We start from the raw sequence: 57,671 nt of genomic DNA on the forward strand, positions 1-57,671 counted from the left end.
ACGCGATCGTATTTTGCGTGTTGTTGATGCAGCCAACGAAGGACAAGAAACGGCTGGGTTCATTCATATTTTTGATGAACGTCGCGCGTTTGATTTTGAGTATGCCTTGGAATTGACTGAAGGCAATATCACACAAGAAGTTTTTGATGAAGAAGGCGAAGCGAATAATACGTTTAGTGTTAACTTTATGCCACTGACTCATAGTGATCAAGAAGAAGTGCCAGATGCGGTTTTTGAAGCGTGGTCAGCACTAATTGGCCGTGATTATGCTTTGATGCCTCATGTGCATATTAATATGTACCAACAATCTTTAAAACAAGAAATTGAGCAGATTGACAAGGACACTTTTGAAGAACGTTTACTAGAATTAGTCACACGTATTTTGGGTTCTTCAGTCGTTGGTTTTGAAGAAAAGGCTTTAACGTTATTTCCAAGTTATCTCGTTCAAGAACAACAGGAACTGCAAGCGCAACAAGGACCTTCAACGCAAATTATCTTACCAGACTGATAAAAGTCTAAAATAATTTGACAAAAACTAAGGTTTGTCTTAAAATCAAAGCATGTTAATAATCGATGAAGCGAAGAGTAGGGATTGCGTGTCAATTTAGCGAGTTGGGGTAGTGTAAGCCAACGTGACATAAAATGTTGAAGATGAACGTGGATTGAAATAAGTGGTTAACGCTATTTATTCGTTTGGTACCGTTATATACCAAGAGGATTGCTGCCTAATAATGTGTTTGGTGGCAATTGAATTTGGGTGGTACCACGTAATTTACGTCCCTGTTAGTCATAGTGATTAACAGGGACTTTTTATTCAGTTAATACACAAATATATAAGATATCATAAGGAGAAAATAATGAATTATAAAAAGAAAAATACTTTTTCAGTACGTTCAGTTGTGGCAACTGGTATTGGCGCTGCGGTTTTCTTTGTGCTAATGAAATTTATTGCCATTCCAACCGGTGTGCCAAATACGACGATTAATGTGGCAGAAGGTTGGCTGGCTTTAATTGCCGGTTTGTTTGGCCCAATTGTTGGTCTGTTAGTTGGTTTTATTGGTCATACATTAAATGATGCCGTGACTTATGGTTCACCGTGGTGGTCTTGGGTAATAGCTGATGGCATTTTTGGCTTTTTACTTGGCCTTGGACGAAAGTATCTAGCTTTGGAATATGGCGACTTATCAACTAAAAAACTAATACAATTTAACATTTGGCAAGCAATTTCGAATGTTTTTGTGTGGTTTATTATCGCGCCAATTGGTGATATTTTGATTTACAAAGAGGCAGCGCAAAAAGTCTTTCTACAAGGCGCGGTTACAGCAGTAGTTAATACGTTGTCAGTTGCAATTATAGGAACATTATTGCTGGTTGCTTACGTTAAGTCACGACCAAAGAAGAGTAGTTTACGACGTGAATAATGATCACTAAGCAAGCGCTTGCTTGCGTACATAAATAAGTACAAGGGAATATTATGACAGTACCGTTAATTGATTTTCAGCATGTCACATTTAAATATCATGCACAGGCTGAGCCCACGTTGCACGATGTGAGCTTTCAGATTTATCCCGGTGAAAAAGTGCTGATTGCTGGCGCATCTGGTTCTGGCAAAACAACACTTTTACGTTTGCTTAATGGTTTAATTCCACAAGCCTATGCTGGCGATATTACGGGAAGCCTAACGCTAAATGGCAAAAATATTCGTGATCAAACACTGTTTGATTTATCTTTGCAAGCTGGGACAGTATTGCAAGATTCTGATGCACAGTTTGTCGGGTTGACAGTGGCAGAAGATATTGCTTTTGCACTTGAAAATGATAATCAGTCAGTATCTCATATTAAGGCAGAAGTCAGTAAGTGGGCAACGCGCTTTGGTCTAGGAGAACGCTTAGGTTTAGCGCCACAAGCATTATCTGGTGGTCAAAAGCAACGCACGGCGATGGCTGGTGTTTTGGTTGATGATGGTAAATTGTTGTTATTTGATGAGCCATTGGCTAGTTTAGATCCAGCTGCTGGCGTGGTTGCAATGGAAATGATTGACAAATTGCAAACGGCACGTGATTTGACGGTAGTTATTATTGAACACCGTATTGAAGAAGTGCTGAGCGCCCATGTTGATCGTGTGATTATTATGGCAAATGGCCGAATTGTAGCTAATGGTACGCCAACAGAAATTATTCAAGCTGGTATTTTACCAGAAAATGGGTTAGATGAACCTTTATATATTAAATTATTACGTCGCGCACAGGTTGACATAGCGTCATTGGCAAATGTGGCAGATGTTAAGCAGGTGGCTGTAGCTAACGACAAATCAGCTATTGAACAACTTAAAATACCGGTTAGAAAAGGGTTACATCAAACACCAAAGTTGATCATTAAAGATATCGACTTTAGTTATGATAAAAAGCAACATCTATTCAAAGGGTTTAATACGGTCATTCATCAAGGCGAAATTTTGGGTATTGTGGGTAAAAATGGGTCAGGGAAAACAACATTATCACATTTGCTAACAGGATTTTTGATGCCCGATGCAGGGGATATTTTGCTAGATGGCAAATCAGTTTTGCAACAATCAATTAAAGAACGTGCAGATGATATTGGGTACGTCCTCCAAAATCCAAACCATATGATAACCAAAGCAACTGTTTTTGAGGAAGTAGCTAGCGGATTAATATTACGTCATGTACCAACCGATGATGTCGAAACACGTACACGTAACGTTTTAAAATTAATTGATCTTGATAGTATGCGACATTGGCCGATATCTGCGCTTAGTTTCGGTCAAAAAAAGCGGTTAACAATTGCTGCGGTGTTAGTATTATCGCCGCAAATTTTGATTTTAGATGAGCCAACTGCCGGGCAGGATGCGACGCATACGGGCGAATTATTAAATTTCTTAGCGGCCATTAATAAGCAAGAAAAAACAACAATTGTTATCATTACACATGACATGCATTTACTAGTCAATTTTGTAGAACGTGCATTGGTGGTTGTAGATGGGCAATTGTTGGCAGATACGACACCGGCTGAATTATTAGCAGATGAAAAACTAGTCACGCAAGCAAGTTTACGTACAACAAGTATTTATCAATTAGCTGCGCGTTTGGGTATTTCAAATCCTGAAGAGTTAAATGCAGCAATTGTCAATAAATCAGTGTAACTTGAATATTTTGGAAGGAAAAAGTGTTGGCTAGTGTGTAGGGACAGTTGAACTTACAACACAGTGATATATTTTGGCACAAAAACTATGAATAATCTATTTGGATACAAGCAACGAGATACTTGGCTTAATCGTACAACTGGCACAGCAAAATTAGTTGGTTTTTTGGCGTTAAGTACAATGGGTATGATTTCCTATGATACGCGTTTTTTGTTAGCATTAGGCGTTTTAGCGATAGCTTTAATGCGAATGGCGCAAATTAAGTATCATGAATACGCCTTAATGTTGAAATTGGTGTTTGTTTTTGCAGTGATTAACTTGGTGATGGTGGCCGTGCTTGCGCCGCAATATGGCACGCAATTGTATGGAACCCATCACGTATTGTTTGGCAGTGGCTACTGGACCATCACACAAGAACAGTTGTTTTATGAGTTTAATTTACTGTTAAAATATTTCTTTTCATTACCCTTGGCTATTATTTTATTGTTTACGACCAATCCAAGTGAATTTGCTGCTGGTTTGAATAAAATTGGTGTCCCCTATAAAATAGCTTATTCGTTTGCTATTACTTTGCGGTATATTCCTGATGTTCAAAGTGACTATCATACAATTAGCTTGGCGCAACAAGCACGCGGGTATGAAATATCCAAAAAAGCATCACTATTAGCACGATCAAAAGGCGCTGTACAAATTATTTTGCCCTTAGTATTTACAAGCCTGAATCGCATTGAAACAATTAGTCAAGCAATGGAACTACGTCGTTTCGGTCGAGAAAAAACACGTTCTTGGTATCAAGAACAAGCTTTTTCAAAACGTGACATGCTTGTTTTTGTTGGTTCAATTATAATCATTATGGCAGGTGTCACCCTTTTAATCATCAATGGTGGGCGCTTGTATAATCCCTTTCAGTAACAAAAGTATTGGTCGGTCATATGAAAAAAACAGTATATCAATGGCAAGAAGAAGCAAAAAAGTATCAACAAGTATTGCAACGGGATTTGTTGCAATTTTTGGCCATTCCATCGGTCTTAGATACAAAAACAGCGACGTTTCAACAACCATTTGGGGTTGGTATTGAAACAGCGTTGCAATTTTTGTTTGATTTAGCGACTCGTGATGGCTTTACAGTCACCCGTGTGGCTGATAATATGGTCGTCGTCGTAGATTATGGCCCTAAAGAGGCAGTCGAGACGGTTGGTGTTTTGTCACATGTGGACGTTGTACCAGGTAATGCATCTGCTTGGCGGGTGACGTTACCCTTTAGCCCTAAAATTGTTGGCAATCGTCTCTATGGGCGTGGCACACATGACATGAAAGCTGACTTAATTACCAGTTACTATGCTTTATTGCAATTAAAGGATAATGACTTTTTACCAAAACGTCGCATTCGTTTGATATTTGGTAGTGATGAGGAGTCTGATTGGCGCGATATGAAAACCTACTTGGCACAAGTTGGTGAACCAACGTTAGGCTTTTCACCAGACGGGGCGTTTCCAGTAGTGCCAGGTGAAAAAGGCGTGCAGACGATTACGATTAAATTCCAAGGGAATACACAAGTAGATTCTAGCTGGCAGTTGCTTAAATTTGACGCTGGCGAACGTGATAATGTTGTGCCTGGTGTTGCAAAAGCGATAGTTCGTTTGCCAGATAACTATGATATTAATCAATTTTTAGCCATATATGAACAGTATTTAACAAAAACACCTTTAATCACTGGTATTGGTCAGTATGATGATGGCCATATTTTGTTGACTTTGTATGGTAAAGCGACCCATGGCGCTTATCCAGAAGATGGGTTAAATGCAGGCACTTATTTAGCACACTTTTTGAATCAGTTTGCATTTGAAGGGCAAGCCCATGCCTTTTTAGAATTTCTAGGTGATGATAATCATCAAAATGTGTTTGGCGAAAAGTTGGGCCTCGTATTTCATGATGCTATTATGGGTGATCTCACTATGAACATCGGGAAAATGTCGTACCTAAACGCGTCAGCTGGGGAAATACGCATTCAATTTCGTTTTCCAATCGGCATAACAGAAACGGCGATTTTAACGCAGGTTCAGCGACATATTGGCGGTTTAAATGCTAAAATTTTCAAGGAAACCCAATTTGGCAATCAACCACACATGGTTAATCTTAATGACCCTATTGTACAAACGTTAGAATCAGTTTACGCGCAACATACGCAAACGGAAAAAAACTATAAAATATCAAATGGTGGGTCATATGCACGGTTGTTAAAACGTGGTGTTGCTTTTGGTGGTCAGTTTCCAAATGTTGAGGTGATGAGTCATCAACCAGATGAGTATGTTTTATTAGATAATATGCCCAAAGCTCAGGCAATATTTGCACAGGCATTGTATGAATTGGCCAAGTAAATGATAGTTGTCATACAAAAAATGATGTAACAATTAGGGAGAAAAATATGCAACTACCAGAATTTAGACGCGCACTTGAACAAGCTTTACCAACGCAAATTGTTGAAAGTGTCTTAATGAAAGCTTATGCTTTCCAAGAAGAAAAAAATAATGCCCGTAAAGAACGTGCGCAATATGGTACCGTGAGACTTGAACGTAACGCGGACACTATGTGGGAAAATATTGTCTCCAATCTGCTTGTTAGTTTACAAGGCAAGAAAGATGCTGACATTTTAAAACAACTAGAAGAACCAGATTTCATTGACACAATTACAGACATGTTAGAAGAAGTTGAATTTAATACGGAATCGTAAGCGTCGAAAAGTTTTTAACCGTATTATTTAAAGACCAGATGGAAAATTCTGCGAAACACTTGAAATGTTAGGTGGTTTTGTAGTATCATTAATAATTGTGAGTATACAAAAGTATATCCACTCCTTGCAGCCAAGGCTGCCGGAGACCAAAAGGAGGAAATAAAACATGGCTACATCATACGAAATGACTTATATCGTTCGTCCTGACTTAGAATCAGATGCAAAGAAAGTGCTCGTTGAGCGTTTTGACAGCATTTTGACTGATAATGGCGCAACGATTACAAAGTCAGCTGACTGGGCAACTCGTCGTTTTGCATATGAAATTGCTGGATACCGCGAAGGCGTGTACCATATCATCAATTTCACTGCAGAAGACGATGCTGCTATCAACGAATTTGATCGTTTGGCTAAGATTTCGCAAGATATCTTACGTCACATGATTATTAAGCGCGACGCAGAATAATTCTGAAATTCCACTGGTGAAGGAGCTTTTATTATGATTAATCGAGTAGTATTGATTGGGCGATTGACCCGTGATGTGGAATTACGCTATACCCAATCGGGTACAGCTGTCGGCACGTTTAGTATGGCGGTTAATCGTCAGTTTACTAATCAAGCTGGTGAACGTGAGGCTGATTTTATTAACGCCGTGATTTGGCGAAAAGCAGCCGAAAACTTTGCAAACTTTACTGGGAAAGGCGCTTTAGTTGCCGTTGAAGGTCGTTTGCAAACAAGAAATTATGAAAATAACCAAGGACAACGTGTCTACGTTACTGAAGTTGTTGTTGATAATTTTTCATTGCTTGAATCACGTGCTGAAAGTGATAAAAGACGTGCTCAAAATGGCACGTCCGAACCATCATCTAACAATGGTGGTGGCTTCAGTGCGAGTGCGCCAAGTGATAATTCGTTTGGTGGCGTTGATCCGTTTGCGAGTGCGAACCAAAATTCAAACACGCAAGCAACTTCAACTGCGACAAATGAAGCAGCTAACCCATTTGCGGCTAGTGGCAAAACAGAAATTGATATATCAGATGATGATTTACCATTTTAAAAATATAAATAAAACGATATGAAAGGAGCTTTTAATCATGCCAGAACAAAACTCTCGTCCACAAAACTCAGAACGTCCACAACGCTCGCGTCGCCCACAAGGCGGTCCACGTCGTCGTCGTAAGGTTGACTTCATTGCAGCTAACCATATTGAGCACATTGACTACAAGAACACAGAATTGTTGGAACGCTTTATCTCAGAACGCGGTAAAATTTTGCCACGTCGTGTAACAGGTACTTCAGCAAAGAATCAACGTAAAGTTACGATCGCTATTAAACGCGCACGTATTATGGCTTTGTTGCCATTCGTTACGGAAGAATAATATCAAGTCTTCAAAAACTCAGGTAAATACCTGGGTTTTTTGTTTATTTAGGAAAACTGCAAATGTGGTAAAATAGAACGTATAATACATTTTAATATATCAGTATTAGAATGTGAGCATGATATATGAAAACATTGAGGTTACTTGTGAAAAAGTTATTTAATTTTAAAACACTCCCTATTTTTTTTCAAAATTCAAAATTAGGCACAGTGACATTACTATTACTTTTAGTAAGTGTCGTAAGTGTCATTTTTGCATTGTTAAGTAGTTGGGTCTTTGGTTTAATCTGGGTTATTGTGGTCGTTGTCGGTTTAGTTTATTCAGCACAGGCATTAAAGGAAGTCAATGAGAATGCCCAAGAGTATCTCTCTGGTTTAGGTTATCGTATTTCTCGTAGTGAGCAAGAAGCGCTCATACGTATGCCTATAGGAATCATTTTATTGAATGAGGCTGAAAAAATTGATTGGATCAATCCGTATATGCAAGCTTATTTGGATAAACGTGATGTCTTAGGTATGACGCTTGCTGATTTAGATTCGACATTAGCAACCAATGTTAAAAATTATTCAGATGCTAAAGAAACGAACACGATTACTTGGCAAGATAAACAATTCTCGCTTTATGTTCAGCAAAATTTGCGTGTCATCTATATGATGGATATTAGCGAATATGCTGCCATTGCAACTGAATATGAAAATCACCAGTTGTTTAGCGGACTAATTTCAGTTGATAACTATGAAGAAGTCACTGAGGGCATGAGTGAATCGGAAACGTCAACATTACGCACCTATGTGACTGGGGCATTGGGCGAGTGGGCAGCGGCACATCACATTTATCTGCGCCGTTTAAACACAGTTCATTATGTGATGTTTGGTTACCAAACATCCTTGCAAGAAGCTGAAAAAGATAAGTTTTCAATTTTGAAAGCTATCCGTGAAGCGACAGCGCAGCAAAATTCCCCCGTGACATTGTCCATGGGAATTGCTTATGGGGAACAAGATATTATTAACTTAGCTAAAATGGCACAAACCAATTTGGATTTGGCTTTAGGACGTGGTGGCGATCAAGTTGTTGTTAATTCGAATCAATCGGCGGCACGTTTTTACGGTGGCGCAACAAATCCAATGGAAAAGCGGACACGTGTCAGAGCAAGAATGATTTCGCAAACTGTTGCTGAATTAATGGAACAATCTGACAATGTTATGATTGTAGGACATGCAACACCAGATTTGGATGCCATTGGTGCTGGTCTGGGTATCTGGCGAATGGCACAAACAAAAAACAAAGCGGCATTTTTAATTGTCGATGAGAAAACGGTTTATAGTGATATTACGTCACTTCTGGCAGAGATTCGTAAAAATCCGCCTGATATTGTGGCACCAGGATCAAATATTAATGATTCAATTGTTGATGAATCACGTGCCTTAAAGTTGGTAAGGGACAACACGTTACTCATTTTGGTGGATCATGCCAGTGCTGCTATTACCAGTGCGCCGCATTTGTTGGAAAGGTTGACAAATCGCGTTGTCGTGATTGATCATCATCGTCTAGCTGAAAAAGGGTTGACGGAAAAGCCATTGTTAAGTTATGTTGAACCATATGCTTCGTCTACATCTGAATTAGTTGTTGAAATGTTGCAATATCAGGACCAAAGTCATGCACCAATCACTAAATTGGAAGCAACTGCTATGCTTGGTGGCATTCAAATTGACACGAAAAACTTCACCTTGCGTACAGGAACAAGAACATTTGATGCTGCTAGCTATTTACGTGCGAACGGGGCGGATAGTAATTTGATTCAGTCGTTTATGAAAGAAAAGTTTATAGACTTTAAAGCAAGAACGCACTTGATTAATTTAGCCGTGGTTCATACAGGTAGTGCCATTGTGACGGGTGAAAATAATGTCACTTATTCTGGTTTGCTCACAGCACAAGCTGCTGATGAACTTTTGCAAATAAGTGGTGTGGAGGCGTCATATGTTATTACTAAGCGCGTAGATGGTCGTGTGGGTATTTCTGCACGTTCCACTGGTCAACAAAATGTGCAACGTGTCATGGAAGCGATGGGTGGCGGTGGACACTTATCTAATGCCGCAACACAAATTCTAGATACAACCACAGAAGCAGTAACGGCAGAATTACAACATGTTTTGACAGAAAATGTTGATGAACAATAACTTATTTTAATAAGCATAGTTTGCAAGTAAGTAAGCATAAAATTGTTTACTAAAATAAATTTGGAGGATAATTATTATGAAAGTTGTATTTTTAGAAGATGTTAAAGGCCGTGGAAAAAAGGGCGAGATTAAAGAAGTACCGGATGGTTATGCGAATAATTTTTTGATTAAAAATAAAAAAGCCGAGCCAGCCACAGGCAAAAATTTAGGCGCTGTTAAGGGCCGTCAAAAAGCTGAAGACAAAGCAGCAGCGGAATCACTAGCAGCAGCGCAAGCATTAAAATCAAAAATTGAAGATGAAAATTTTGTTGTTGAATTAACAGGTAATTCAGGTGCTGATGGTCGTTTGTTTGGTGCTGTATCAACAAAACAAATTGTTACGGCATTGGCAGCTCAAAAGCAGCTCAAAGTTGATAAGCGAAAATTAGTGCTAAATCAACCGATTCATTCGCTGGGTTATACGGATGTGCCATTAAAGTTGCATCGTGAAGTGATGGCAAACTTACGTGTTCACGTTAGCGAGGGTTAAATATGGACAATCCTGGTTCATACGAATATAGGCAAGTACCTCAGGATGTTGATGCAGAACGTGCGGTGCTCGGTGCCATTTTCTTCGATGTTAAGTCGGATAATGCCATGGTTGAAGCTAATGCGATTATAGAATCCGATGATTTTTATAGGCAAGCACACCAAACTATTTTTAAAGCGATGCAGCAATTGATTGATGAACAACGCCCAATTGATATGTTGACATTACAAGACAAGCTTAATAGCATGCAACAACTTGATAATGTCGGCGGAATGGCATATTTAGCGGAAATATCTGAATCATCGGCATCTGCTGCTAACCTCAAACATTATGCCAATATTGTGCGTGAAAAATCAATTTTACGTCGCATGATTGACACACTAACAAGAAGTATGTCGTTAGCGTATGATAGTGCCGAACCGAGCGAAGATATTTTGGATACACTTAACCGTAATTTAGATGGTTTGGCTGAAAATCGTGGGGATGAAGATTTTCAAAAAATCAAAGATGTCTTGCAGGAATTTCAGTCTAATTTAGATAGTGCTGTTGATAATGATAATGATGTCGTTGGTTTAGCAACAGGTTATCCAGAGCTTGACAAATTAACACATGGTTTTCGAGAAGATCAAATGGTTGTACTTGGTGCACGTCCTGCTGTTGGTAAAACAGCATTTGTTTTGAATATTGCAAAAAATGTCGCAAAATCTGAGCAAGTACCGGTGGTTGTGTTTAGCTTGGAAATGGGCGCGGTTGATCTTGTGACACGATTAGTAGCTGCGGAAGGTGCTATTGACTCTAATCATTTAACAACAGGTCAAATGACACAAGAAGATTGGCAATCGTTGACATTAGCTATGCAATCTCTAGCTAACATGCAAATTTATCTGGATGACACGCCAGGCATTAAAATTAATCAAATTAGTGCAAAGTTACGTAAACTAGAAAAAGAAATTGTGAATGATATGACATCAGATCAACGTGTTAATAATCCGCATCCGATAGGTATGGTGATTATTGACTATCTTGGTTTGATAGAATCAAATAACAAAGAAAGTCGCCAGCAGGCAGTGTCAGAAATCTCGCGTTCAATTAAAAAACTTGCAAAAGAGCTTCACACACCTATTTTGGCATTGGCACAGTTGAGTCGTGGCGTTGAACAGCGAAATGATAAACGGCCAGTACTATCTGATTTACGTGAATCGGGTTCTATTGAACAGGATGCCGATATTGTGGCCTTTTTATACCGAGACGATTATTATCGTAATGAGGGCAGCGATGAGGGTGGCAATGATGATCCGCAGGATGAAGAAGAAGCTGTACCCATTGAAATTATTTTAGAAAAAAATCGTGCAGGGGCACGTGGCACAGCAACGTTAATGTTTAATAAACCAACGTTTAAATTTAGTCCAATGGCACCATTGTTTCGTGATGATCCTAACGCGGGCCCTAATTGGTAGTGTTTGTTGGCAACAAAAAAGTGAGATATTATCTCACTTTTTTTGTATGGTAATGGTTAGTATATTAAAACAAACGCGGCATGTAATCAGTTGCAAATTCAATAACTGACGTAACAATAATAACGATAAGATAGAAAGGTGTGCCATACCAAAAGTTAATCCAATCAGCTTTGGACAGGTTAAAACCTAGGATGAAGCTTGGTAGAAAAAAGATAATAACTGAGATTTGCCATAAAGAATCGTAAGTGATTTTAGTGAGCGCATAAAAAACTAAGGTTAAGACAAGGATAGGTGCTAAACCAATAAAAACATTGCCTAAACGTTGATAAAAACTTTTAGGGTTGTAGGTATGATTGACATAACCTAAGACGCCGTCATCACTTATTTGCCATAATTTGAAGTTAACGATTTTGTGGTTAAATATTAATGCGACCAATAAATGACTTAATTCATGAATGACAACACCTAAAAATCCAAGCACAGCAACTATTTTATAAGATGAGTGACGAATTGCCCATTGTGTCGAGAATTGCGACATCAGACTAATAAAGTAGGCGCCGATAACAGGCACAATAAACCACCAGATAATATGAGAAATCAAGATATCAATCATGTTCTAATAAATCTACAAAAGGTGCCGCAATCAACTGTGCAACGTCGTTTGGTTTGATTTTGTCTGAACGGCCAAGCTCACCACCACTGACTAAAAAGTAGTCGGCCTTGGCCGCAGTTTCATCAATGTAAATCGGGAAGTGCTTATTCTGCCAAATACCTATTGGATTGTTAGCACCGTGGACATAACCAGTTGTTTTTTGCAGATCCTTAAGTGATAACATGGCCGCTTTTTTGTTACCAGAAACCGCTGCTAACTTTTTCAGTGACAAATGTTTTGTAATAGGCAGAACGGCCACTATTGGTCCAGTTCTATCTCCTGTTGCGGCCAATGTTTTATAAATATCATCGTGTTTGATATGAAATGTATCAAGAATTAGGTCGCGTTCTGTTTCAGACTTATCCAAAATATTGAGTACCAATGGTTCGTATGTCACACCGTGTTTATCCATTATTTGTTCGGGAAGTGTTTTTTTAATTTTTTTCTTTGCCATAATAAGTTTATTTTACCATAAATTGGCGTACCCAATGCAGTTACTGGTCAGACCAATATATGGTATACTATTTTACATGATGTCAGAAGCAATTTATGTAACCGTGCAAGCGGATTTAAAACAAAAAATTTACCAAGGTGAGTTTCCAAATTTAAAATTACCTGATGAACGTTCATTGGCTGAACAATATAGTGTATCGCGGTCATCAATCAAGCGTGCACTTAATGTTTTGGTGCAACAAGGGGTTATTTTTAAAAAGCGTGGGAGTGGTACTTTTGTCAACCCGCTTTATTTGAAGAATAATGCTATTTTTCAGCATGAAGGTTCAAATTTGGGGGTATCAGATTCATTTCGTGTCGGCGGTCAAGCGCCAAGTATTGAATTACTTGATTTTCAAGTCGTTCCGGCGACACCTGAGCAACAGCAAGCGCTGTTTTTAAATGATGGTGATTTTGTTTATGAAATTAAGCGATTACGTCGGTTGGCAGGGGTACCATTTATGATTGAACGTGGTTATGTACCAATTGCAGTTGTGCCAGGTTTGAATAAAGAAATCGTTTCGGGATCAGTCTACGAATACATTGAAAAAACGAAACATCGCGCGGTGACAAAATCATTTATGACAATTATGGCCGAACCATCAACGCCGGAAGATCAGTTGTTGTTGGAACTTAAAACTAATGAACCGGTAGGCATCATGGAGGGCATCTTTTTCATGGATGATGGCACGCCGTTAGAATTTTCAACGATGCGGTTGCACTACAAATATTTACGATATAATGCATTTGTCAGCCTTGAAGCTGAATGAAAAAAGTCACGCGCCGTATAGTGACTTTTTTTATTCAGCAATATTATCGCTGATAGTATATTATAATTATTCGGAATTGGGCCGTACCAATACCGGTATATAGCCAACCAAAAATAAAAAAGCCCTCAACCAATTCAAGCTTTTCACTTGAACAAAAAATGATAATCAGTTATACTGTAAGAGTAAATGTCGGAGAAAAGTTCGCGGTTTACGATTCTCTCAAAAAATAAGGAGTATTAAATCTCATGGTAGATTTTAATTCAAAAGAGTACTTGGGACTCGTTGATAAGTGGTGGCGTGCTACCAACTATTTGTCAGCAGGGATGATCTTCTTGAAGAGCAACCCATTATTCTCAGTTACGAACACACCAATTGAGGCCGAAGACGTTAAAGTTAAGCCTATTGGTCACTGGGGAACAATTTCAGGACAAACATTCTTGTATGCTCATGCTAATCGCTTGATCAACAAGTATGACTTGAATATGTTTTATATCGGTGGTCCTGGACACGGTGGCCAAGTTATGGTTACTAACGCCTATTTGGACGGTGAATATACTGAAGATTACCCAGAAATCACACAAGATTTGGAAGGTATGAGTCGTTTGTTCAAGCGTTTCTCATTCCCTGGTGGAATCGGATCGCACATGACAGCTCAAACACCTGGTTCATTGCACGAAGGTGGCGAATTAGGTTATTCATTATCACACGCATTCGGTGCAGTTTTGGATAATCCAGAACAAATCGCATTTGCTGTTGTTGGTGATGGTGAAGCTGAAACAGGTCCATCAATGACTTCATGGCACTCAACAAAGTTCTTGTCAGCCAAGAACGATGGTGCTGTATTGCCAATTTTGGATTTGAACGGATTTAAAATTTCAAACCCTACTATTTTTTCACGTATGAGTCATGAAGAAATTACAAAGTTCTTTGAAGGTTTGGGATACTCACCACGATTTATTGAAAATGATGATATTCATGATTACGCAGCATATCACGAATTAGCTGCTAATGTCTTTGATCAAGCAATTGAAGACATCCAAGCTATCCAAAAGGATGCGCGTGAAAATGGTAAATATGAAGACGGTACAATCCCTGCATGGCCTGTAATTATTGCACGCTTGCCAAAGGGTTGGGGTGGACCAACGCATGATGAAAAAGGCAACCCAATTGAAAACTCATTCCGTGCGCACCAAGTGCCATTAAACTTGGAGCAAAACGATTTGTCAACATTGAAGCAATTCGAAGAATGGATGACTTCATATAAGCCTGAAGAATTATTTAATGTGGATGGTTCATTGAAAGATGAATTGAAAGCTATTATTCCTGCGGGGGACAAGCGTATGTCAGCTAACCCTATTGCGAATGGTGGCCGTGCACGTGGTGCCAAGGCACAAGATTTGACTTTGCCTGACTGGCGTCAATTCACCAACGAGATTACTAACGAAAATCGTGGACATGAATTGCCAAAGACAACGCAAAATATGGATATGACGACACTTTCAAATTATTTGGAAGAAGTAATGAAGTTGAACCCAACATCATTCCGTGTCTTTGGTCCTGATGAAACAATGTCGAACCGTTTGTGGAGTCTCTTTAACACAACTAACCGTCAATGGATGGAAGAAGTTAAGGAACCAAACGATCAGTATGTTGGTCCTGAAGGCCGTATTATTGATTCGCAATTGTCAGAACATCAAGCAGAAGGTTGGTTAGAAGGTTATACATTAACTGGCCGTGTTGGTATCTTTGCATCATACGAATCATTCTTGCGTGTTGTGGATACAATGATCACGCAACACTTCAAGTGGTTGCGTCATGCATCAGAACAATCATGGCGTAATGATTACCCATCATTGAATTTGATTGCAACATCAACTGCTTTCCAACAAGATCATAATGGTTATACACACCAAGATCCAGGTCTATTGACGCATTTGGCTGAAAAGAAGTCTAACTTCATTCGTGAATATTTGCCAGCTGATGGAAACTCATTGTTGGCTGTTCAAGCACGTGCCTTCTCAGAACGTCATAAGGTTAACTTGTTGATTGCTTCAAAGCAACCACGTCAACAATGGTTTACTGCCGATGAAGCTGATGTATTGGCTAATGAAGGTTTGAAGATCATTGATTGGGCTTCTACTGCACCTTCTGGTGATGTTGATATTACATTTGCATCTTCTGGTACAGAACCTACTATTGAGACTTTGGCTGGATTATGGTTGATTAACCAAGCTTTCCCAGAAGTTAAGTTCCGTTATGTTAACGTTGTTGAATTACTACGTTTGCAAAAGAAGTCAGAACCTAATATGAACGATGAGCGTGAATTATCAGCTGAAGAATTCAACAAGTATTTCCAAGCTGACAAGCCAGTTATCTTTGGTTTCCATGCTTATGAAAACTTGATAGAATCATTCTTCTTTGAACGTAAGTTCAAGGGTGATGTATATGTTCATGGTTATCGTGAAGATGGTGACATCACAACAACTTATGATATGCGTGTTTATTCAAAGTTGGATCGTTTCCACCAAGCTAAAGAAGCTGCTGAAATTTTGTCAGCTAATGGTACGATTGATCAAGCAGCTGCTGATACTTTCATTGCTAAGATGGATGAAACATTGGCAAAGCACTTCGAAGTTACTCGTAACGAAGGTCGCGATATTGCAGAATTTACTGATTGGAACTGGTCAGCTTTAAAGTAATTTAATTTTATTAAAGACCGCCATGATTTAATTAAGCGAATTAAGTGTTGTATACTTAGTTCGCTTTTTTGTGCACTTGTGGGTAAAATAGAGGTAACTGAACAAATATAAAAGGCTAGTATATGACAAGTGTTGGCAAAGGATCTTTTAAATGAGTGATAATCGGGCTGATAAATTAGGAGAATTATGGGATGTTTATGATGGAAAAGATAAATTAACAGGCCGCACACATCGTCGAGGAGACAAATTAAACGTTGGGGATTATCATTTAGTAGTCAATGCGTTAATCTTTAATATACAAGGAAATATTTTACTGCAACAGCGTTCGTTTCAAAAAATAACTTACCCAGGTATGTGGACATCAGCTACGGGTGGTTCGGCGTTAATGGGTGAAACAAGTCAATTGGCAATCATTCGTGAGTTGCGTGAAGAATTAAATCTAACTGTGACGAGGAATCAACTACAATTTGTAAAAAAATGTCGATATGTTGATTGGATCGAAGATTGGTATGCCGTGTGTATTGATGAACCGTTAGTCAATATGACACGCCAAGTATCTGAAGTAGCAGCTATAAGATGGGCAACATTGTCTGAAGTCGTTCAAATGAAACGTGATAATGGTTTTAATGATGACCATATCTTTATGCAAGCAAAATCAAAATTGTTCGATAGTGGTAACTGATCTAAAATGTCAACTTCATGCTTGAGATTTGAAAAATATTATGTTTTGAAAGCGCGTTCTTTGTTATAATATAATTATGTTCTGCGATAAGTCAGTTGTCATAAGTAATTAATTTTGTTTAATGAAGGGAAATATAATTGTCCACCAAGTTTATTTTTTAAAATAAATGCAAATGACATTATAAAAGATGTGTTAAAATATGTCGAAAATTAAAATTGTTTCAATTGATATTGATGGTACATTGCTCAATGATAGACGAGAAATAACACCAGAAGTCAAATCGCGTATCCAACAAGCTCTAGCAAATGGTGTTAAAATAGTCATTACAACAGGTCGACCTTTACCAGGTGTGCGTGATATTTTGTCAGAATTGGGTATTAATGGCGATGATCAGTACGTCATTACCTATAATGGCGGGCTCGTTCAGACAGCTAGTGGTAAAAAAACACTTTTTCGTCAGCCCTTGTCAGTAGAAGCATTCCAAAAAGTGAATGCGTTTATGACAGCTCAAAATACTTATGTGCAAGTTGAAACACAAGATGCGGCGTATACTACGCATCACAGGATCCATCCTTGGGCCAGTTTCGAAAATAGTTTGGTGAATTTGCCACTATTTGTTTTAGATACTGAAGTGGCTTTAGAGAAAGTCGAATTTATTAAAGCAATTGCCAACGCTGAAAGTGATGAATTAGACGCAGTGCAAGCTGTAGTGCCTGATGAAATAAAAGATAGTGTTAATGTTATTCGTTCTACGGCGAATAACTTAGAATTTATTGATCAGCATGCATCAAAGGGCCATGCATTATTAGCGTTGGCTGATGTATTGGGCGTTGCACAAGCTGATACGATGGCCATTGGGGATCAAGCAAATGATTATTCAATGATTGCGCAGGCTGGCATTGGTGTAGCCATGGGCAATGCCATTGCAGATGTCAAACATATTGCAAATGCTCAAACGGCAACAAACAATGAATCAGGTGTTGCGCAAGCAATTGAAAAATTTGTCTTAAGCGAGTAAATACATGGCTTAGGTACGATAAAGAACTAGACAATATAGAAAAATGCGGAGGTCGCAAAATGAATGTATTATTATCTGGAGAAGTGACAGAATTAGTTGGCGAACCACTAAAAATTGGTGACACACTACCACATTTTAAATTAGAAGATGAGAATGGTGCCAAAGTTAAGACAGCTGATTTGGTTGGTAAGTTAACTTTAATCTCTGTTGTACCTGATTTAAATACAGGTACTTGTTCTTTACAGACACGTCACTTTAATCAAGCCGTTGATCAATTTCAAGACGTACAATTTTTAACAGTTTCAACAAATTCAGTTGCAGAGCAACGTGACTGGTGTGCAGCTGAAGGGGTACACAATTTGCGTATGTTGTCAGATGAACAAGAGTCATTTGGTTACGCAACAAAGCTCTACATACCTTCTCAAGGTGTTGACACACGTTCGGTTTATATTGTAGATGCACAAGGCGTTGTACGTTATGCACAAATCGTACCAGAAGTGTCAGAGGAACCAGATTATGATGACGCATTAAAAGCGTTACAGACACTCTCTGCTTAAGTGTTTGGTGGTTAGTTAAAATTTCAGAAAAAATATTAATGTTTCTAAAATAAATATGAATGAATATAAAATTCTTGGAGCCAGACATGCCAGAACCTAAATTGAAACTTTTTTCTTTAAGCTCAAATGAACCACTTGCAAAAAAAATTGCTGAATCAGTTGGCGTACCGTTAAGCGAGATATCTGTGAAACGATTTGCCGACGGTGAAGTACAAATTAACATTGAAGAAAGTATTCGTGGAGATAATGTTTTTGTTATCCAATCAACTTCCGCACCGGTCAATGATAATCTTATGGAACTCCTGATTATGATTGACGCGTTACGTCGTGCCTCTGCTAATCAAATTAATGTTGTTTTGCCATACTATGGTTATGCACGACAAGATCGTAAGGCGCGCTCACGCGAGCCTATTACTGCAAAGCTCGTCGCGAACATGTTAGAACGAGCGGGCACGACACGCGTTCTTGCTTTAGATTTACATGCTGCACAAATCCAAGGATTTTTTGATATTCCAATGGATCATTTGCAAGCAGCACCTTTGTTAGCTGATTACTTAATTGAATCAGGCATTGCCAATAAACAAAATGCAGTGATTGTTTCACCCGACCATGGTGGTATGACACGTGCGCGTAACTTGAATAACATGTTGGAATTAGAATCACCAGTTGCGGTGATTGATAAGCGCCGACCAAAGCCTAATGTAGCTGAAATAGGCAGTATTGTTGGTGATGTGCAAGGTAAAACAGCTATTATGATTGATGACATGATTGATACTGCTGGTACCATTACACAAGGTGCACAATTAATCATGGCACATGGAGCTAAAGAAGTTTATGTAGTCGCCTCACATGCGGTCTTTTCCGGACCGGCGATTGAGCGTTTGCAAAACTCGGTTTTCACAAAAGTTATATTAACTGATTCTATTAATTTACCAGACGAGAAAAAATTTGATAAACTAGAAATTGTGTCAGTTGGAGAATTGATAGGTGAAGCCATTCGACGTGTGAACAATAATGAAGCGATTTCGTCATTGTTTAAGAATCGTTTTCATCGGCGATCACATTGATGTATAACGTAAGCATTGATATTGTCTTAAAAAACTGATTGAATTCAGTTTTTTTGTGTTAAATATTACAGAATGGCAAAAAAATGCTATACTTAAAGATAGACAAACTAGTAGAAATACATGAGGAGAACGTCCATGAGTAAAATATTGGTTGTGGATGATGAGAAGCCAATCTCAGATATCATTAAATTTAATTTAACAAAAGAAGGCTATGAGGTGGTAACAGCAGCTGATGGTCAGGAAGCATTGACAATGTTCAATGAAGAAAAACCTGATCTTGTTTTGCTTGACCAAATGTTGCCTGAAATTGATGGTGTTGAAGTCTTGCGTCAAATTCGTTCAAAATCAGAAACACCAGTAATTATGGTGACGGCTAAGGATTCTGAAATCGATAAAGTGTTAGGGTTGGAAATGGGTGCTGACGATTATGTTACTAAGCCATTCTCAAATCGTGAGCTAGTAGCGCGCGTTAAAGCCAATTTGCGTAGTCGTAAGGCTGTTGCGCAACGGACTGACGAGACAGTTGCGAACACTGATGACATTGAGTTAGGTGATTTAACAATACATCCACAAGCTTATATGGTATCGAAATCTGGTCAAGATATTGAATTGACACATCGAGAATTCGAATTGCTCTATTATTTAGCACAACATATCAGTCAAGTGATGACACGTGAGCATTTGTTGCAGCAAGTTTGGGGCTACGATTACTTCGGTGATGTGCGAACGGTGGATGTTACTGTTCGCCGTTTACGTGAAAAAATTGAAGATAATCCAAGTCATCCTAACTGGTTAGCAACACGTCGTGGTGTAGGATATTATTTGCGTCCGGATGCAGAGTAATTTGATATCTGAAGTCAATGGTAAAGCAAATGGTTTTACTTAATCATGCAACGAAGATAGTTTCTCTGTTATATACCAAGGAGACAGACGCTATGCGTCAGTAATTATGAATAGTAAGACTAATTTTTTTAAATCTATACGTTTCCGCATCACACTTGTTTTTGTGTTGCTAATGATTATCGCACTCGAACTGTTGGGTGCGTTTTTTGTACGTCAAATAGAACAACAAAATTTAGCAACCTTCCAACAACAAATTACATTACCCAAATACGTGACAGATCAAATAACAACCGCGCTGAGAAATAGAGATGTGGATGCTGGTAATCATGAAATTCAAGATGTATTAACAGGTTTAAACAATACGAACCTTCAAGAAGCGCAAGTGATTGATAAAACAGGTACAATTCGTGGTACTTTGTCTGTGTCTGGACAACAAACAATTGGTCAAAAAACGACTGACTTGAATGCACAAAGAGCCGTAGCTGGTGAGCAATCCTTCTTAAAATCACGTACGATTAGTGAAGGTGGTGAGCGAAAGGCGTTAATGACAACGTCATTAGGTGTCACGACAGGACGTGTGAAAGACATAACCGGTGTTGTTGTTGTTAAAGCCAGTTTGTTACCGGTTTATCGTAATGTTAACAGTGTGATGCGTTTGTTCATTATTGCAGGTTTGGTGGCTCTGGTTGTTAGTATCGGGTTAGCGTTATTCCTTGCGCGAACTTTGACGCGGCCAATTGCACAAATTGATGAGCAAACAACGAAAATTGCCGGTGGTGATTATTCGATGGTGAACCATATCTATGGTTCTGATGAATTGGGACACTTGGCGCAATCGGTTAATGAATTATCAACACGTGTTGAAGAATCAACGGAGACAGTAAACGCCGAGCGAAACCGATTAGATTCTGTTTTAACGCACATGGCTGATGGCGTTTTAGCAGCTAATCGTCGTGGCGAAATCACTATTATTAACCAAGCGGCAGCCAATTTTGTTGGGGTTGATCGTGAAGATGCGATTGGCAAAAATGTCATTGATTTGCTACGTTTGCAAGGCAAACGAACGTTACGTGATATGCTGGAAAATCTGGATGATTTTCGAGTTGATTTGTCAGATGATAGTAATGATATATTAGTACAAGCCTATGTGTCATTAATTAAGCGACAATCAGGATTTATTTCTGGCTTAGTTGTGGTCTTACATAACATTACTGAGCAGCAACGAATTGATGCGGAACGTCGTATGTTCGTGTCAAATGTATCACATGAATTGAGAACGCCGTTAACTTCAGTCAGATCGTATGTTGATGCGTTAGCCGAAGGCGCCATTGACGATCCTGAGATGGCACAAAATTTCTTAGGCGTTGTCCAAGATGAAACACAGCGTATGATTCGCATGATTAATGACTTGTTGGCATTGTCGCGATTAGATCAAGGCACAATGGATGTCAGATTTGAAGTTGTTAATTTGAACAGTCTGTTTAACTTTGTATTGAACCGTTTTGATATGATTATTGAAAGTGATGCTAAAAACACCGATACACCAAATAAGAATTATAATATTCAACGTGAATTTACGAATGAAGATGTTTGGGTTGAAGTAGATCCAGATAAATTTACGCAAGTGCTTGATAATATCATGAATAATGCGGTTAAGTACTCGCCAGATGGCGGCACGATCACCGCCCGTTTAATCAAAACGAAGACACGCGCTATTTTAAGTATTTCAGATCAAGGATTAGGTATTCCGCGTAAAGATTTGGATAGTATATTCAATCGTTTCTTCCGTGTGGATAAGTCACGCTCACGTGCACAGGGTGGGACAGGATTAGGTTTGGCTATTTCTAAAGAAGTAGTGGAGCGTTTTAATGGTCGTATTTGGGTAGACTCGGTCGAAAACAGGGGATCAACATTCTATATTTCGCTTGCCTATGTAGATGATGATGTCATCGCGGAGGATGATTGGGATGCGGAATAAACAAAAAATTTTACAGAGTGTGTTATTAAATGCTTTGCTTGTTTTACTGCTTGTCATATCTGTTGTGTTAACAGGGTTTATTTTTAGCTCTTTTGGTAAAAATGAGGCGCCTGATCAAGCAACGGCGCAACAACCAGAAAAACAATTGCTTGAAATTTTTCGTCCGACACAATATATTGTGTCGCAGGCTGATGGGTCGCAACAGTTAGCCATGCACGCAGATGATGCAAGATTAAAAAAAATACGCACAGCGATAACAAATGCTAAATTAACGGATGCTCAAACTAAAACAGTCAGTGTCGCAGGCATTAAAAAAGTGTTGGCTACTAAAAAGTCTCAAATTTTTCGTTATCCGGATGTTGTGCCAATTTCTTATTTTAATATACGTTATGACCAAAATGTGTCCACACGAAAAAATTTCAACTTTGATTATTTTGTAGTAGCATTAGATCGTTCAAATAATAGCTATTTTGTGAACACTAAGACAAATCAAATTACTACAGTAAAAGTCAGCAAATTAGATCGTAACGCTGTTTGGGAACAATCTAAAAAGTTACCGAAAAATATGAACATTAATTTTAAAGCACATCAGGGTCGTGTTATGCTTAATTATCCAAAGAACATTACGTTACCAGTGTATTCTTACTTAGTAACCCGTCGTGATCCTAAAACTTATGTGTCAGCGCTGCTTGGCACCATTAATCAGCTGAATGTCACACAAGATGGTGATAAGACAGTTTATACAAATAAACTCAATAATCAAAAAATAATTTATGATCCAGACTGGGAAACCGTGACATTTGAAGATCATAATTTAAAAAACAAATTGCCTAAAAATTATATTGACCGTTTAAATACAGGCCTTTCGCAAATTAGTCTATTACAGTCTGATTTTACGGATACACGTTTTTATGAAAGCCAGCAAAATGGTCAAAAAATTACTTTTCGAACCTATGTCGAGGGTTTTCCTGTTTATTTTCAATCTGAAATTGGTGCCGTTCATATGACTATGGATAAACATGGTAACCTGACAAGCACGTATTCATTGAATGAAATTGGCGTCCCTGTACCCAATAGTCAACCTGACGTGGTATTGCCATCAACAACAGAGGTAATTAAGCAATTGACTGACGCTGGTGTACAAGAAAAAGATTATGATTTTATCACGCCGGGGTATGAATGGCGGCTTGATAAGGATAGTCAGGCCGCAGTGAATATGGAACCAACGTGGATGATTGAAACTCACACAGGTTGGCAAAGTGTGTCTTCGTATTTAAAAACGCGTTAAAAGTATGTCCGGTTCTAAAATCTAGGAGGAAAATATGCAATTTAAACGCATTAAAATATTAATGTTAATTTTGTTTTTTTTGTTAGATATATTTTTACTCAATTGGTGGCGTTCCGGACAAGTACCACAAGAACAAGTGACAGATGCAAATACCAACATTATTTCAGAGATGAAAAAGCAAAAAATTCAATTACCAAAATTTGGTACGGCCGTTCACTATAGTGGTTACGTTGCTGCGCAACATGGGGATAGGCATGAAATGTCGTTACCTTCTAATATAGACATTACTTCCGGTAACCATTCAACTACTGTGGTTGCCAAATTTAAACAAGATATCTCAAAAAAGATTGGGACCAATGCAAGTGAAACAGTACTTGCTGCTTATAGTGCAGGTTATCGATATAACCCTGTATTAACGGCAGACAAAACGAATTCAGATCGGGTATATTCACAACGTATTGAGGGGTTACCAGTACTTGCTGATAGCGGTATTATGACTTTTCAGTATAATAAATCAGGTCGGTTGACTGGCTTTACTAAGCGACAGTTAGTTAACATTGAAAAACTGCGTGATGCGCGTGCTACGATAACGGAAGAAGATGCGATTATTGCGTTATATCGTTACAATGAAATTGGCAGTGGGGATCGTTTGTCCAAGGGGTACTTGTCTTATGACAGAACCTTAACGGTTAATGGCTATGATATTTTTCTACCTGTCTGGGCATTTGAAGCTTATAGTGGTAATGAAAAATATGTTTTGAAAATTAATGCCTTTACGGGCGATAATTTATCGGAGTAATTTAATCTAATATTAATTTTTGTTGTATATAATAACTATAATTCAATTGATGGGTGGCTAAAAGTATGGCGCAACAATCAGTAACAAAAATAATAGTAACAGCTGCAATCGCCGGTGTTATTGGTGGTGGGGCTGTTTTATATGGGCAAAGAGGTGTTGAGAGTCTACAATCTACAACACAAAAAGTTCAGACTAAAGCGACTAAAAAAACAACGATCCCAACTAATGCGACGGCAACAACCGCTTATAGTAAAGTTTCAAATGCAGTTGTATCAGTACTTAATTTTTCACAGACTGGTACAAATAATTATCAAGAATCATCAGAAGGTTCCGGTGTCATCTATAAAAAAGCAGGAGATGCTGCTTATATTGTCACAAATAATCACGTTGTTAATGGCGCGGCTCAGATACAGGTTATGCTGCATGATGGCAAAAAAGTCACGGCAACACTGGTGGGTAAGGATGCCATGACTGATTTGGCAGTACTTAAAATAGATCCGAAGGTCGTTACGACAACAGCAGATTTTGGTGATTCTAGTCAGATACAAGTTGGCCAAAAAGTATTAGCGATTGGATCACCACTTGGGTCTGAATATGCATCGTCTGTTACTGAGGGCATTATTTCTGCTAAGAAGCGATTAGTGGCGTCAACCTCAGAGGATGGTCAAAATTATGGTGGATCAACTGTTATTCAAACTGATGCGGCAATTAATCCTGGTAATTCTGGCGGACCACTGGTTAATTTTGAAGGACAGGTTGTTGGTATTAATTCGATGAAATTATCATCGTCAGCATCAGGTACTAGTGTTGAAGGTATGGGTTTTGCCATTCCGTCTGATCAAGTTGTCGATATTGTCAATAAATTGGTCAAAGATGGTAAAGTAACGCGTCCAGCCATTGGTATTGGCCTTGTGGAGCTTTCTGCAGTGACAGTTGATGATCAAAAAAACCTTTTGAAGATACCTACATCTGTTAATGGCGGTGTTGTTATCATGAGTACAACGCCAAATGGGCCAGCAGATAAGGCTGGATTGAAGAAATATGATGTCATAACTGAGATTGGCGGTAAAAAAGTGACTGGCCAAGCTGATCTGCGTGAAGAGTTGTATAAACATAATTTGAATGATACTGTGACCATTACATATTATCATCAGAAAGATAAGAAAACAGTTACAGTAAAATTAACACAAAAATTAGAAAGCTAACGCAAGGCGTTAGCTTTTTCTTTACCTTATATTGACAAAAGTATTAAAATAAGCGTTTTCATGAAATGTTGAAAACTTGCATGAAAATGTTGATAACTAATTATAATAACCAATAATATGTGGATAAGTGACTATAAATTGTGGAAAAATGAACAAAAAAGATAAAATAATATTAAATAGGGGTATTTTGATAGAAAATGACATAATTTTTTTCGTTGGATGCCAATAATTGCTAGATTATACGTATTTAGGTGCAAACATAACGAGTTAAGACATTAAACAGTGCTAATTTGGCGTTAAACAGCAACGCAAACCTTTAAAATAGCGGGTATCGTCAGGGGAACACATGTGCTTATCCACAGCTGTGGATAAAAAAGTGGAAAATTGTGGATAAGTCACGATTAAGCGCGCAAAATTTACGCGAATAGCCTCAAACGGGGTTATAAAAGTTATCCACAATTTGTGCTAATTTAATCAAAAACTGTGGATAAAAAATATACGAACATGATGATGCCTGATATAATAAGGGTGTGTACCTGTTAATGCTTGATTGTTCGTGTGGATAATTGTGGATAACTTTTAAGATACAAACGTTTGCATGAGGGGCCGTTATATTAAGAAAGTTTAAAGATAGAGGGTAATATGAATATTAAATTGATCACAGTTGGTAAGTTGAAAGAGACATATCTTAAGGATGGTATTGCAGAATATACCAAGCGCTTATCACGTTTTGCTAAAACAGACATCATTGAATTAACTGATGAAAAGACACCAGAAAAGGCTAGTTTGACACAAAATCAACAAATTATGGCTAAAGAAGGCAGCCGTATTGCCGAGAAAATTGGACCACGTGATTTTGTTATTGTATTAGCAATTGAAGGCAAGCAACTATCTTCGGAAGCGTTTGCTAAAAAAATCGCTGATGTGATGGTTACTGGTTATTCTGATATTACGTTTATTATTGGTGGTTCATTGGGGCTTGATCCAATGATTAAACAACGCGCTAATATGAAAATGAGTTTTGGTTTGCTAACATTGCCGCATCAATTGATGCGACTCGTTTTGATTGAACAAATTTATCGTGCGTTTATGATTCAACAGGGTTCGCCTTATCACAAATAAGAAACTAATAAAATAAATATTGAATTATCTAGCTAATAAACGAGAGGTGACATATAATATAGTAAATTATAATTATCTAAAAGAGGGTGTGTGATATGAATGAATTTCCACAAGTTTTAACGATTGCTGGGTCTGATTCAGATGGATCGGCCGGAATGCAAGCTGATTTACATACATTTTTTATTCGGAAAACATACGGAATGAGTGTGCTTGTTGCTGCGGTGGCTGGCAATTCATATGGTATTCATGCGTCTGAAACATTACCTTTACCGTTTATTGAAAAGCAATTTGAGGTTTTAGCAGATGATTTTCAAGTTCGGGCCAGTAAAACAGGTATGCTTTCAGATGCTGATTTAATTGCGACGGTGGTTACTGCCTATAAAACTTATGATTTTGGACCATTAGTTGTTGATCCGGTGATCACAACGAAACATGGTGCGCAGCTTTTAGCTGATAATGCTTTTCAGGCGTTGAAAACTGAGTTATTACCATTGGCTGAAGTGGCGACACCTAATTTTTTTGAAGCACAACTGCTGACTGGACGAACAATTAATTCAGAGGCTGATCAACGTGAAGCAGCACGCGATATTCAAAAATTAGGGGTTAAAAATGTCGTCATTAAAGGTTGGCATAATCAAGAAAACCAATCTGAAGTGGCTGATTATGTGTTATTAGCAGATGGCAGTGATTTTTGGTTGCGTCATCGGTACTTTGACACGACACACATTAATGGCACAGGGGACACGCTAAGTGCTACAATTGCAGCAGAAATAGCTAAAGGCACCGATGTAGCAACAGCTATTAGAATTGGACATGATGTGACAAAAGCGGCCATTGAAATTGGCATTGCAGTGGGGCACCAGTTTGGGCCGATTAATCATTGGGCGGCAGTAGATATTTGAGTTTTGTATTATAAAGCATAGTTAAAAAGAAGCGACAAGTGTGAACTAGTATTGCATAAGTGCAATGTCAGTTTACAACAATGTCGCTTCTTTTTTGAACTTACTGCGCGCAATGTGTTTTTGATTTTATACAAAATCGCTTGGGGCTCTGTTTTTAAATAAGAGGGATAACGCCGCACCAATCAGCATGATTGCGGCTGCGGTTAGAAAAGTAACTTTGATACCATGTAACTGGATGAGTACATCAAGCGTGCTGGCATGCGTCTTACCGTAACTCAGAGCTGATCGTGTCATGATAGTGACTAATGCTGCTGTACCAAATGAAGCGGCAATTTGACGAACTGTCGTGAACATCGCTGATCCATCAGGCATAAGTGACAAAGGTAGAGCGTTAAAGGCTTCGGTTTGAATGGGCATTAAGACTAAGACTAAACCAAGTTGGCGTATAAATTGACCAACAACGGCAAACCAGAGTGGTGTATTGAGTGATAGTGAGGCTAAAATAATTGTCCCGATAGCTGTGATTACGATACCGAATAGCGTGAGATATTTTACACCATATTGATCATATAAACGACCGCTCCATGGGGACAAAAACGCGGTGACTAACGCACCTGGGAATAGTACGAGTCCCGAAATAAAAGCTGAAGCGCCACGAATTGTTTGCATATAGAGTGGTAGCATCATTGCACCACCATACATAGCAATCATTAAAATAATATTAATTGACATGGCAATGACAAATTCACGATGCTTCAAAACGGCCATATTGAGTAGCGGTGTCTCGGTTGAAAATTGTCGCCAAACGAACAAGGCTGTCACAATTAAGCCAATAATAATAAATCCCCAGACTGTAAATTCAGACCATGGTGTTGCGCCAGCGTTTGAAAAACCGTAAAGCAATGAGCCAAGCCCAATACTGGATAGCACAACACCAAGAAAATCAAATTTAAGCTTTTTTTGTTCACCGATATTTTGTAATAGAAAATAAGCGAGTATGAAGTCAGCAATAATTAATGGCGCGACAATGAAAAACAGGAAACGCCAAGATAGGTTTGTGACGATAAGTCCGGATAATGATGGCCCAAGTGCTGGTGCGAAGTTTAAGGCTAAACCAATTAATCCCATCGCACCACCACGTTTGTCAGGCGCAAAAAGATTCATCACAACAACGTTCATTAGTGGACCGAAGACACCGGCACCCATGGCTTGAATCATGCGCCCAGTAATTAAAATGGTGAAATTTGGCGCAAAACCAGCTATGAGGGTACCAATTGCAAACAGGCCAACAGCTGTAAGATATAGTTTGCGTGTGGTGAGACGTTGGATTAGAAACGCCGTCAGTGGTACCATGACACCATTAACTAGCATATAACCGTTGGTTATCCATTGGCCTAATCCTGGGCCAATGTGAAAGTCGCGCATAATACTAGGTAAGGCAACATTCATGAGCGTTTGATTTAAAAACCCCAGAAATGTACCGATAACTAGAATGGTAAGAATCGATTTTTGTTTTTTTGATATATTCAAATGTCGTTCAACCTTTCTTTTAAATGATTATAACATAGGATTAATCGTAATATAATAAAAAGTGTAAACAAAAAACCAGTAAAAATACTGGTTTTAGTTAAGTCAAATTACTTTGTTACAGGTAATTCTTCTGACTTACCTTTTGCCCATTGTTGCAACTTGGCAATAGCCGTTTGACGTTGCTTCTTAGCTGAGTTGTGTCCGACCTTGCGAGCACGGGCGAATGAATTAAGCGGCTTCTTTAATGCCATGATGGGTACTCCTTTTTCAAATGTTTTTACATACAAGATCTTATTATACGTTATATAGGTTCAAAAATCAATGTTTTAAAAAAATAAGTGTTTCTAAAATTTTACAAATTTAAGGTACAATAGATATATGGAAATATGGTCTGAACAAACAATTAAAGATTTTCGTCGCACGTTACTTGATTGGTATGATCAAGAGGGACGTGCGACCTTACCTTGGCGTCTGAATCATGAACCTTATCGCGTGCTGGTCTCTGAAATTATGTTGCAGCAAACACAGGTTGATACAGTTTTGCCTTATTATGAGCGATTTATGTCTGATTTGCCAACGGTTCAGGACTTAGCCTATGCGCCAGAGGCGCAAGTGTTAAAGCTATGGGAAGGGTTAGGATATTATTCTCGCGCCCGTAATCTACAAAAAGCAGCGCGATTTATTGTGGATGAGTTACATGGTCATTGGCCTGAAAGCGCGGATGATTTACAGGAATTACCGGGCGTGGGACCCTACACGTCGGCGGCTATTGCATCAATTAGTTTTGGTGAGGTGGTGCCTGCGGTTGATGGTAATGCTTATCGTGTATTTAGTCGATTACTTAAAATTGATGCTGACATCGCTAACACGAAATCACGTAAAATTTTTTATGATGCTATTGCGCCAATTGTCGATATATCACGTCCTGGAGATTTTAATCAAGCGATTATGGATCTAGGATCAAGTTTTATGACAGCTAAAAATCCGGATAGTCAGAATTCACCAGTGCGAGAATTTAATGCTGCCTTTCGGGACGATGTGGAAGCAAAATATCCAGTTAAAACTAAAAAACAAAAGCCAATAAAACAGATGTATATGGCCACTATATCTGAAAGTAATGACAAATTATTATTTGAAAAAAGGCCAGACACTGGTTTATTAGCTGGTTTTTGGACGTTTCCGCTAATTGAAATTAATAGTATTGACGATATTGAAGGTCAGCAACTTAATATTAAACCAATTATTCATGTGTTTACGCATCGGCGTTGGGAGATATGGTTAGTGAAACAAGATGTTGATCTCATGCCAAATCAACAATACTTATCACCAGATGACTGGCAAAGATTATCTTTACCTACTGTACAACATAAATTACTTAAAGCGCTGGAGGCGTTCCAATAATGTTTCCCAATATGAAATTAAAAAAATTATTTTTTTGGACACTAGAATTACTGGCGTTAGCTGTTTTGATTTTGATCGTATCTGGATTTGATTTTTTGATGCGACCGATTAACGTTTTTGTTTCAACAGTATTTGTGCCGTTACTTGTTGCAGGATTCCTGTACTACGTGTTAAAACCAATCTTGAAATTAATAAAAAAAATAACAGTTTTCGGTAGACACATGCCACATCAATTAGCGGTTATTATCACGTTTGTTTTATTTTTAGCAATTATTGCGGCGGCGTTAGTTGGTTTGGTGCCAACATTGATCCGTGAAATAACGAATTTGATTACGGCTATGCCGAGTTTTGTGCAAGATGTGCAACGATTTACGTCGGAAACTGTCAATAGTCGATGGTTTGAAAATTTGAATTTGTCTGTTAATGCGGATCAAATTAGAGCAGAAGTTAGTAAATATGCTGCATCCTTTTTAACAATTACAGCTGGGACGCTAGGGACAGTTGTCGCCACAATAACGTCAGTAACAATTAACCTTGTGACCATTCCGGTTGTATTATTTTACATGTTAAGTGATGGCGAGCGTTTGGTGCCTGCCATCAAAAAGATCTTTCCAAATCGACATGCACAAAAAATTTCCGAATTGACTACAAAAATGGACAACACCATAGAAAAATATATTTCGGGTCAAGCCATTGAAATGTTGTTTGTTGGTATTACGATGGCTATTGGGTATATGATTATTGGACAACCCTATGCTTGGTTACTTGCGGTCGTGGCTGGTATTACAAATATTGTGCCATATATCGGTCCTTGGATTGGGGTGGTACCAGCTTTAATCGTGGCTAGTACCCAATCTTGGAAGCAGATGTTGTTTGTCTTTATTGTGATGACAATTGTTCAGCAGCTTGATGGGAACTTTATTTATCCTAATGTCATCGGCAAATCATTGGCGATTCATCCCCTGACAATTATGCTGTTATTAATGGTTGCTGGTAATTTGTGGGGAATTGTTGGTATGATTGTAATTGTGCCAGTATATGCAGTCTTAAGAGTGATTATTTCTTTTGTTTTGGAACTTGTTGCACTGACCAAAAACAAAGAGTTACGGCAAGAATAGTTTTTTAGAAAAATTGAATTTTGACATTTTTAATATTTAATAGTTCCTGTGTACTGTTCTGTGCGAGATTATCCACAGTGTCAAACAATCACCATGAGCGTGGCAGTGTTGATACGTAATGATAGGATGTTTGATTTGCTAACGCGCGGCTACCAATTAAAAAAGAATATGAAATTGGGTGTTGACGTACGAGCATTTTTCAAGTAAACTAATATAGTTGCGTAAACAACAATGCGGGTGTGGCGGAACTGGCAGACGCGCTGGATTTAGGTTCCAGTGCCGCAAGGCGTGCAGGTTCGATTCCTGTCACCCGTATAAGAGAATTAGTATTCTCTGGGGTATCTAGTATGACTTAGGCATACTTGAGTACTTGGAGTTGCCGACTTAGCTCAGTTGGTAGAGCATCTCACTAGTAATGAGGGGGTCAACGGTTCGAATCCGCTAGTCGGCATCAGGTAAAAAGTAGCGACAATATTGTCGCTACTTTTTTTATTGCACTAGTTGGCTTTACAAACTAGTGCAGTATGGTTTATAATACTAGTATGCTAAACATATTAGTAAGAAGGAATAAAAATGAAATCAAATACTTCTAGTCAAATGCTTAAAGGTATTTTACAAGGTGTGATGCTAATTATTTTAGAAAAAAAACCAGACTATGGGTATGGTATTAGTAAGCAAATCAATCAATATGGCTTGTCTGATATACCGAAAGGGACAATATATCCTTTATTAACAACAATGGAAAAGCGCGGATTAATTGAAGGGAAAATGAAACCTTCACTGGCAGGTCCCGACCGTAAATATTATTTTACAACAGTCGCAGGTATACAAGCTAAAAAAGATTTTATTAATGAATGGCATTTTTTAGAGGGAGCAGTTAATCAATTGATTGACGAGGGGGAAAATAATGAAAACAAAAGAAATGATTGAATCGAATAATTTGTTACGTGAAAATTTGAATGCAGAGAATAAAGTATTTTATGAAAATTTATTATTGTATATTAGAATCGAAGGTTTCGCACGTGACGAATACAAAATAGAAACGCAATTATTAAGTATACTACAGGACATTTTGGAAGCGCAAAATGATGATGTTTCAGCAGCAGATTATTTTGGCAAAGAACCTAAAGTCATTGCTGATGAAATATTGTCTGAAATGCCACGTCATATTTTGGAAATTATTAAAGTAGGTTTTTATCTTTTATTAACTTATATTGGTGTTTGTTTTTTACCATCTTTAATGATTGCAGAGAAGCCCATTGATATTGGTATGTTAGTTATTTCAGGTAGCTATCTATATGTTGTGATTTTGATTGGTTTTAAATATCTTGGCCGAACAATATATCAAGTCAATACCACACTGAAAAATAAATATTTGCAGTATTTTGTGGTTTGGCTAGCTGTTAGTGTTATTAGCGCACCCATATTTTTGATGAACATGTTTTTAAAAACGCCACTGCATTTGTGGATAGATGGTGGATTGGGTATTGTTATTATTTTGTTAACATTAATAGTAGGACTATATTTTTTCATTCGTCAAAAAGATAAAACATTTATTTGGCCATTTGTTATCTTTTTGGTTGGTGCGGGGGTTATGGGAATTGTGACACGACTACCTAAGTTAAATGATTTGTTACTTCATACGAAAGATGGCCGATATTTGATAGCTGGTATAACAATGGCTTTACTATTATTATTTTACTTATTAAATTTTATAGCGCTGAAAAAAATTAAAAAGCAAGATAAAAGTCATTAAAAAATAAGCAAGAACTGCGTTTTTAAACGCAGTTCTTGCTTATTTTTTAATGATTAATCACGTCGTGTTAACTTCACAACGCCTTCCCATCGTGCTGTCTGTGGGAACATATCAATGCTTTGAATATAATCGACTTTATAGGCTTTTGTTAGGTCAACTAAGTCACGAGCCAATGTTGACGCGTTACATGAGATGTAAACAAATTTTTCCGGCATTGTCCGCAAAATTTCGCGACGTAAAGCAGTGTCAAGTCCAGTACGTGGTGGATCAACAACCAGTGCATCAGCTAACCAACCTTCAGCTTGCCATTTTGGAAATAGCTCTTCTGCTGTACCGCTTTCATATTTAGCATTTTCAATGTGGTTAATTTTAGCATTGATGTTCGCATCGTCAACTGCTTCAGGAATAATTTCCATACCACGAACTTCGCCAACTTTATCAGCTAAACTTAAACCAATTGTACCAACACCAGCGTAGGCATCGACTAGTTTGTCAGCATGTGTCAAATCAAGCGCAGCTAGTGCTTCTTTATAGACTACGGCCATCTGTATAGGATTGAGTTGCATGAAGGCGCGAGGGGAAAGTTGGAAAGTTTTCCCCATAATTGTTTCTTCAATGTAATCTTTCCCCCACAATTTAATTGTTTCTTCACCCCAAACAAGACTCGTGCGACCAGGATTGAAGTTTTGGAAAATACCTGTTACTTCGGGTAGAGCTTGGTTAATAGCTGTAATCAAAGCAGTATCACCAGGGAATCCATCAGTATTTGTGACAAAGGTGAGCTGGACTTCACCGGTTGTATGTGACACACGAACGACGATGGTTTTAACTGTGCCATGATTTTTATCTTCATTATAAATTGAAACTGAAAGCTTATCAAGCAACTCACGAATCGTTCGCATAACTTTCATCGTCACAGGATCTTGTGTGTGGACAACAGGTAAGTCAACAAGATCGTGACTGCTGCGTTTGTACATACCGACACTGAGTTTTTTACCGATTTTACGAACAGGAAATTGTGCTTTGTTACGATACTCGTAGGGGTTTTCCATGCCAATCGTGTCACGTAAATCGTAATCAGACCAACCACGTGGTTGGAATTTTTCTAATGACTGCACAAGGACATCTTTTTTAAACGCTAACTGCGCGGGATAAGTCATGTGTTCTAGTTCAAAGCCACCGACTTCATCAGCAAACTCATCTAGTGGTTTAACGCGGTTTGGTGATTTTTCACGAATTTTTAATACGCGAGCTGCAATATATTTTGGTTCTACTTCAGTGACCCTAACGACAGCGACTTCATCTGGTAAAGCACCGGGAACGAAAACAATTTTACGTTTAAAGTAGCCAATACCTTCGCCGTTGATACCTAGTCGCTTGATTGTTAGTGGGAAGTTTTGATCGACATGTACGTCAACACCATCGAAATGAGGATCTTGTCTTTTTCCTGACTTGCGTGGGTCAAATTTCTTGCCGTAAAAAGGTTTTTTACCACTTGAATTGAGGTTTTTTTGTGCGTAAGAACGCTTTTTTGGTGAATTTTCTGTCATGATGTGTTGTCTTAGCTCATTAGTTTCATTACTAACATCAGCTAAGACATTTCCTTTCTGCATTGCAATGCCATGGTAACTTTGTTATCTATCAAGTATAACAGCTCAGCCCATATAAAACAGGTGATAATTTATATATATAACACACTTGTGTTATATCACGTGTGTGTTATAATTAAATTGTAAAGGAGATGTGGAAAAATGTTAGGAAACAACAACTTTATTAACCGCAATCACGATCGTGTACGCGGACAAACTTTAAACTGGAGTGATGATTATGAGATTTGATATTAAGGCGTATTTGGATGACAATTCGCTCACGATATACCGAGTGGCGAAAGATTCTGGATATGGTTATACAACGATCCATAAATCATTTAATAAAACGCAATCAGATGCAACCAGTTTGAACATGAGAGATCTTGATGCGCTTGCTAAAGCGCAACATCAAGCAATGTGGGAAGTGCTAAGAGACCTTGAAAAACTATATTTTAATTCAGACGAACGTTGATTTGGTAAGCTATGTTAAGCACAGCTGAAATTATCAATAATGTCATGCAATTGAATAAAAAAGGGGAATTTTAAATGGCTAATAACAATTTTTCAAATGATCCATTCGGATCAGACATGAACAATATTTTCAACAATATGATGGGTAATATGAATGGTTATAATTCTGAAAATCGACGCTACCTCATCAATGGACAAGAAGTAACACCTGAGCAATTCGCGCAATACCGTCAGAGTGGCCAATTACCTCAGGGACAGCAGGCCCAAGTTGATGGTAATAACAGGCGAGAGGTAGCACAGCAAGGACAACCCAAGCAGGAAGGTATGTTGGCTAAGTTGGGTCGTAATTTGACACAAGAGGCACGTGATGGCTTGCTTGATCCAGTGATTGGCCGTAACAAAGAAATTCAAGAGACAGCAGAAATTTTGGGTCGTCGTACGAAGAATAATCCTGTATTAGTTGGGGATGCTGGTGTTGGTAAAACCGCTGTCGTTGAAGGCCTGGCACAAGCAATTGTAACAGGAGATGTGCCTGCTGCGATTAAAGATAAGGAAATTTACTCGATTGATATTTCAAGTTTAGAGGCCGGTACACAATTCCGTGGTGCCTTTGAAGAAAACATTCAAAACTTGATGAAGGAAGTTAAATCAGCAGGAAACGTTATCCTATTCTTTGATGAAATTCATCAAATTTTGGGCGCTGGTTCTACTGGTGGTGAGGATGGCGGTAAAGGTTTGGCCGATATTATTAAGCCAGCCTTGAGCCGCGGCGAAATTTCATTGATTGGTGCGACGACGCAAGATGAATATCGTAACACTATTATGAAAAATGCTGCTTTGGCACGTCGATTTAATGAAGTTACTGTTAACGCACCATCTGCGCAAGATACACTATTGATTTTAAAGGGTATTGCTGCACTGTATGAAACGCATCATCATGTTTCTTTACCTGAGGATGTTTTGAAAGCCGCTGTTGATTATGCTGTGCAATACATTCCACAACGTTCGTTGCCCGATAAGGCGATAGATTTGTTGGATATGACGGCAGCTCATTTGAGCGCTAAAAATCCAGTAACAGATAAAGTGAGTTTAGAAAAGCAGTTACATGATACCAAAGAAAAGCAGGAAAAGGCTGTTGCAGAGGAAGATTTTGAAGCCGCATTAAAGTATAAGAATAAAATTGCTGAATTGGAACAGAAAATTGCTGGAGCGGATGAAGCGACTAAAGTTGTTGCTACTGCTAATGATGTAGCTGAGTCTGTTGAACGTTTAACAGGTATTCCCGTAGCACAAATGGGTGCTTCTGATATTGAACGTTTGAAGACAATCGGAAAGCGTTTAGCTGGCAAAGTTATCGGACAAGAGGACGCAGTTAACATGGTTGCACGTGCCATTCGTCGTAATCGTGCGGGATTTGATGAAGGCAATCGACCAATTGGTAGTTTCTTATTTGTTGGACCAACAGGTGTTGGTAAGACGGAGTTAGCCAAGCAACTAGCATTAGATATGTTTGGTAGTAAAGAAAATATTGTACGGCTAGATATGTCAGAGTATTCAGATTTGACAGCAGTGTCCAAACTAATTGGTACGACTGCGGGTTACGTTGGCTATGACGATAACAGCAATACGTTGACGGAAAAAGTACGTCGTAGCCCTTACTCAATTGTCTTACTTGATGAAATTGAAAAGGCGAATCCACAAGTCTTGACCTTACTATTGCAAGTCATGGATGATGGTCGTTTGACCGATGGACAAGGTAATGTTGTTAACTTCAAAAACACAGTAATCATTGCAACTTCCAATGCTGGTTTCTCGGATAATAGTGACGGTGAATTAATGACACGTTTGGCACCTTATTTCCGGCCAGAATTCTTAAACCGGTTTAATGGTGTGATTGAATTTTCAACTTTGAGTAAAGATGATCTCAAGCAAATTGTTGATCTAATGCTAGCTGATGTGAGTCAGACATTGGCTAAAAAAGAGTTAACTTTGCAGGTTTCTGAAGCTGTCAAAAATCATTTGATTGAAGATGGTTATGATGAAGCGATGGGTGCACGACCACTACGTCGTGTCATTGAACAACAAATTCGTGATCAAGTCACTGACTTTTATCTAGATAATCCTGGCGAGAAAGAACTGAGTGCAGACTTAATTGACGGTCAAGTTGTGATTTCAGCTATCGTTCAAAAGTAATAGTGTGTCAAAAAAACGGTTAGCAATATCATGTTAACCGTTTTTTTAGTGTCTGAATATTGCCATTTTTAAAAAGCAATTCAAATAGCGATTAGATTCAAAAAATCTTGTCTAGACCGGTAATCCTATGCTGCGTTGCTAGTGGCTTAACTTGTCTATACATTTGTTTTAAAATGTCGATTTAATTATTTGTAAGCGCTTACAAATAATGTTATATTTAACTTGTAAACAGCGATAGAGGAGAATTTGTGATGAATAAATATCAGATCATCCATGATGAATTGCTAAAACAAATTAATGACGGTAAATATCCAGAAGACACAAAGTTACCTAGTGATTTTGCCTTAATGAATCGCTACCATGTTGCTCGCGAGACGTCGCGAAAGGCTGTTGCAATGTTAGTCGATGAAGGATATGTCATGCGAATTAAAGGTCGTGGGACATTTGTTATTAATCAAAATCGTTATTCGTTTCCGATTTCGCATGTTGAAAGTTATCGTGAATTAGCGGCACGTCTAAATTTCAATGAGCGGACACAACTGGATGCTATTTCAGACAAAGATGTCCCACTAGTTTTTGATTATGGTGGACAAATGCCCCTACCGGCAACAGAAATTGTGCGTATTCGTTATTTGGATAATGAACCTGTCATCATTGACCGGGATTATGTATTAAAAGATGTTGTCCCAGAAATCAAAAGTTTGTCGACTTCATTATCATTATTTGAATTATTTGAGCAAAAGTTAGGTTTAGTGATTAGTTATGCAAAAAAGACAATCACGATTGAAACCGCCAATACATTAGACAGGCAGTTAATGTCATTGACGGAACCCATGTCAATTGTCGTGATTCGTTCAGAAACCTTTCTTAATGATGGCAGAATTGTCTCATTTACTGAATCCCGTCATCGTGGCGATCGGTTCAAAAGTGTTGAATTTTCTAGACGTCATTGAAAAGACGTTAAAGATAATAGTTACGCATAGGAGAAGAGAAATGACAAATACAAAAATTTTGGCGCCGCTTGCCGGCAGACTCATCCCATTAATAGAAGTTGAGGATCCAATTTTTAGCAAGAAGACGATGGGTGAGGGATTTGGACTAATACCAACAGGCCACGATATTGTTGCACCAGTAGCTGGTGAAGTTATTGCCCTACAAGGACACGCTTTTGGTTTGCATAATTCTGATGGCCTGGATGTATTGACACATATTGGTCTTGAAACAGTCAGTCTTGATGGCAAACCATTTTCATGGACGATTAAAAAAGGCGATCATGTACGCGCTGGGGATAAAGTTGGGTCGGTTGATTTGGCTCAAATTACTGCAGCTAATCTATCTACGACAACAATGGTGGTCGTGACAAACACGGCCGAAATGTTAGATAAGCTAGAGATTGCCGGTTATAAGACGGTAACAGTTGGTGAAGTAGTTGCTGATGCAACTATAAAACAAGAAGCAACAGGGGCTACTAAAATGAGCAGCTCAGCAAAAGGATCTGGTAATCAATATGAAAGACTTGCTACTGATATTATTGCAGGTGTTGGTGGTGCACAAAATGTGGATAAAGTGATTCACTGTATTACGCGATTGCGCTTTTATTTGAAAGATCATAACGTTGCTGACAATCATGCCATTGAAAGTTTAGATGGTATAGCGGGTGTAAATTATGCTGATTCATTAGGACAGTATCAAGTCGTCATTGGTCCGGCTGTGACTGATGTTTACGATGAGGTTATTGCCCAGTTAGGTGATAGCGTTGCTGATAATGAGGCAACAGATCAAGCAGTTGCTGAAACGACCGGCAAGAATGGCTCTAAAAATCCTATTGTTCACGCTTTTCAGGCGATCATTGGCACAATTACTGGTTCAATGATGCCAATCATTGGGTTGCTTGCTGCTGGTGGTATGTTAAATGGGTTCTTGAGTTTAGTGTCGAATCAAGCATCATTTTCGGCTATTTATTTTATTGATCCAGCATCGAGTACGTTTACCATCTTACAATCAATGGCGATGGCACCATTTTATTTTCTACCGATTCTAGTTGGTTTCTCAGCTGCACAACAACTTAAAAGTGACCCATTTGTTGTTGCCGCTATTGGTGCATTTTTGGTTAAACCGGAGTTCATTAATTTAACAAATGCCCATGTTATCGGTAATCAAATTGCACAACCTGGTAAAATTGTCGGCACGTTGTTTGGTGTTAGTTTGAATTCGAGTTTTTTCGGACTGCCAATTAATATTCCAAGTTATGCCTACTCAATTTTCCCAATTATTTTTGCTGCGTGGTTAGCACGACCAGTTGGTAATTGGCTTAAAAAGAAGTTGCCTTTGGTCTTACGTTCAATTTTTCAGCCATTACTAACATTGGTTGTTGTGGCTTCTGTGGTTCTAATTCTTGTTGGTCCGGCAATCACTTTAGCATCGCAAGGTATTTCTACAGTGATTAACTGGTTACTTCATTTAAATTATCCATTGTCTGGTTTAATTATTGGTGGTTTGTATCAAGCACTTGTTATATTCGGGTTGCATTGGATGGTTGTACCGTTGATTGCCAACGAAATTGCACAAACCGGACATTCAACTTTGAATGCTATTGTTAATTTCACAATGATTGCTCAAGGTGCTGGTGCATTGGCTGTCTGGGCTAAAACAAAAATTCCTTCCCTTAAAGGTCTCGCTGGGGCAGGTTTCCTGTCAGCAATGGCTGGTATTACCGAACCGGCTATGTACGGGATTAACTTAAAATATGGTCGCGTGTTCTGGATGGCCAATATTGGTGGCGCAGTTGGTGGCTTTATTGCAGGGCTGTTTAACTTGAATATGTATGGTTTCACTGGTTCATTAATTGGTTTCCCATCGTTTGCTGTACCAAAAGGTCAGGTAGGCGCTGGCAATAATATGTTGATTTTCTGGATTGCTTCGGCAGCGACAATTATCGTATCATTTGCAATGGTTTACTTCTTCGGATTTAAAGATTCAGATGTGAATGAAATAAAAACTGTTGAGAAGAAAAATGCCTTTAAAGATGCTGCTGGTAAATAAGATGTTAACAATTTAAGGAGGAAACATGACAGAAAATACTTGGTCATTAACTTATGATGATATTGTCGATGGCGTGAAAAACTATGGTCGTGAAAGCTTGCTTAGTCTGGGTAATGGCTTCCTTGGCTGGCGTGGTTCACTTGTCACAAACACTTATGATGACGATTTTTATCCCGGACTATATGCAGCTGGTGTCTTTAATCAGACGTCAACACCAGTTGCTGGACGCGCTGTCATTAATGAAGATTTAGTTAACTTACCAAATGTGCAATTGATGACTGTGTCAATTGCTGGTAAACCCTTAGTGATTAACAATGACACGATCACAACTTTGACACGGCGACTTGATTTTAAAACGGGTGAATTGATTGATCATTATCGTGTTTTAGTTGATGATGATCCGACACATTTTGTTGATATTGACGTTATCAAAGTGGTTGATCCTATAAATTGGCATGATTTAGGTTTGCAATTTAAAGTGACGCCTAGTTATGATGTTGATTTGACAATTGATGCCAAAATTGATGGTAGCGTTGAAAATAAAAATGTTGCGCGTTACCGAGATTTTGATTCGAAAGAATTTGTGATCCAATCAATAACTGACACAACCATGACAATTCGCACACGGACAACTCATGTGACAGTAGCTTTGGCATCACAATCAAGTGGCGAAAATGTGCACGCAAAGACGACTCAAATAACAGATGACAGTGTCATTAATCATTATGTCGCTCAGGGTCACGCGGGAAAAGCAGTGACTATTACGCGTGTGATTGCTATCGCGAGTGATTTGGAAACAAAAAAAGATCTCGCAACATGCGTTCAAAACGCGGTTAACCAGACGACATTTTCAGAAATTCAGCAAAATAGTCATGCTTATTGGCATGAGTTATGGCAAACAAAAGATATTCAAATTACTGGCGATGATGCGATGCAAAAATTAATCAGAATGGGTATCTTTCATTTAAATCAAATGGGCAATCGTCATGCCAATCCGCATTTAGATGTGTCTGTTGGTTCGCGTGGCTTAACTGGCGAAGGTTATCGTGGTCATATTTTCTGGGATGAGCTGTTTGCGTTACCTTATTATTCAGCAAATGAACCAACTGTGACGCGAGCAATTTTGAAATATCGTACTAACCGTTTGGCAGTAGCTGAAAAAAATGCGGTGTCTGAAAACGAAATTGGCGCAATGTACCCTTGGCAATCAGGCATGTACGGGGATGAGCAAAGCCAGTTAATTCATTTAAATACCGTTGATAATACTTGGATTCCTGATAATTCTCGTCTGCAACGGCATGTGTCTTTGGCTGTAGCCTACAATATGTGGGTGTATCAGAAAATGACAGGTAAGTTAGATCATCTGGATGATAATGGTTTAGAAATGCTCATACAAATTGCTCGTTTTTGGATTAATAAGGCACAATTAGCAGGTGAACGGTTTGTTATTGCTGGTGTGATGGGACCAAATGAGTTTCACGAAGAAGTCCCTGGTGCGCATACCGGTGGGTTACTTAATAATGCTTATACAAATATTATGCTAGTGTGGCTATTGAATTATGTTCATGAATTATCACAAAATCCAGCTAGCAATTTTAGTCAGGTGGCAAAGCAAGTTGGTTACACTGAAGAAGAACAAGAAAAAGCAGAGATGATGCGTCATCATTTGAAATTATCAATTAATAGTGATGGCATTGTTGAACAATATGAAGGCTTCTTTCAACTGGAACAGTTAGATTTTACCGCTTATAAAGTTAAATACGGTGACATTCATCGTATTGATCGGCTTTTAAAAGCCGAAGGAAAATCACCAGATGATTACCAAGTCATTAAACAAGCTGATTTCTTGATGTTGATTTATAATTTAGGCGCAGCGCATACACGTGAATTGATTGCACAATTAGGTTATCAATTGCCAGATGATTGGTTAGCTAAAAATACGGCCTATTATTTAGAACGGACAACACACGGTTCAACAACATCGCGACCAGTATTTGCGGGTATTTATGTTGAACTTGCACGACAAGGCAATACAATGTTTGAAGCACAAGCTTATGATTTTTTAACTGATGCAATTGGTTCAGATTATTATGATATACAAGGTGGCACAACAGCTGAAGGGGTTCACATGGGCGTGATGGGTGAAACATTATCAGTTATCCAAAACGACTATGCTGGTGTTGACATGCTACATGACACGTTTGCGTTAAATCCACGGCTGCCTAAACAATGGTCAAAACTAAGTTTCACACAACAATACCAAGGGACGCAGTTAGTCATTGAAATGACAGCTAAAGAGGTAATAATTGTCAGTGATCGTGATATTAACATCATGGTGTCTGGCCAAACAGTTGAACTCATCGGACAACAAGAAAGAAAGGTAGTTTACAATGGCTGAATTTTCAAATATTAAAGGTTTTACTTTTGATTTAGATGGTGTCATTACTGATACGGCTAAGTTTCATGAGCAAGCCTGGCATGATTTGGCTATGCAAATAGGGGTCAATTGGTCTGATGAGCTGGGCAGCCAATTAAAAGGCATTAGCCGTATGGATTCTTTAAATATGATTTTGTCGGCTGGGGGACAGCAAGATAAATATAGTGATGATGAAAAACAAGCTTTTACTGCTCAGAAAAATGCCCATTATGTTGAACTGATTCAAGGTATTACACCGGACGACATTTTACCAGGAATGACCGCATTTTTGTCAGAAATTAAGTCTGGTGGTTATGTTGCTAGTATTGCAAGTGCTTCTAAAAATGCGCCCAAAATTCTTGAAAAATTAGGAATTACTGATGATTTTGTGGGTATTGTAGATCCGGCAACATTATCACATGGTAAACCAGATCCAGAAATATTCACTAAAGCCGGCAACATTTTAAAGTTAAATCCTAGTCAAATTATTGGGTTAGAGGATGCTAGTGCCGGTGTAGAAGCTATTAAAGCTGCTGGGCAAACAGCATTAGGCATTGGTTTAGCTGCCAAATCTGCATCTCCGCAGTTATGGGTAGCAAGCACAGCAGAAATTTCTCTGGCAAATATTGCTGCGGGTATGCAAAGTAATGTATAAATATGATGTAGTTATCAGAAAATAAATTAATCATAAGTTGGCTACTAAACGTTATTATATGACGTTTAGTTTTTTTTATTGCATAATTAACACAGTATACGGTAAATAATTTGAAAAGTGATAAATTACATCACTTAACCTCATAATTTATTTGAAATTTGTATCAAATTGCCGCATGTTGTCATGATATAATAAGAACATTAAATTCAGAAGGTAAACTAATCATGATTATTCAGCATGCCATTTTGCATATTCTAGACACAGATACGGGTAACTTGATCGCTTCTCAAGGTGAAATGTCAGTAACTGACGTCGGAGTACATGATTACATCGCAAAGCTTGTCAATAAAATATATGCTGGTGACGTCAAGACAGGTACAATAACTGGGAATGATTATTTACAAACCATATTGGTAGAAAAAGATTTTCCAAAAATGACCACGAAATTAGCGATGAAATTGTTTGAAGTGGTTACAGGCAGTGAAAATATTCAAGCAGGAGATTTATTAAGTTTTCAGGCAACGACTGATGATGGCCCAATTTTTGGTATGATAAAATTAAATTTTTCACCGCGATATGCACATGCGGTCGCATATGTTGCGGACCAAATGGTTAATAATTTGGTGTTAAATCAAGCTGTTTTACCTGCAGCAACACAAACAGTAGATGAAGCGATTTTGATTAACATGACGACGAATAGATATCATCTTATTGAAAAAAAGCATCTCATTGATGGCCATCGGGTGGCCTATTTTTCGGAGAAGTTTTTAGGTATTAAACCTGACATTTCAATGAAAGAAAATTTGCAGACTATTAAACGAACAATCAAAAATGTCGCTGAAAATTATGATGATTTGCCAGAACATGAAGCACTTGCCACAACACAGGCAGCTATTTATGAAGCATTAGAATCGGGTAGCATTGATACTGAAACGATTGCTGAAAAAGTGTTTTCGGATAATGAATCAGCAAAATCGTTATATAAAGAACAAATTGCTGAAAAAATTGTGTCTAAAGAGATACCAGTAGAGAACACACAAAAATATGAGAAAAAATATCGTGTTCAAAAATTTAAACTGGACTCAGGTATTGAAATTTCAATACCAATGGCTATTTATCAAGACAAAACAAAGGTTGAATTTGTTAATCAGGCTAATGGCACAACGTCCCTAATTATCAAAGACATTGAAACCATACTGAATAAGTTTACGGTTTAACCGTTTAATTGCTATAATTAAAGATAACGACGTGATGAAAGGAATACAGTGAGAATATGCCATATAAAGATTCTTATGTTGCCAAAATACGCGAATTAGTGGGTCATGAGTTTGAACTTGTTATGCCAACAACTGATGTTGTGATTGAAAATAAAAAAGGCGAATTATTGATGATTTATAATCGAGACTTTTCTGGATGGGCCTTTCCAGGCGGTTATATTGAACCAGAAATGTCATGGCAAGAAAATGCAGCACGTGAGGTGCTTGAAGAGGCTGGTACGCATGCGAAGCCTGATAAATTAAAATTGATGGGTACGATATCAGGTCGCAGTTTTGTTGCGCATTATCCAAATGGTGACACGGCAAAACTTTATACGACTGTTTTTCTACTAAACGAGTGGCTATCTGAAGATAATGCTGTGGACGAAACAGAAATAGATGCTAAAAAATGGGTGTCACCGCAAACAATCGAGCATATGCATTTAACTTTTTCTGGCCAAGCAGTTTATCGCTTATATCGTCAATATCAAAAAACAAATAATGTACAAGTGCTGACGCTCAATAGTGAGCTACAACGATTTGTGGATGCACAAAATGGCGAGATAGTTGGGGTCAACACTTTTGAAGATGCACAAAGTGAGCTTGAAAATGGTCAGAAACAAACGCACTGGATGTGGTTTGTTTTACCACAGCTACAGGGATTAGCACGTAGCGAGCGGGCAAACTATTATGGTATTCATGATCAACAAGAAGCACATGAATATTTGCAGGATGTTATTTTAAAGCAACGTTTGGAAAGCATTATTGCCACGACACTTGTATTAGATACTAGTGATCCAGTTAAGTTACTTGGCGCAGTTGATGCTGAAAAATTTCAAGCGAGTTTGACGCTATTTAGTCAAATTAGTGATGATAATTTGTATCAACAAGCGTTAGATAAATACTTTAATGGTCAAAAACATGCAAAAACATTAACATTATTGCAGTAAAAAATCATGTCACGTTATGACATGATTTTTTATATTAAGCCCCAGTATAATCAGGCGCTAACTTATTAACCGGTGGGGTAAATTTACGCATTGACTCAGCTAGATGAACAAAATTTGTTACCAAATGATGATTTGGCGCTTGGGTGCCATTCTTATCTGCTAAATCAGCAATCCAACCGTTGATGTAGTCAACTTCTGTGGGACGACCCTTCACAAAATCTTGATACATTGAGGGAAAATGAAGTGGGTTGGATACGTTGGATACATAATCAACTTGAGCAACCATGTCATCACGTGTTTCGATTAATGCAATACCAGCAGCCTCAGCAGCATCATAAGCCTCATTAATAAGAGGACGTGCGATGCCTTCTAAAAACCCATCATAAGCCATGAGTTGGCCCATACGTGATTGAAACATAGTAGCAATAGAGTTTTCAACCGCATTAAAGAAAACTTTAGTTAATAAAGTACCCAAGAAGTTTTCAGTATAAGACGGATTTAGATGGGCCGCTTTAAAATCAGTTTGTAATGCGGTCATGGTTTCCGAAGGTTTCTCAGTAAGATTGGCATAGACAGATGAACCAGCACCTTCATCACCCATAAAGTCAACATCACCAAAATCATTTAGTATCGTAGCAATCATGGCTGTACCACCAATAATATGGTCGTCATCAAAATATTTTTGTAACTTTTCGATATGGCCCATACCATTCATGGCACCTAAAGCGGTTTGACCGGATTTGAATTTTGGTGCTAAACGATCTAATGTATCCTGTAATTGCATTTGTTTCATAAAGAATATCCAAACATCTGGCGTACCCTCATATGATTCTGGTGAGAAAATGTTAATTTTTATTTCATGACGTTCCTTATGATCACGTGATTTCCACACTTTATTACCTTGAATAATTATTTTATCAAGGCTAGCTTGTGTTGGTTCAATAAAATCTACTTGAACACCTGCATTTTCTTGCAGTAATATACCATATCGTAACCCCATAGCACCTGCGCCAACTATTGCATATTTCATATATTAAATTCTCCTTTTTGGTTATTAATGGTATAATTCTAATCTTTTTCACATTGTAAGTCAATCTAAATTTAATTTTTTTAACTGGGAAGTTATTGTGATATACCGTATAATATATTTTATAAGTTGCAAGTAAAGGAAGTTTGATATGTCTAAAGAAATTTATTTAACAGGTGACCGGCCAACAGGTAAGCTACATATTGGTCATTATATTGGGTCATTAAAAAATCGTGTACACATGCAAAATTCGGGTCAATTTGATCCATTTGTGATGATTGCAGATACTCAAGCTTTTACAGATAATGCACGTAATCCAGAAAAAATTCATCAAGCGTTAACAGAAGTGGCTTTGGATTATTTGGCAGTTGGAATTGATCCAGAAAAAACAACTATATTTGTCCAATCACAAATTAAAGGATTGTTTGAACTCACAGAGTATTTTATGAATTTGGTATCTGTTGCTAGGTTACAACGGAATCCAACTGTGAAGGCTGAAATTTCACAAAAAGGTTTTGGAGAGGGTATTCCAGCAGGATTTTTAACTTATCCTGTGTCACAAGCAGCTGACATTGCTATTTTTCGTGCAACAAAAGTGCCGGTTGGGGATGATCAAGAACCAATGTTAGAACAGACACGTGAATTAGTACGTTCGTTTAATCATGCGTATCATTCTGATGTTTTGGTTGAACCCGTTGGCGTGTTTCCGCCGAAAGGTCAAGGCCGTTTACCAGGTATTGACGGTAATGCAAAAATGTCTAAATCACTAGGTAATGGTATTTATATTTCAGATGACACCGATATTATGGCCAAAAAAGTGAAAGCGATGTACACAGATCCACTGCATATTAACATTTCCGATCCAGGGCATGTCGAGGGTAATATTGTTTTTACCTATTTGGATATTTTTGACACGGATAAGCAACGTGTGCAAGATTTGAAAGATCAGTACACAGCAGGCGGATTGGGTGACATGAAGCTTAAAAAGCATCTGATTGAAGTTATGGAAGCTGAAATGGCACCTATTCGGGCACGCCGTCAAAATTATGCGCAAGATATTCCCGCAGTTTTGCGTATGTTACAAGAAGGTTCTAATCACGCCAATGTGATTGCTGAGGAAACGATGAAGGATGTCCGTCATGCGATGGGTATAGATTATTTTGGCTAGTAGTTAAATTAAAAAAATATAGCACAACGACAGGGTCGTTGTGCTATATTTTTTGTTACTGACTTGTAGTTATTATTGTGTATTAGTCGTGTCATCGAGAGTACTAGTACTTGTTGGCGTGCTATTGTCACCAACTGGGCGTAACGATGTGGCAATCGTTGATAAGTCAGCAGGTATTGTACCACCATATGGGCGACCGGTTTGTTTATGTGTTAAATTTAAGGTTTTACGTATGAGATTAGTTGTGCGCTGTTTCTCTTTTTGAGGGATAACTTCATAGGACACGTTATTACCTTCAGAATCAGGGTAACTTGTACTAACACCCTGCATGTGCTCGGTGACAATATTATTTTTGGCTTTGATATATTTGCTAGCCATTGTTGTCATGTCGCCAAAAGTTAAATCAGTACGGACATTACTTGATATAGTTGCCATAAACTTTTCATTTAACAAGGTTGAAACATTGGCTGATTTTTTAATCAAACCTTCCAGTACTAAACGTTGACGTTTTTGACGGCCATAGTCGCCTTCAGGATCATCATAACGCATCCGAGAAAAGGCCAGCGCCGCATCACCGTTCATTTTTGTTTTTGATGCAGACCAAGTTTCACCGTTATCATCAGAATGTTCAAATTTGTTGCTATCTTTATGAAAACGGTAAAGATTGGGACCATAATCATGTGCAGTTTCTTGGCTATAAGTGAAATCAAGTGGTGAGTCCACTGAGATACCACCAACTTGATCAACCATGTTGGCTAAGCCCCCCATATTGACCAAAGCATAGAAATCAATGGGGATGTTTAGAAAAGCTTCAACAGTTTTGATTGAGGTTGCTGTTGAGCCGTAAGCGTAAGCCGCGTTAAGTTTTTGAGGGAAAGTATCCTCATAGCCAATAATGGATACCATGGCATCACGAGGTAAGGAAACCATTGTCGTCTTTTTTGTGTCTGGATTAATCAAGAGGAGCATCATCGAGTCTGTACGACCACGATAGGTGCGGCCAAGTTCACCAGTGTCTGTACCATATAATAAGATTGAAATGGGACGGCCACTTTTTACAACATTGGATACATTACGGGATTTAGTTAAACCTGCACCAGCGTAAGATTTGGCAACAACACCTTTTGCGCTATTAATTGTTCGCCATACAAAGAAGCTACCGATAATTACTAGTATCGCAATTAAAAAAAGAATAATGTTGCGTACTTTATGATTAGGGCTTTGATGACGTTTTAAACGTGAGTTTGGTTTAGGTTCCATGATGGTAGCGCTCCTGATATTTAGTATGGCGTAGTTAAATGAATGAGGATAGGGTATGGATACTAATTAAAAATCATATCTTACTATGATACGATACAGAGATAAAGACAATATTAAATTATAACAAAAATTAATCATTTTAAAAGACAACATTGTATATAATGGTACAATTATCGTGGTAAATAAACAAGAGAGTTAATAAAATGTTAATACAGCCTGATAAACTAAGAAAATTATTCATAGCCATATTTAGTGTACTGTTTTTATTGTTGGCTATTCAAGTGCGCTTTGATATGCTATTTATGCATGTTATTGATAATGGTGCAGCATTGGTCATTCAAAACTTAATACCACGTGGTTTACAAGTTTGGATTACTTTTGGTGGCATATTTGTGCACTATTGGATTGTGATACTAGCGATGGCGATTATTTTTAGTTTGCTTTATTTTATGAATTATAAGATTGCTATGTGGTGGTTTATTGTGACACAATTATTGGCCATGATATTTGCATTAGCCATGTCATTTATTCTGCAAATTCATTGGTCAGCTGGGCCTAAATTGGGGCCAACCATCCCTAATTTACTATTGTTATGGTGGCTACAATTGTTAGCAATTGCGGCGGTGGTTATTATGCCACGTTTTGTCAAAAATCGTAGGATACGTCAGGGATTGACGCTGCTTGTTATTATACTTTGGGGGCTGATGCTCATGGCATGCATGCAGCGCCACGATATGCCGTTTTCAAGTGGATTAGGGTCATTATTTTTCGGCTATTTCTGGTGGCAATTTAGTGAGTATTACTATCGAAAACGCGCAAAGCATTGGCAACGCGTATTAGAAATTGACACGTTAATTTAAAAATGATATGATATTCAAGTTATCAAAGAGGTTGCAGCCAACATGAGTCACGTGAATGAGTCCGCCGAGGATGTTGAATTGACGTAAAAGGGAAGGTTGCCGAAGTATCATTCTTGGCAGAATAATATTGGGCTAATAATTAATAATTGTTAGACTGTCACGGCAACGTGATGTGCTTTGGAAAGTTGATTAAACGATGACTTTTTGAACCTCTTTCTATATATTTTAGAAAGGGGCTTTTTATTTGCCCCGAATAGGGAGAAATTTTTATGAATGAGCAACAAGGTGGGATGAAACGTAATTTAAAAACCCGTCATGTATCTATGATTGCTTTAGGCGGTTCAATAGGGACAGGACTTTTTGTTGCTTCAGGAGCAACGGTAGCTCAGGCAGGGCCCTTTGGCGCAATTGTAGCTTACTTGGCAATTGGGGTCATGGTGTATTTTTTGATGACCAGCTTGGGTGAAATGGCAACTTATGCGCCAACCTCTGGTTCATTTTCTGATTATGCTGGTAAGTATGTTGATCCTGCTTTAGGTTTTGCCATGGGATGGAACTATTGGTTTAACTGGGCAATTACACTGGCAGTCGATATTGTGGCAGTCGGACTCGTATCCAAGTTTTGGTTTCCTAATACACCGGGATGGATTTTTTCAGCCGTTGCTTTAGTGTTTATCTTTTTAATTAATTTGTTCTCAGTAGGCGCATTTGGTGAGGCAGAGTTTTGGCTATCACTGATTAAAGTGATAACGATTATTGCTTTCCTTATTGTTGGATTGGCTACAATTTTTGGTGTGATTCATTCTGATGTGAATGTCATGAAAAACTTATCCGTTGGCAATCATGGATTTGTTGGCGGACCACAAGCAATTTTATCAGTCTTTGTGGTTGCTGGCTTTTCGTTTCAAGGCACAGAGTTAATAGGTATTACAGCTGGTGAGGCTGAAGATCCTGATAAGTCAGTTCCAAAGGCAATTAATCAAGTATTTTGGCGTATTTTATTGTTCTATATTTTAGCAATTTTTGTTATTTCAGCATTGGTTTATTACCGTGATCCACGTTTGTTAAGTTCTTCTACAGAAAATATTGCGGTGTCACCTTTTACAATTGTTTTCAAAAATGCTGGTATTGCATTTGCGGCAAGTTTAATGAACGCAGTGATTTTAACGTCGATTGTTTCATCGGCAAATTCTGGTTCTTACGCGTCGACACGTATGCTTTATGCTATGGCACGTAAAGGCGAAGCACCTAAAATATTTGCTAAGTTATCTACGCGTGGTGTGCCAGTTGCAGCCTTGGTTTTGACAACGATTATTGGTTTGTTGGCTTTCATTTCTAATACTAAAGGTGGGTCAGTTGCCTATACGTGGTTAGTGAATGCTTCCGGTTTGACAGGCTTTATTGCTTGGGTTGGTATTGCCATTTCGCATTACCGTTTCCGACGTGCCTATCTTGCGCAAGGCAAAAAACTGAGCGACCTTAAATATAAAGCAAAATGGTTTCCTTTTGGACCAATATTTGCTTTAATTATTTCTATGGGTGTGATTATTGGTCAAGATCCTGAAAGTTTCACAAATTTAAATTGGGAAAAAATAGGTGTCACTTATTTGTCGGTACCACTGTTTATTATTTTGTTTGTGGCCTATAAAATTCGTTATAAAACAAAAAAAATCAAATTAGAAGATGTTGATTTAACACAACATCGATAAAAAATATAGAAACCAGTATATTAGCTAAAATAGCTGATATACTGGTTTTTATTAGAAATAAAATAAAAATTTAGGGGATAAGTTACAAAAAGCACGAACTTATTGATATAATAAAATCATTATATTATCGCAATAAAAACGTTTAATAATTTAAAAAGAAAGGCCAATTATACTATGAGTCCTATATTTATGTTAAGTATTAACTTACTTGCCGTGTATTTTGTCTTTTGGTTGATTAGGCCAATTAATTTTGCAAAATTTATGCCATATACACCAACCCAAGCGGCTTTTTTGAAAATTGTTGTGGCAATTGTGTTTGGTTATTTGTTAGCAAGTTTTTTCATTACAATAACCAATTGGGTGGTAGCAATGCCAAGTGCGGTGTTTGGAAAGTAGACAAAAAGCCACTAATAATTATGGTATAATTGATTAGATTATGTAGACAGGTCGGCACGTTAGTGCCCATTTATAAAAATAATAAATTTGGAGAATAAACATGGCAAAAGATATTGGCATTGATTTGGGAACAGCCAATGTTCTCATTTATGTAGAAGGTAAAGGGATTGTATTAAATGAGCCTTCAGTTGTGGCGGTTGACGACAAAACAGACCGCGTGTTAGCTGTTGGTTCAGAAGCTTATCGCATGGTTGGTCGCACACCAGGAAATATTCGTGCCGTACGGCCATTGAAAGATGGTGTCATTTCAGATTTTGACGTCACAGAAGCGATGTTGACATATTTTGTGGATAAACTTAATGTGAAAGGCTTTATGTCAAAGCCAAACATTATGATTTGTGCCCCAACCAACATTACTGAAATTGAACGTAAAGCGATTATTCAAGCTGCTGAAAAAGCAGGTGGTGCCAAGGTGTATTTGGAATATGAGCCTAAGGTTGCGGCGGTTGGTGCAGGTTTAGATATTTTTAAGCCAATTGGATCGATGGTTATTGATATGGGTGGTGGTACATCTGATATTGCGGTTTTGTCATTGGGAGACATTGTTGTTTCTGAGTCGATTCGTGTGGCTGGTGACAAAATGAATTTCGACATTGTCGGTTATTTAAAAAAGCATCATAATTTGATTGTTGGTGAACGGACAGCAGAAACAATCAAAATTCAAATTGGTTCTGCTTTACCTGTTGATGAGCCTTTGACTATGGAAGTTCGCGGTCGTGATAATTTTGAAGGCATGCCAAAAACAATCACTATTCATTCCAATGAAGTTGAAGAAGCTCTTCATGATACACTGCAACAAATTGTTCGCGCGGCACATTCAGTTTTGTCAAAGTTGCCACCCGAATTAGCGTCAGATATTATTGATCGTGGTATCATGTTAACAGGTGGTGGGGCTCTGCTTCATGGGATGGATCAACTATTATCTGATGCATTAGAAGTACCAGTTGTTGTTTCCGATTCACCGTTAGATAATGTGGCCAAAGGGGCAGGGGCTCTGCTTGAACACATGAAATCAAATCGAAAAGGGTTATAAAATGCGTAAAAAGAATCAGAATTTTAACGTGGACCTTGTTGCTATCGACAATCAAACGCAAGTGATGATCGATAGCAAACAAGTCGGTTATATTGAAAAAGCAGAGCGCGGTTTTGTAGGCTATTTTGGCCAACAAGCAGTTGTTAATCAAGCCAAAACGCAAGATGAAGCCCTACAGGCTATTTTAGCTAGTTTTAACTTATACCAGTAATAATATGACAAGCCCTTATCATAGTTTATGATGAGGGCTTGTACGTAGATGAGGAACGTCAATATGCAGCATACGCCATCAAGACAGATGAGTAGCCGTACGTCCGGTTCAGAACTAGACTGGGGTATTATTTTAGCGCTATTATTATTTATGATAATTGGATTAAGCTCTGTTTTTCAAGCAGCCCTTCATTCGCAATATGGCACGATGCAAATGGCTGTACGAACGACCATTGTGCAGGGTGTTTTTTGGATAATTGGCACATTAATCATTATATTCTTGTTGCGTTTTGATGCCTCCCAACTTTGGCGTTTGGCACCAATCGCATACGGATTAGGGGTGTTTTTACTGCTAGCTGTTTTAGTTTTTTATGATAGACAAATGGCGAACGCTACAGGAGCCAGATCCTGGTTTGTGTTAGGGCCGATTTCATTTCAGCCATCTGAAGTTGTTAAACCAGCTTTTATTTTGATGTTGAGCCGTGTGGTTGCACAGCACAATCGATTATATGAACACCATACAACACGATCAGATGGTTTTTTATTAGGGAAAATGTCACTTTGGTTTTTACCAATTGCTGCATTAATTGCTTTACAAAACGATTTGGGAACACTGTTGGTATTTATCGCTATATTCGGTGGGGTTGCGTTAGTATCTGGCATTACGTGGCGAATTTTAGCGCCAGTAATTGGCGTGGCAGCAGCGATGGGGGTAACATTGTTAGCCCTTGTGACTTCAGCTACTGGTAAAATAATTCTTGATGCATTAGGATTTAAGTTATATCAATTTGATCGTATTCAAACTTGGTTACATCCTGATCAAGACACTTCAGCATCTGGGTATCAGACATTTCAGAGCTTAAAAGCAATTGGTTCTGGTCAACTGACAGGCAATGGTTTTGGCAATTTAAAAGTTTACGTGCCGGTACGAGAATCTGATATGATTTTTTCAGTCATTGGTGAAAGTTTTGGTTTTATCGGTGGTACGATATTAATTGCTTTGTATTTTGGATTAATTTACAGATTGATACGGGCGACATTTAAGGCACAAAATGCCTTTTATGCCTATATTGCAACTGGTGTTGTGATGATGGTTTTGTTCCACGTTTTTGAAAATATAGGCATGAGTATTGGTCTATTGCCACTAACTGGTATTCCATTACCATTTATATCGCAAGGTGGCTCATCATTGCTTGGTAATTTAATAGGTGTTGGTTTAATTCTGACAATTGGCTATCAGCAACAAAATGATACTTTTAAAGAAGCAACAGGGTTTTCAATTTAATGGATGAATTAGCAGAATTAAAGAAAAAATTTAGTATATTACGCCAAAAAGCGCGAAAAGGTGACATATTTCAATCATTAGGTTCAGTCATATCAGAAGAACTGGCAGCACTATCGCCGCAAAAAGCGACGCCAGTTATATTACCTGATAATGATGATCACGCCTTGGAACGTTTTCAAATGTACAGTCAACAATTAGATACGCATCAGGATGATGGCACAAGACCATTGACAATTTCTGACGAGGATTTACGCTTAGCTGTCGTGCAACTTGCTAATCCTTTGCCAGAATATCGTGATACGGGTGCTTTCTTTTTTCTAAGTGATAGCATACAAAATGAGCTGGTTTCTGATACACAGCTTCGCTGGTTAACAATGCATCTTGTGTCAGACGAGCAATTGTTTTCACATATTTTAGAGCCTGAGAATGATGCCGTTTATGGCCGATCATTTAGCATACTCGTGTTGTCATTATTGCTTTTTACACAGCGGACTAAAAGGTCATTTATGTCAGTAGACCAATTAGATATTGTGATTGATCAGATGGCATTATATACGTCACTTGAACGCGATACGCGTGGCTTTATCGGTACGAATGGTTGGGCACACGCATTCACACATATGGGTAATGCCTTGGCGGAAATATTCATGATGCCACAACTCATGCGAGCAGATAAATTATTTCTGTTGGCAAGTATGTTGGCTGGGTATCGTGAACTAAAAAAGCCTTTAATGATGGGTGAAACGGAACGATTAGTCGAAGTTGTCATGTATGTTGCCAATGCGCATGAATTGTATGTTGATTATATTTTGTTGACATTGAAATTATGGCGAAAAGACCTTGTCACGCGGCATGCATTAAAGGCAGAAGCACAATGGCATCAATTATATAACAGGTCACGATTTTTTAATGAAATTATTTTGTGTGGGTCACAAAATGTACCAAAAAAGTTGTATGATTACGTTGATCAAACAAAAGGTTATTTGACTTAAAGTGTTATGTTGAGTAATATTACTTTATTTTTGATATAATAAAATTCGGAGTGAAATATAATGATAAAAAAACATGTTGCTTTATTATTTGGTGGTAATTCATCAGAACACGATGTATCAAAACGTTCGGCTCAGAATTTTTATGACGCAATTGAAGGGACCGGAAAGTATCAGATAACGGTCTTTGCGATTGCACAAAATGGCTACTTTTTAGATCCAGAAAGTTCAAAACGCATTTTGGCTTTAGAAGATGAACAGCCAATTGTTGATGATTACATGGCGACAATAGATACAACCGATCCGCTTGCACGTATTAATGCATTGCGTAAAGGTGGTGATTTTGATATCTTTTTCCCAGTTGTTCATGGTAATCTAGGTGAAGATGGCACGTTGCAGGGGCTATTTAAACTATTGAATAAGCCTTATGTTGGGGCGCCTTTACGTGGACATGCAGTAAGTTTTGATAAAGCTATGACTAAAGAATTATTAACAGTCAACAAAATTCGAAATACGAAATATGTTGTCCTTGATCCGCAAACTGCAAAAGATTGGACATGGGATAAGGTTGTTGCAACGCTTGGGGATATTGTTTTTGTTAAAGCAGCGAACCAAGGATCCTCTGTTGGTATTTCTCGTGCTAAAACAGCAACTGAATTTGAACTAGCATTAGCAGACTCATTTCAATATGACTACAAAGTTTTGGTTGAGCAAGCGGTTAAGGGCTCACGGGAACTAGAAGTCGGCGTTATTGGTAATGAAGAACCTATTGTGTCAGAGATTGGTGCACATACTTTGCCAAACCAAGGTTCTGGCGACGCTTGGTATGACTATAAAAATAAGTTTGTTGATAATTCTGACGTTCTTTTTGAAATTCCAGCGAAATTGCCGAAATCTGTGACTGCTGAAGTAAAGAATATGGCAATCCAGGCCTATAAAGTTCTAAATTTACGTGGCGAAGCCAGGATGGATTTCTTGTTAGATGAAAATAATGTGCCATATTTGGGTGAACCAAATACGTTACCTGGTTTTACAAATATGTCATTGTTTAAACGGCTGTGGGATTATTCAGATATTGATAATGTGAAGCTTGTTGATATGATGATAACGTATGGCTTTGAAGAATTTGAGAAAAATGCGCGACTAAGTTATAAATTTGTTACTTTGGGCGAAGAAAAGATAGGGAAGTTTAACTAATGATTAGAAATACAAGAAAAGACAGTTTTGATGGGAAAGCCATTCGTGCTGCACGTAAAAAAATGCGGTTGTCACAAGTTGAATTAGCTGAAGGCATTACGACACAGGCCACAATCTCTTTAGTTGAAAACCAAAATCGTATACCCAATGCTGATGTATTATTGGCCATATTAGATCGTTTGAATTTGGAAATTTCAGAATTTGTATCAGGTGATTTTCTAACGCAAAAGGCTAAGGAATTATTAGGAAAAGTTGTATTGCAAATGAAGCATGATGCGTTAGCTGAGTTTGCTGAATTTGAAAAAGCATTAAGTCAAAATGCCCCCACGATTCAAGCTTATTACATTTTAAAAGCGACCGATGCAAGTTACAATAAAAAGGATTTTGCAAAAGTAGTCTATTATGCTAACTTAGCAGTTGACAAAAAAACACCCTCATTGGGTGATTTCTATTCATTTTATGCTTATCGTCAAATGGGAACAAATTATTATTTACAGGGTGATTTGGAGCTCGCTAAGGAAAATTTCAAATTGGCATATGAGTTAGAACCTGATTTATTAACAGCAAACGAATTAGAATTCCATGGGGCGCTCCAA

General features: G+C 38.2%; 54 protein-coding genes, 2 tRNA genes and 1 riboswitch (2 of these 57 cut by a window edge). Of the genes, 49 read left to right on the forward strand and 7 right to left on the reverse strand.

Features of this window, described 5'->3' with window-relative positions:
* The 12 genes from AB3K24_RS01465 to dnaB all read left to right on the forward strand — a co-directional run.
* Positions 1-508, forward strand: partial view of a hypothetical protein gene (locus AB3K24_RS01465; RefSeq protein WP_367973463.1) — the 3' portion only. The gene continues 35 nt to the left of window position 1, outside the view; the window shows 508 of its 543 coding nt (coding positions 36-543); the start codon falls outside the window, past its left edge; its stop codon occupies positions 506-508.
* A gap of 349 nt (positions 509-857) precedes the next feature.
* Positions 858-1,421, forward strand: a complete 564-nt coding sequence (locus AB3K24_RS01470; RefSeq protein WP_367973464.1) for an ECF-type riboflavin transporter substrate-binding protein — start codon at positions 858-860, stop codon at positions 1,419-1,421.
* 53 nt (positions 1,422-1,474) lie between these two features.
* Complete coding sequence (locus AB3K24_RS01475) at positions 1,475-3,160, forward strand: ABC transporter ATP-binding protein (RefSeq protein ID WP_367973465.1); 1,686 nt, start codon at positions 1,475-1,477, stop codon at positions 3,158-3,160.
* A gap of 87 nt (positions 3,161-3,247) precedes the next feature.
* Positions 3,248-4,072: an energy-coupling factor transporter transmembrane component T family protein gene (locus AB3K24_RS01480; RefSeq protein WP_367973466.1), complete on the forward strand. Its 825-nt coding sequence runs from the start codon at positions 3,248-3,250 to the stop codon at positions 4,070-4,072.
* A 20-nt stretch (positions 4,073-4,092) separates the two neighbouring features.
* The gene (pepV, locus tag AB3K24_RS01485; protein ID WP_367973467.1) at positions 4,093-5,538 is read left to right on the forward strand and encodes a dipeptidase PepV; all 1,446 of its coding nucleotides are present in this window, start codon (positions 4,093-4,095) and stop codon (positions 5,536-5,538) included.
* Between the two features lie 47 nt (positions 5,539-5,585).
* A complete protein-coding gene (locus AB3K24_RS01490) occupies positions 5,586-5,891 on the forward strand; it encodes a hypothetical protein (protein WP_367973468.1) in 306 nt (101 codons plus the stop codon).
* Between the two features lie 166 nt (positions 5,892-6,057).
* Complete coding sequence (gene rpsF / locus AB3K24_RS01495; protein WP_367973469.1) at positions 6,058-6,354, forward strand: 30S ribosomal protein S6; 297 nt, start codon at positions 6,058-6,060, stop codon at positions 6,352-6,354.
* Positions 6,355-6,387: 33 nt separating this feature from the next.
* Positions 6,388-6,945, forward strand: coding sequence for a single-stranded DNA-binding protein (gene ssb, locus AB3K24_RS01500; RefSeq protein WP_367973470.1), 558 nt, complete (start codon positions 6,388-6,390; stop codon positions 6,943-6,945).
* A gap of 37 nt (positions 6,946-6,982) precedes the next feature.
* Entirely contained in the window at positions 6,983-7,267 is a 285-nt protein-coding gene (gene rpsR, locus AB3K24_RS01505; RefSeq protein ID WP_367973471.1) for a 30S ribosomal protein S18, read from the forward strand.
* 146 nt (positions 7,268-7,413) lie between these two features.
* On the forward strand, positions 7,414-9,444 hold the full coding sequence (locus tag AB3K24_RS01510) for a DHH family phosphoesterase (protein WP_367975526.1): 2,031 nt from the start codon (positions 7,414-7,416) through the stop codon (positions 9,442-9,444).
* Positions 9,445-9,520: 76 nt separating this feature from the next.
* On the forward strand, positions 9,521-9,973 hold the full coding sequence (rplI, locus tag AB3K24_RS01515; RefSeq protein WP_367973472.1) for a 50S ribosomal protein L9: 453 nt from the start codon (positions 9,521-9,523) through the stop codon (positions 9,971-9,973).
* A gap of 2 nt (positions 9,974-9,975) precedes the next feature.
* On the forward strand, positions 9,976-11,430 hold the full coding sequence (dnaB, locus tag AB3K24_RS01520) for a replicative DNA helicase (protein WP_367973473.1): 1,455 nt from the start codon (positions 9,976-9,978) through the stop codon (positions 11,428-11,430).
* A 64-nt stretch (positions 11,431-11,494) separates the two neighbouring features.
* On the opposite strand, the gene AB3K24_RS01525 is transcribed toward dnaB, so the two are convergent.
* Both AB3K24_RS01525 and AB3K24_RS01530 read right to left on the reverse strand, forming a co-directional pair.
* Positions 11,495-12,043 (reverse strand): metalloprotease family protein, encoded by a 549-nt coding sequence (locus AB3K24_RS01525; protein ID WP_367973474.1) that lies wholly within the window; start codon positions 12,041-12,043, stop codon positions 11,495-11,497.
* Positions 12,036-12,536, reverse strand: a complete 501-nt coding sequence (locus tag AB3K24_RS01530) for an aminoacyl-tRNA deacylase (RefSeq protein WP_367973475.1) — start codon at positions 12,534-12,536, stop codon at positions 12,036-12,038. The genes AB3K24_RS01525 and AB3K24_RS01530 overlap by 8 nt, the downstream gene beginning before the upstream one ends.
* A 79-nt stretch (positions 12,537-12,615) precedes the next feature.
* Here AB3K24_RS01530 and AB3K24_RS01535 point away from each other — a divergent pair, with 79 nt between their 5' ends.
* From AB3K24_RS01535 to thiD, 13 genes are all read left to right on the forward strand, one after another.
* Positions 12,616-13,344 carry a GntR family transcriptional regulator gene (locus tag AB3K24_RS01535; protein ID WP_367975528.1) on the forward strand — a complete coding sequence of 243 codons (729 nt, stop codon included), beginning with the start codon at positions 12,616-12,618 and terminating at the stop codon, positions 13,342-13,344.
* Between the two features lie 245 nt (positions 13,345-13,589).
* Positions 13,590-16,043, forward strand: coding sequence for a phosphoketolase family protein (locus AB3K24_RS01540; protein ID WP_367973476.1), 2,454 nt, complete (start codon positions 13,590-13,592; stop codon positions 16,041-16,043).
* Between the two features lie 151 nt (positions 16,044-16,194).
* A complete protein-coding gene (locus AB3K24_RS01545; RefSeq protein ID WP_367973477.1) occupies positions 16,195-16,725 on the forward strand; it encodes an NUDIX hydrolase in 531 nt (176 codons plus the stop codon).
* A gap of 199 nt (positions 16,726-16,924) precedes the next feature.
* Positions 16,925-17,743 carry a Cof-type HAD-IIB family hydrolase gene (locus AB3K24_RS01550; RefSeq protein ID WP_367973478.1) on the forward strand — a complete coding sequence of 273 codons (819 nt, stop codon included), beginning with the start codon at positions 16,925-16,927 and terminating at the stop codon, positions 17,741-17,743.
* A 59-nt stretch (positions 17,744-17,802) separates the two neighbouring features.
* Positions 17,803-18,300, forward strand: coding sequence for a thiol peroxidase (gene tpx, locus AB3K24_RS01555; protein ID WP_367973479.1), 498 nt, complete (start codon positions 17,803-17,805; stop codon positions 18,298-18,300).
* A gap of 86 nt (positions 18,301-18,386) precedes the next feature.
* A complete protein-coding gene (locus tag AB3K24_RS01560; protein WP_367973480.1) occupies positions 18,387-19,367 on the forward strand; it encodes a ribose-phosphate diphosphokinase in 981 nt (326 codons plus the stop codon).
* Between the two features lie 135 nt (positions 19,368-19,502).
* The gene (gene yycF / locus AB3K24_RS01565) at positions 19,503-20,210 is read left to right on the forward strand and encodes a response regulator YycF (RefSeq protein WP_367973481.1); all 708 of its coding nucleotides are present in this window, start codon (positions 19,503-19,505) and stop codon (positions 20,208-20,210) included.
* Between the two features lie 106 nt (positions 20,211-20,316).
* On the forward strand, positions 20,317-22,188 hold the full coding sequence (walK, locus tag AB3K24_RS01570; RefSeq protein WP_367973482.1) for a cell wall metabolism sensor histidine kinase WalK: 1,872 nt from the start codon (positions 20,317-20,319) through the stop codon (positions 22,186-22,188).
* Positions 22,178-23,476, forward strand: a complete 1,299-nt coding sequence (gene yycH / locus AB3K24_RS01575) for a two-component system activity regulator YycH (RefSeq protein WP_367973483.1) — start codon at positions 22,178-22,180, stop codon at positions 23,474-23,476. Before walK ends, yycH begins: the two co-directional genes overlap by 11 nt.
* Positions 23,477-23,510: 34 nt before the next feature.
* On the forward strand, positions 23,511-24,275 hold the full coding sequence (yycI, locus tag AB3K24_RS01580; protein WP_367973484.1) for a two-component system regulatory protein YycI: 765 nt from the start codon (positions 23,511-23,513) through the stop codon (positions 24,273-24,275).
* Positions 24,276-24,340: 65 nt separating this feature from the next.
* Entirely contained in the window at positions 24,341-25,480 is a 1,140-nt protein-coding gene (locus AB3K24_RS01585; protein ID WP_367973485.1) for a S1C family serine protease, read from the forward strand.
* A gap of 642 nt (positions 25,481-26,122) precedes the next feature.
* Positions 26,123-26,602: a 23S rRNA (pseudouridine(1915)-N(3))-methyltransferase RlmH gene (gene rlmH / locus AB3K24_RS01590; protein ID WP_367973486.1), complete on the forward strand. Its 480-nt coding sequence runs from the start codon at positions 26,123-26,125 to the stop codon at positions 26,600-26,602.
* A 95-nt stretch (positions 26,603-26,697) separates the two neighbouring features.
* Entirely contained in the window at positions 26,698-27,504 is an 807-nt protein-coding gene (gene thiD / locus AB3K24_RS01595; RefSeq protein ID WP_367973487.1) for a bifunctional hydroxymethylpyrimidine kinase/phosphomethylpyrimidine kinase, read from the forward strand.
* 126 nt (positions 27,505-27,630) lie between these two features.
* Here thiD and AB3K24_RS01600 read toward each other — a convergent pair whose 3' ends face one another.
* Both AB3K24_RS01600 and AB3K24_RS01605 read right to left on the reverse strand, forming a co-directional pair.
* On the reverse strand, positions 27,631-29,034 hold the full coding sequence (locus AB3K24_RS01600; protein WP_367973488.1) for an MDR family MFS transporter: 1,404 nt from the start codon (positions 29,032-29,034) through the stop codon (positions 27,631-27,633).
* Between the two features lie 107 nt (positions 29,035-29,141).
* Positions 29,142-29,285, reverse strand: coding sequence for a hypothetical protein (locus AB3K24_RS01605; RefSeq protein ID WP_010015935.1), 144 nt, complete (start codon positions 29,283-29,285; stop codon positions 29,142-29,144).
* Between the two features lie 127 nt (positions 29,286-29,412).
* Here AB3K24_RS01605 and mutY point away from each other — a divergent pair, with 127 nt between their 5' ends.
* The 6 genes from mutY (at position 29,413) to AB3K24_RS01635 (ending at position 33,309) form a co-directional block, all read left to right on the forward strand.
* Positions 29,413-30,435 (forward strand): A/G-specific adenine glycosylase, encoded by a 1,023-nt coding sequence (mutY, locus tag AB3K24_RS01610; RefSeq protein ID WP_367973489.1) that lies wholly within the window; start codon positions 29,413-29,415, stop codon positions 30,433-30,435.
* The gene (locus tag AB3K24_RS01615; protein ID WP_367973490.1) at positions 30,435-31,553 is read left to right on the forward strand and encodes an AI-2E family transporter; all 1,119 of its coding nucleotides are present in this window, start codon (positions 30,435-30,437) and stop codon (positions 31,551-31,553) included. The genes mutY and AB3K24_RS01615 overlap by 1 nt, the downstream gene beginning before the upstream one ends.
* Before the next feature lie 233 nt (positions 31,554-31,786).
* Positions 31,787-31,868, forward strand: a tRNA-Leu gene (locus AB3K24_RS01620).
* A gap of 63 nt (positions 31,869-31,931) precedes the next feature.
* Positions 31,932-32,004: transfer RNA gene (locus AB3K24_RS01625), tRNA-Thr, on the forward strand.
* Positions 32,005-32,126: 122 nt separating this feature from the next.
* Positions 32,127-32,483, forward strand: coding sequence for a PadR family transcriptional regulator (locus AB3K24_RS01630; RefSeq protein WP_367973491.1), 357 nt, complete (start codon positions 32,127-32,129; stop codon positions 32,481-32,483).
* Entirely contained in the window at positions 32,461-33,309 is an 849-nt protein-coding gene (locus AB3K24_RS01635; RefSeq protein ID WP_367973492.1) for a DUF1129 domain-containing protein, read from the forward strand. Before AB3K24_RS01630 ends, AB3K24_RS01635 begins: the two co-directional genes overlap by 23 nt.
* 53 nt (positions 33,310-33,362) lie before the next feature.
* On the opposite strand, the gene rlmD is transcribed toward AB3K24_RS01635, so the two are convergent.
* Positions 33,363-34,859 (reverse strand): 23S rRNA (uracil(1939)-C(5))-methyltransferase RlmD, encoded by a 1,497-nt coding sequence (gene rlmD / locus AB3K24_RS01640; RefSeq protein WP_367975530.1) that lies wholly within the window; start codon positions 34,857-34,859, stop codon positions 33,363-33,365.
* A 277-nt stretch (positions 34,860-35,136) separates the two neighbouring features.
* Between rlmD and AB3K24_RS01645 the strand changes: the two genes are divergently transcribed.
* The 8 genes from AB3K24_RS01645 to AB3K24_RS01680 all read left to right on the forward strand — a co-directional run bounded on the left by AB3K24_RS01645 (position 35,137) and on the right by AB3K24_RS01680 (position 45,881).
* Positions 35,137-35,370, forward strand: a complete 234-nt coding sequence (locus AB3K24_RS01645; protein ID WP_010387370.1) for a hypothetical protein — start codon at positions 35,137-35,139, stop codon at positions 35,368-35,370.
* A 74-nt stretch (positions 35,371-35,444) separates the two neighbouring features.
* A complete protein-coding gene (locus AB3K24_RS01650; protein ID WP_367973493.1) occupies positions 35,445-37,562 on the forward strand; it encodes an AAA family ATPase in 2,118 nt (705 codons plus the stop codon).
* Between the two features lie 251 nt (positions 37,563-37,813).
* Positions 37,814-38,515, forward strand: a complete 702-nt coding sequence (gene treR / locus AB3K24_RS01655; protein WP_367973494.1) for a trehalose operon repressor — start codon at positions 37,814-37,816, stop codon at positions 38,513-38,515.
* Positions 38,516-38,555: 40 nt separating this feature from the next.
* Complete coding sequence (locus tag AB3K24_RS01660) at positions 38,556-40,604, forward strand: glucose PTS transporter subunit IIA (protein WP_367973495.1); 2,049 nt, start codon at positions 38,556-38,558, stop codon at positions 40,602-40,604.
* A 25-nt stretch (positions 40,605-40,629) separates the two neighbouring features.
* A complete protein-coding gene (locus AB3K24_RS01665; RefSeq protein WP_367973496.1) occupies positions 40,630-43,002 on the forward strand; it encodes a glycosyl hydrolase family 65 protein in 2,373 nt (790 codons plus the stop codon).
* Positions 42,995-43,675 (forward strand): beta-phosphoglucomutase, encoded by a 681-nt coding sequence (gene pgmB, locus AB3K24_RS01670; protein WP_367973497.1) that lies wholly within the window; start codon positions 42,995-42,997, stop codon positions 43,673-43,675. Before AB3K24_RS01665 ends, pgmB begins: the two co-directional genes overlap by 8 nt.
* A gap of 224 nt (positions 43,676-43,899) precedes the next feature.
* A complete protein-coding gene (locus AB3K24_RS01675; RefSeq protein ID WP_367973498.1) occupies positions 43,900-44,892 on the forward strand; it encodes a nucleoid-associated protein in 993 nt (330 codons plus the stop codon).
* Positions 44,893-44,948: 56 nt separating this feature from the next.
* On the forward strand, positions 44,949-45,881 hold the full coding sequence (locus AB3K24_RS01680; RefSeq protein WP_367973499.1) for a DUF1810 family protein: 933 nt from the start codon (positions 44,949-44,951) through the stop codon (positions 45,879-45,881).
* 34 nt (positions 45,882-45,915) lie between these two features.
* Here the strand turns inward: AB3K24_RS01680 and AB3K24_RS01685 are convergent, their stop codons facing one another.
* A complete protein-coding gene (locus tag AB3K24_RS01685) occupies positions 45,916-46,911 on the reverse strand; it encodes a ketopantoate reductase family protein (protein WP_367973500.1) in 996 nt (331 codons plus the stop codon).
* 148 nt (positions 46,912-47,059) lie between these two features.
* Between AB3K24_RS01685 and trpS the strand changes: the two genes are divergently transcribed.
* Entirely contained in the window at positions 47,060-48,076 is a 1,017-nt protein-coding gene (trpS, locus tag AB3K24_RS01690) for a tryptophan--tRNA ligase (protein ID WP_367973501.1), read from the forward strand.
* A 72-nt stretch (positions 48,077-48,148) separates the two neighbouring features.
* On the opposite strand, the gene AB3K24_RS01695 is transcribed toward trpS, so the two are convergent.
* Positions 48,149-49,336, reverse strand: a complete 1,188-nt coding sequence (locus tag AB3K24_RS01695; RefSeq protein WP_367973502.1) for an LCP family protein — start codon at positions 49,334-49,336, stop codon at positions 48,149-48,151.
* Positions 49,337-49,539: 203 nt separating this feature from the next.
* On the opposite strand from AB3K24_RS01695, the gene AB3K24_RS01700 reads away from it, so the two are divergent.
* The 9 genes from AB3K24_RS01700 to AB3K24_RS01740 form a co-directional block, all read left to right on the forward strand.
* Positions 49,540-50,196 carry a phospholipid phosphatase gene (locus tag AB3K24_RS01700; protein ID WP_367973503.1) on the forward strand — a complete coding sequence of 219 codons (657 nt, stop codon included), beginning with the start codon at positions 49,540-49,542 and terminating at the stop codon, positions 50,194-50,196.
* Positions 50,197-50,213: 17 nt separating this feature from the next.
* Positions 50,214-50,382: riboswitch (Lysine riboswitch) on the forward strand.
* A gap of 83 nt (positions 50,383-50,465) precedes the next feature.
* Complete coding sequence (locus AB3K24_RS01705) at positions 50,466-51,905, forward strand: amino acid permease (RefSeq protein WP_367973504.1); 1,440 nt, start codon at positions 50,466-50,468, stop codon at positions 51,903-51,905.
* A gap of 174 nt (positions 51,906-52,079) precedes the next feature.
* Positions 52,080-52,301, forward strand: a complete 222-nt coding sequence (locus AB3K24_RS01710) for a DUF1146 family protein (protein ID WP_367973505.1) — start codon at positions 52,080-52,082, stop codon at positions 52,299-52,301.
* 100 nt (positions 52,302-52,401) lie between these two features.
* Complete coding sequence (gene mreB / locus AB3K24_RS01715; protein WP_367973506.1) at positions 52,402-53,394, forward strand: rod shape-determining protein; 993 nt, start codon at positions 52,402-52,404, stop codon at positions 53,392-53,394.
* A 1-nt stretch (position 53,395) separates the two neighbouring features.
* Positions 53,396-53,605: a DUF2969 family protein gene (locus AB3K24_RS01720; RefSeq protein WP_367973507.1), complete on the forward strand. Its 210-nt coding sequence runs from the start codon at positions 53,396-53,398 to the stop codon at positions 53,603-53,605.
* A 63-nt stretch (positions 53,606-53,668) separates the two neighbouring features.
* Positions 53,669-54,889 (forward strand): FtsW/RodA/SpoVE family cell cycle protein, encoded by a 1,221-nt coding sequence (locus AB3K24_RS01725; RefSeq protein ID WP_367973508.1) that lies wholly within the window; start codon positions 53,669-53,671, stop codon positions 54,887-54,889.
* Positions 54,889-55,881 (forward strand): DUF2785 domain-containing protein, encoded by a 993-nt coding sequence (locus tag AB3K24_RS01730; protein WP_367973509.1) that lies wholly within the window; start codon positions 54,889-54,891, stop codon positions 55,879-55,881. The genes AB3K24_RS01725 and AB3K24_RS01730 overlap by 1 nt, the downstream gene beginning before the upstream one ends.
* Before the next feature lie 60 nt (positions 55,882-55,941).
* A complete protein-coding gene (locus AB3K24_RS01735; RefSeq protein WP_367973510.1) occupies positions 55,942-57,075 on the forward strand; it encodes a D-alanine--D-alanine ligase family protein in 1,134 nt (377 codons plus the stop codon).
* Positions 57,075-57,671, forward strand: the 5' portion of a protein-coding gene (locus tag AB3K24_RS01740) for a helix-turn-helix domain-containing protein (RefSeq protein ID WP_367973511.1). The gene runs 270 nt beyond the window's last position; 597 of the gene's 867 nt are visible here — the first part of the coding sequence; it begins with the start codon at positions 57,075-57,077; its stop codon lies off the right edge, out of view. Before AB3K24_RS01735 ends, AB3K24_RS01740 begins: the two co-directional genes overlap by 1 nt.

This window comes from Leuconostoc aquikimchii, from assembly GCF_040838325.1.
Taxonomy (GTDB): domain Bacteria; phylum Bacillota; class Bacilli; order Lactobacillales; family Lactobacillaceae; genus Leuconostoc; species Leuconostoc aquikimchii.

Bases quoted from the DNA above. Each gene is read 5' to 3' on its own strand.
- AB3K24_RS01470 (WP_367973464.1), top strand. From the start codon at position 858: ATGAATTATAAAAAGAAAAATACTTTTTCAGTACGTTCAGTTGTGGCA.
- AB3K24_RS01475 (WP_367973465.1), top strand. From the start codon at position 1,475: ATGACAGTACCGTTAATTGATTTTCAGCATGTCACATTTAAATATCAT.
- AB3K24_RS01480 (WP_367973466.1), top strand. From the start codon at position 3,248: ATGAATAATCTATTTGGATACAAGCAACGAGATACTTGGCTTAATCGT.
- pepV (WP_367973467.1), top strand. From the start codon at position 4,093: ATGAAAAAAACAGTATATCAATGGCAAGAAGAAGCAAAAAAGTATCAA.
- AB3K24_RS01490 (WP_367973468.1), top strand. From the start codon at position 5,586: ATGCAACTACCAGAATTTAGACGCGCACTTGAACAAGCTTTACCAACG.
- rpsF (WP_367973469.1), top strand. From the start codon at position 6,058: ATGGCTACATCATACGAAATGACTTATATCGTTCGTCCTGACTTAGAA.
- ssb (WP_367973470.1), top strand. From the start codon at position 6,388: ATGATTAATCGAGTAGTATTGATTGGGCGATTGACCCGTGATGTGGAA.
- rpsR (WP_367973471.1), top strand. From the start codon at position 6,983: ATGCCAGAACAAAACTCTCGTCCACAAAACTCAGAACGTCCACAACGC.
- rplI (WP_367973472.1), top strand. From the start codon at position 9,521: ATGAAAGTTGTATTTTTAGAAGATGTTAAAGGCCGTGGAAAAAAGGGC.
- dnaB (WP_367973473.1), top strand. From the start codon at position 9,976: ATGGACAATCCTGGTTCATACGAATATAGGCAAGTACCTCAGGATGTT.
- AB3K24_RS01525 (WP_367973474.1), bottom strand. From the start codon at position 12,043: ATGATTGATATCTTGATTTCTCATATTATCTGGTGGTTTATTGTGCCT.
- AB3K24_RS01530 (WP_367973475.1), bottom strand. From the start codon at position 12,536: ATGGCAAAGAAAAAAATTAAAAAAACACTTCCCGAACAAATAATGGAT.
- AB3K24_RS01535 (WP_367975528.1), top strand. From the start codon at position 12,616: ATGTCAGAAGCAATTTATGTAACCGTGCAAGCGGATTTAAAACAAAAA.
- AB3K24_RS01540 (WP_367973476.1), top strand. From the start codon at position 13,590: ATGGTAGATTTTAATTCAAAAGAGTACTTGGGACTCGTTGATAAGTGG.
- AB3K24_RS01545 (WP_367973477.1), top strand. From the start codon at position 16,195: ATGAGTGATAATCGGGCTGATAAATTAGGAGAATTATGGGATGTTTAT.
- AB3K24_RS01550 (WP_367973478.1), top strand. From the start codon at position 16,925: ATGTCGAAAATTAAAATTGTTTCAATTGATATTGATGGTACATTGCTC.
- tpx (WP_367973479.1), top strand. From the start codon at position 17,803: ATGAATGTATTATTATCTGGAGAAGTGACAGAATTAGTTGGCGAACCA.
- AB3K24_RS01560 (WP_367973480.1), top strand. From the start codon at position 18,387: ATGCCAGAACCTAAATTGAAACTTTTTTCTTTAAGCTCAAATGAACCA.
- yycF (WP_367973481.1), top strand. From the start codon at position 19,503: ATGAGTAAAATATTGGTTGTGGATGATGAGAAGCCAATCTCAGATATC.
- walK (WP_367973482.1), top strand. From the start codon at position 20,317: ATGAATAGTAAGACTAATTTTTTTAAATCTATACGTTTCCGCATCACA.
- yycH (WP_367973483.1), top strand. From the start codon at position 22,178: ATGCGGAATAAACAAAAAATTTTACAGAGTGTGTTATTAAATGCTTTG.
- yycI (WP_367973484.1), top strand. From the start codon at position 23,511: ATGCAATTTAAACGCATTAAAATATTAATGTTAATTTTGTTTTTTTTG.
- AB3K24_RS01585 (WP_367973485.1), top strand. From the start codon at position 24,341: ATGGCGCAACAATCAGTAACAAAAATAATAGTAACAGCTGCAATCGCC.
- rlmH (WP_367973486.1), top strand. From the start codon at position 26,123: ATGAATATTAAATTGATCACAGTTGGTAAGTTGAAAGAGACATATCTT.
- thiD (WP_367973487.1), top strand. From the start codon at position 26,698: ATGAATGAATTTCCACAAGTTTTAACGATTGCTGGGTCTGATTCAGAT.
- AB3K24_RS01605 (WP_010015935.1), bottom strand. From the start codon at position 29,285: ATGGCATTAAAGAAGCCGCTTAATTCATTCGCCCGTGCTCGCAAGGTC.
- mutY (WP_367973489.1), top strand. From the start codon at position 29,413: ATGGAAATATGGTCTGAACAAACAATTAAAGATTTTCGTCGCACGTTA.
- AB3K24_RS01615 (WP_367973490.1), top strand. From the start codon at position 30,435: ATGTTTCCCAATATGAAATTAAAAAAATTATTTTTTTGGACACTAGAA.
- AB3K24_RS01630 (WP_367973491.1), top strand. From the start codon at position 32,127: ATGAAATCAAATACTTCTAGTCAAATGCTTAAAGGTATTTTACAAGGT.
- AB3K24_RS01635 (WP_367973492.1), top strand. From the start codon at position 32,461: ATGAAAACAAAAGAAATGATTGAATCGAATAATTTGTTACGTGAAAAT.
- rlmD (WP_367975530.1), bottom strand. From the start codon at position 34,859: ATGACAGAAAATTCACCAAAAAAGCGTTCTTACGCACAAAAAAACCTC.
- AB3K24_RS01645 (WP_010387370.1), top strand. From the start codon at position 35,137: ATGAGATTTGATATTAAGGCGTATTTGGATGACAATTCGCTCACGATA.
- AB3K24_RS01650 (WP_367973493.1), top strand. From the start codon at position 35,445: ATGGCTAATAACAATTTTTCAAATGATCCATTCGGATCAGACATGAAC.
- treR (WP_367973494.1), top strand. From the start codon at position 37,814: ATGAATAAATATCAGATCATCCATGATGAATTGCTAAAACAAATTAAT.
- AB3K24_RS01660 (WP_367973495.1), top strand. From the start codon at position 38,556: ATGACAAATACAAAAATTTTGGCGCCGCTTGCCGGCAGACTCATCCCA.
- AB3K24_RS01665 (WP_367973496.1), top strand. From the start codon at position 40,630: ATGACAGAAAATACTTGGTCATTAACTTATGATGATATTGTCGATGGC.
- pgmB (WP_367973497.1), top strand. From the start codon at position 42,995: ATGGCTGAATTTTCAAATATTAAAGGTTTTACTTTTGATTTAGATGGT.
- AB3K24_RS01675 (WP_367973498.1), top strand. From the start codon at position 43,900: ATGATTATTCAGCATGCCATTTTGCATATTCTAGACACAGATACGGGT.
- AB3K24_RS01680 (WP_367973499.1), top strand. From the start codon at position 44,949: ATGCCATATAAAGATTCTTATGTTGCCAAAATACGCGAATTAGTGGGT.
- AB3K24_RS01685 (WP_367973500.1), bottom strand. From the start codon at position 46,911: ATGAAATATGCAATAGTTGGCGCAGGTGCTATGGGGTTACGATATGGT.
- trpS (WP_367973501.1), top strand. From the start codon at position 47,060: ATGTCTAAAGAAATTTATTTAACAGGTGACCGGCCAACAGGTAAGCTA.
- AB3K24_RS01695 (WP_367973502.1), bottom strand. From the start codon at position 49,336: ATGGAACCTAAACCAAACTCACGTTTAAAACGTCATCAAAGCCCTAAT.
- AB3K24_RS01700 (WP_367973503.1), top strand. From the start codon at position 49,540: ATGTTAATACAGCCTGATAAACTAAGAAAATTATTCATAGCCATATTT.
- AB3K24_RS01705 (WP_367973504.1), top strand. From the start codon at position 50,466: ATGAATGAGCAACAAGGTGGGATGAAACGTAATTTAAAAACCCGTCAT.
- AB3K24_RS01710 (WP_367973505.1), top strand. From the start codon at position 52,080: ATGAGTCCTATATTTATGTTAAGTATTAACTTACTTGCCGTGTATTTT.
- mreB (WP_367973506.1), top strand. From the start codon at position 52,402: ATGGCAAAAGATATTGGCATTGATTTGGGAACAGCCAATGTTCTCATT.
- AB3K24_RS01720 (WP_367973507.1), top strand. From the start codon at position 53,396: ATGCGTAAAAAGAATCAGAATTTTAACGTGGACCTTGTTGCTATCGAC.
- AB3K24_RS01725 (WP_367973508.1), top strand. From the start codon at position 53,669: ATGCAGCATACGCCATCAAGACAGATGAGTAGCCGTACGTCCGGTTCA.
- AB3K24_RS01730 (WP_367973509.1), top strand. From the start codon at position 54,889: ATGGATGAATTAGCAGAATTAAAGAAAAAATTTAGTATATTACGCCAA.
- AB3K24_RS01735 (WP_367973510.1), top strand. From the start codon at position 55,942: ATGATAAAAAAACATGTTGCTTTATTATTTGGTGGTAATTCATCAGAA.